Origin of the sequence: Acetobacter musti, assembly GCF_011516835.1 — a bacterium.
Lineage (GTDB): Bacteria > Pseudomonadota > Alphaproteobacteria > Acetobacterales > Acetobacteraceae > Acetobacter > Acetobacter musti.
In genome coordinates this window covers 1-57671 of the sequence record NZ_WOTB01000008.1, presented here as the reverse complement: position 1 = coordinate 57671, position 57671 = coordinate 1, and the positions used below count along the sequence as shown (strand labels likewise).

43 protein-coding genes and 1 tRNA gene (1 of these 44 running past the window's edge) are annotated in these 57671 nt (G+C 60.6%); 25 read left to right on the top strand and 19 right to left on the bottom strand.

Annotated elements, in window-relative coordinates; all coding sequences use genetic code 11:
- Positions 1–855: the 3' portion of an NAD(P)/FAD-dependent oxidoreductase gene (locus tag GOB93_RS07860; RefSeq protein WP_173582954.1), read on the top strand. Its footprint begins 411 nt before the window's first position; the window shows 855 of its 1266 coding nt (coding positions 412–1266); the start codon falls outside the window, past its left edge; its stop codon occupies positions 853–855.
- Between the two features lie 678 nt (positions 856–1533).
- Positions 1534–1740 carry a hypothetical protein gene (locus tag GOB93_RS07855; protein WP_173582953.1) on the top strand — a complete coding sequence of 69 codons (207 nt, stop codon included), beginning with the start codon at positions 1534–1536 and terminating at the stop codon, positions 1738–1740.
- 133 nt (positions 1741–1873) lie between these two features.
- On the opposite strand, the gene putA is transcribed toward GOB93_RS07855, so the two are convergent.
- A complete protein-coding gene (gene putA, locus GOB93_RS07850) occupies positions 1874–5539 on the bottom strand; it encodes a bifunctional proline dehydrogenase/L-glutamate gamma-semialdehyde dehydrogenase PutA (protein ID WP_173582952.1) in 3666 nt (1221 codons plus the stop codon).
- Positions 5540–5679: 140 nt separating this feature from the next.
- On the opposite strand from putA, the gene GOB93_RS07845 reads away from it, so the two are divergent.
- From GOB93_RS07845 to GOB93_RS07815, 7 genes are all read left to right on the top strand, one after another.
- Positions 5680–6132: an Lrp/AsnC ligand binding domain-containing protein gene (locus GOB93_RS07845; RefSeq protein WP_173582951.1), complete on the top strand. Its 453-nt coding sequence runs from the start codon at positions 5680–5682 to the stop codon at positions 6130–6132.
- A gap of 135 nt (positions 6133–6267) precedes the next feature.
- Positions 6268–6343, top strand: a tRNA-Thr gene (locus tag GOB93_RS07840).
- 273 nt (positions 6344–6616) lie between these two features.
- Positions 6617–8092: a paraquat-inducible protein A gene (locus GOB93_RS07835; RefSeq protein WP_173582950.1), complete on the top strand. Its 1476-nt coding sequence runs from the start codon at positions 6617–6619 to the stop codon at positions 8090–8092.
- Positions 8089–9771 carry an MlaD family protein gene (locus GOB93_RS07830; protein ID WP_173582949.1) on the top strand — a complete coding sequence of 561 codons (1683 nt, stop codon included), beginning with the start codon at positions 8089–8091 and terminating at the stop codon, positions 9769–9771. Before GOB93_RS07835 ends, GOB93_RS07830 begins: the two co-directional genes overlap by 4 nt.
- Before the next feature lie 3 nt (positions 9772–9774).
- Positions 9775–10545 (top strand): PqiC family protein, encoded by a 771-nt coding sequence (locus tag GOB93_RS07825; RefSeq protein ID WP_242010621.1) that lies wholly within the window; start codon positions 9775–9777, stop codon positions 10543–10545.
- 426 nt (positions 10546–10971) lie between these two features.
- Complete coding sequence (locus tag GOB93_RS07820) at positions 10972–12129, top strand: glycosyltransferase family 61 protein (RefSeq protein WP_173582948.1); 1158 nt, start codon at positions 10972–10974, stop codon at positions 12127–12129.
- Between the two features lie 288 nt (positions 12130–12417).
- Positions 12418–13434, top strand: a complete 1017-nt coding sequence (locus tag GOB93_RS07815; RefSeq protein ID WP_173582947.1) for a zinc-binding alcohol dehydrogenase family protein — start codon at positions 12418–12420, stop codon at positions 13432–13434.
- Positions 13435–13490: 56 nt separating this feature from the next.
- On the opposite strand, the gene GOB93_RS07810 is transcribed toward GOB93_RS07815, so the two are convergent.
- Positions 13491–14417 carry a sulfotransferase family 2 domain-containing protein gene (locus GOB93_RS07810; protein ID WP_242010620.1) on the bottom strand — a complete coding sequence of 309 codons (927 nt, stop codon included), beginning with the start codon at positions 14415–14417 and terminating at the stop codon, positions 13491–13493.
- Positions 14418–15134: 717 nt separating this feature from the next.
- Here GOB93_RS07810 and GOB93_RS07805 point away from each other — a divergent pair.
- A complete protein-coding gene (locus tag GOB93_RS07805; RefSeq protein ID WP_173582946.1) occupies positions 15135–16634 on the top strand; it encodes a glycosyltransferase family protein in 1500 nt (499 codons plus the stop codon).
- Positions 16635–16964: 330 nt separating this feature from the next.
- Here GOB93_RS07805 and GOB93_RS07800 read toward each other — a convergent pair whose 3' ends face one another.
- The 5 genes from GOB93_RS07800 to GOB93_RS07780 all read right to left on the bottom strand — a co-directional run bounded on the left by GOB93_RS07800 (position 16965) and on the right by GOB93_RS07780 (position 23668).
- Positions 16965–18248, bottom strand: coding sequence for a hypothetical protein (locus GOB93_RS07800; protein WP_173582945.1), 1284 nt, complete (start codon positions 18246–18248; stop codon positions 16965–16967).
- A gap of 67 nt (positions 18249–18315) precedes the next feature.
- Positions 18316–19620 (bottom strand): hypothetical protein, encoded by a 1305-nt coding sequence (locus GOB93_RS07795; protein WP_242010619.1) that lies wholly within the window; start codon positions 19618–19620, stop codon positions 18316–18318.
- A 17-nt stretch (positions 19621–19637) separates the two neighbouring features.
- Positions 19638–20393, bottom strand: coding sequence for a TVP38/TMEM64 family protein (locus GOB93_RS07790; RefSeq protein ID WP_173582944.1), 756 nt, complete (start codon positions 20391–20393; stop codon positions 19638–19640).
- A complete protein-coding gene (locus tag GOB93_RS07785) occupies positions 20390–21130 on the bottom strand; it encodes a glycosyltransferase family 2 protein (protein ID WP_173582943.1) in 741 nt (246 codons plus the stop codon). The genes GOB93_RS07790 and GOB93_RS07785 overlap by 4 nt, the downstream gene beginning before the upstream one ends.
- 297 nt (positions 21131–21427) lie before the next feature.
- Entirely contained in the window at positions 21428–23668 is a 2241-nt protein-coding gene (locus GOB93_RS07780; RefSeq protein ID WP_173583026.1) for a primosomal protein N', read from the bottom strand.
- 210 nt (positions 23669–23878) lie between these two features.
- Here GOB93_RS07780 and GOB93_RS07775 point away from each other — a divergent pair, with 210 nt between their 5' ends.
- The 3 genes from GOB93_RS07775 to GOB93_RS07765 are packed head-to-tail and all read left to right on the top strand — an operon-like array spanning position 23879 to position 26843.
- Positions 23879–24847, top strand: coding sequence for a tyrosine recombinase XerC (locus tag GOB93_RS07775; protein ID WP_173582942.1), 969 nt, complete (start codon positions 23879–23881; stop codon positions 24845–24847).
- Positions 24844–25812, top strand: a complete 969-nt coding sequence (gene pip / locus GOB93_RS07770) for a prolyl aminopeptidase (RefSeq protein WP_173582941.1) — start codon at positions 24844–24846, stop codon at positions 25810–25812. Before GOB93_RS07775 ends, pip begins: the two co-directional genes overlap by 4 nt.
- A 17-nt stretch (positions 25813–25829) precedes the next feature.
- Entirely contained in the window at positions 25830–26843 is a 1014-nt protein-coding gene (locus GOB93_RS07765; RefSeq protein WP_242010617.1) for a retropepsin-like aspartic protease, read from the top strand.
- Positions 26844–27183: 340 nt separating this feature from the next.
- Here the strand turns inward: GOB93_RS07765 and GOB93_RS07760 are convergent, their stop codons facing one another.
- The 5 genes from GOB93_RS07760 to GOB93_RS07740 all read right to left on the bottom strand — a co-directional run bounded on the left by GOB93_RS07760 (position 27184) and on the right by GOB93_RS07740 (position 32921).
- Complete coding sequence (locus GOB93_RS07760) at positions 27184–27798, bottom strand: hypothetical protein (protein WP_173582940.1); 615 nt, start codon at positions 27796–27798, stop codon at positions 27184–27186.
- On the bottom strand, positions 27798–28523 hold the full coding sequence (locus GOB93_RS07755) for a HipA family kinase (RefSeq protein WP_173582939.1): 726 nt from the start codon (positions 28521–28523) through the stop codon (positions 27798–27800). The genes GOB93_RS07760 and GOB93_RS07755 overlap by 1 nt, the downstream gene beginning before the upstream one ends.
- Positions 28524–28875: 352 nt before the next feature.
- Complete coding sequence (locus GOB93_RS07750; RefSeq protein WP_338422325.1) at positions 28876–30066, bottom strand: HupE/UreJ family protein; 1191 nt, start codon at positions 30064–30066, stop codon at positions 28876–28878.
- The gene (locus tag GOB93_RS07745) at positions 30063–32003 is read right to left on the bottom strand and encodes an adenine deaminase (protein WP_242010616.1); all 1941 of its coding nucleotides are present in this window, start codon (positions 32001–32003) and stop codon (positions 30063–30065) included. Before GOB93_RS07745 ends, GOB93_RS07750 begins: the two co-directional genes overlap by 4 nt.
- A 225-nt stretch (positions 32004–32228) precedes the next feature.
- Complete coding sequence (locus GOB93_RS07740; RefSeq protein WP_173582937.1) at positions 32229–32921, bottom strand: aspartate/glutamate racemase family protein; 693 nt, start codon at positions 32919–32921, stop codon at positions 32229–32231.
- Positions 32922–32990: 69 nt separating this feature from the next.
- Here GOB93_RS07740 and GOB93_RS07735 point away from each other — a divergent pair, with 69 nt between their 5' ends.
- From GOB93_RS07735 to GOB93_RS07725, 3 genes are all read left to right on the top strand, one after another.
- Positions 32991–33779, top strand: coding sequence for a helix-turn-helix domain-containing protein (locus tag GOB93_RS07735; protein WP_173582936.1), 789 nt, complete (start codon positions 32991–32993; stop codon positions 33777–33779).
- A 378-nt stretch (positions 33780–34157) separates the two neighbouring features.
- On the top strand, positions 34158–35621 hold the full coding sequence (locus GOB93_RS07730) for an amino acid permease (protein ID WP_173582935.1): 1464 nt from the start codon (positions 34158–34160) through the stop codon (positions 35619–35621).
- Positions 35622–35834: 213 nt separating this feature from the next.
- On the top strand, positions 35835–36731 hold the full coding sequence (locus tag GOB93_RS07725; RefSeq protein ID WP_173582934.1) for a fructose bisphosphate aldolase: 897 nt from the start codon (positions 35835–35837) through the stop codon (positions 36729–36731).
- A gap of 61 nt (positions 36732–36792) precedes the next feature.
- On the opposite strand, the gene GOB93_RS07720 is transcribed toward GOB93_RS07725, so the two are convergent.
- Positions 36793–38190, bottom strand: a complete 1398-nt coding sequence (locus GOB93_RS07720; RefSeq protein ID WP_173582933.1) for a carbohydrate porin — start codon at positions 38188–38190, stop codon at positions 36793–36795.
- A 372-nt stretch (positions 38191–38562) separates the two neighbouring features.
- On the opposite strand from GOB93_RS07720, the gene GOB93_RS07715 reads away from it, so the two are divergent.
- From GOB93_RS07715 to GOB93_RS07690, 6 genes are all read left to right on the top strand, one after another.
- Positions 38563–38952, top strand: coding sequence for a hypothetical protein (locus GOB93_RS07715; protein ID WP_173582932.1), 390 nt, complete (start codon positions 38563–38565; stop codon positions 38950–38952).
- A gap of 202 nt (positions 38953–39154) precedes the next feature.
- Entirely contained in the window at positions 39155–41236 is a 2082-nt protein-coding gene (locus GOB93_RS07710) for an FUSC family protein (RefSeq protein ID WP_173582931.1), read from the top strand.
- A gap of 256 nt (positions 41237–41492) precedes the next feature.
- Complete coding sequence (locus GOB93_RS07705) at positions 41493–43187, top strand: alpha-keto acid decarboxylase family protein (protein ID WP_173582930.1); 1695 nt, start codon at positions 41493–41495, stop codon at positions 43185–43187.
- Positions 43188–43632: 445 nt separating this feature from the next.
- Positions 43633–44376, top strand: coding sequence for a (Fe-S)-binding protein (locus tag GOB93_RS07700; RefSeq protein WP_173582929.1), 744 nt, complete (start codon positions 43633–43635; stop codon positions 44374–44376).
- The gene (locus tag GOB93_RS07695; RefSeq protein WP_173582928.1) at positions 44373–45905 is read left to right on the top strand and encodes a lactate utilization protein B; all 1533 of its coding nucleotides are present in this window, start codon (positions 44373–44375) and stop codon (positions 45903–45905) included. The genes GOB93_RS07700 and GOB93_RS07695 overlap by 4 nt, the downstream gene beginning before the upstream one ends.
- Positions 45902–46510, top strand: coding sequence for a LutC/YkgG family protein (locus GOB93_RS07690; protein WP_173582927.1), 609 nt, complete (start codon positions 45902–45904; stop codon positions 46508–46510). The genes GOB93_RS07695 and GOB93_RS07690 overlap by 4 nt, the downstream gene beginning before the upstream one ends.
- Before the next feature lie 138 nt (positions 46511–46648).
- Here the strand turns inward: GOB93_RS07690 and GOB93_RS07685 are convergent, their stop codons facing one another.
- The 3 genes from GOB93_RS07685 to GOB93_RS07675 form a co-directional block, all read right to left on the bottom strand.
- Positions 46649–47176, bottom strand: a complete 528-nt coding sequence (locus GOB93_RS07685) for a gamma carbonic anhydrase family protein (RefSeq protein ID WP_173582926.1) — start codon at positions 47174–47176, stop codon at positions 46649–46651.
- Positions 47166–47852 (bottom strand): GntR family transcriptional regulator, encoded by a 687-nt coding sequence (locus tag GOB93_RS07680; RefSeq protein WP_173582925.1) that lies wholly within the window; start codon positions 47850–47852, stop codon positions 47166–47168. The genes GOB93_RS07685 and GOB93_RS07680 overlap by 11 nt, the downstream gene beginning before the upstream one ends.
- A 146-nt stretch (positions 47853–47998) precedes the next feature.
- On the bottom strand, positions 47999–49411 hold the full coding sequence (locus GOB93_RS07675; protein WP_173582924.1) for an MFS transporter: 1413 nt from the start codon (positions 49409–49411) through the stop codon (positions 47999–48001).
- A gap of 202 nt (positions 49412–49613) precedes the next feature.
- Between GOB93_RS07675 and GOB93_RS07670 the strand changes: the two genes are divergently transcribed.
- Together GOB93_RS07670 and GOB93_RS07665 are read left to right on the top strand one after the other, a co-directional pair.
- Entirely contained in the window at positions 49614–50924 is a 1311-nt protein-coding gene (locus GOB93_RS07670) for a CaiB/BaiF CoA transferase family protein (RefSeq protein WP_173582923.1), read from the top strand.
- Positions 50921–51721, top strand: coding sequence for an enoyl-CoA hydratase (locus GOB93_RS07665; protein ID WP_173582922.1), 801 nt, complete (start codon positions 50921–50923; stop codon positions 51719–51721). Before GOB93_RS07670 ends, GOB93_RS07665 begins: the two co-directional genes overlap by 4 nt.
- A 265-nt stretch (positions 51722–51986) precedes the next feature.
- On the opposite strand, the gene GOB93_RS07660 is transcribed toward GOB93_RS07665, so the two are convergent.
- The 3 genes from GOB93_RS07660 to GOB93_RS07650 form a co-directional block, all read right to left on the bottom strand.
- A complete protein-coding gene (locus tag GOB93_RS07660; RefSeq protein ID WP_173582921.1) occupies positions 51987–52154 on the bottom strand; it encodes a hypothetical protein in 168 nt (55 codons plus the stop codon).
- Between the two features lie 108 nt (positions 52155–52262).
- Positions 52263–53123 carry a hypothetical protein gene (locus GOB93_RS07655; protein WP_206752609.1) on the bottom strand — a complete coding sequence of 287 codons (861 nt, stop codon included), beginning with the start codon at positions 53121–53123 and terminating at the stop codon, positions 52263–52265.
- Between the two features lie 465 nt (positions 53124–53588).
- Positions 53589–56183 carry an MMPL family transporter gene (locus GOB93_RS07650; protein WP_173582919.1) on the bottom strand — a complete coding sequence of 865 codons (2595 nt, stop codon included), beginning with the start codon at positions 56181–56183 and terminating at the stop codon, positions 53589–53591.
- A gap of 1383 nt (positions 56184–57566) precedes the next feature.
- On the opposite strand from GOB93_RS07650, the gene GOB93_RS07645 reads away from it, so the two are divergent.
- Positions 57567–57671 (top strand): NAD(P)-binding protein (locus GOB93_RS07645; protein ID WP_173582918.1); only part of this gene is annotated, 105 nt, incomplete at its 3' end.

Below are 57671 nucleotides of genomic sequence, written 5' to 3'. Positions count from 1 at the left end.
AGCAATTACTCGATGCAGCACGTCGAATACACCTGGACCTGCATCCAGACGCTCAACGGCGGCAAGGCCCTGTTCACCCAGCCGCCCATGCCGATCAAATGCGCGGGCGCGCCGCAGAAGATCGTATATCTGGCCTCCGATTTCTGGCGCAAGGAAGGCACGCTCAACCGCACGGATGTCGAGTTCCTGCTCGCCGGAGACGCCCTGTTCGGCGTGAGCTACTATCGCCCCTCGCTCCAGTTCGCCATCGATTATTACGGCGTGAACCTGCTCTATAAGCACAATCTCGTCGCCGTGGACGGCAGGACGAAGACAGCGACATTCGATGTCACCGCGCCTGATGGCACGACATCCCGCGAAACCCGCGCTTTCGACATGCTGCATGTCACCCCGCCCCAGAGCGCTCCGGATTTCATTAAATCAAGTCCGCTCGCCAACGCGGCCGGCTGGGTGGATGTCGATCCCTCGACACTGCGCCACGTGAAATACGACACCATCTTCGGCGCGGGTGACGTGATCGGCACCAGTAACGCCAAAACCGCCGCCGCCGCGCGCGCCCAGACCCCGGTCGTGGCGGCCAACGTCATCGCCTCCCTGGAAGGCACCCCGGTCACCGCGAGCTATGACGGCTACGGCGCCTGCCCGCTGACGGTCGCATACGGCAAAGTCGTGCTCGCCGAGTTCCTCTATGGCGGAAAACCCGCCCCGAGCTTCCCTTACGACCAGCGCAAACCCAGCAGCTTCGCCTGGATGCTGAAAACGAAAGTCTTCCCGCGCGTCTACTGGGATATGATGCTGAAGGGTCGGGACATCAGCGTGCCGCATCATCCGGAATGGATCAAAGACGCCGGCTGACGGCCGGATTTTCAGCACCTGACCGGGAAACTTTCCGGGGCAACCGCACGGTTCGCACCCGGAAAGCGGTGTCCGGCCACCTGAACCCGGTCCCGGCGGATATTTCAGCACCAGGCCTCCGCGCAATTCCACACCTCAAAACCCGGCCGACCATCCGGAGCAGTAACGAAGACTGACTGCCCGACTGCCGCAGATCCGGTCATGCAGCGACGATAAGCAGGTGCCTGCTGCCCTCCACTGACGGCGAAGACCTTGGTCAGTAAAAGGGCCAGCGGATCATCAGAGTCAGTGATCTGTCCCTCAGAACCGGCGGTTTCATGTCCTGTTTCACGGCAGGTCGGAAACAGAATTCTCCTCCGGCGATTGCCGTAAAAAAAAGTGTATTCCGGAAAGCTTCGGCACTTCCGAAACCATGATGACAAAATCCGGAACGAGGCACGCCGGACCCGGCCGGAGACCCCCACCCGAAAAAAAACAGCCCCGAAACGGATGATGCCATCATTAGCAACAATGCGACACGGGTCTGTCAGGGACAAGGAAAACAGCACATCACAGAAACGGCCCGCATTCAGAGAAAAGCGCCGCTCTCATCCGGACACAATCATCACAACTTGCAACAGGACAATCCCGCCGACGTTTTCAGCGTTGAGGCGAGACGACCACGACCGGGGGTGCCGCATGTCTGAAGATCCTGAATTTATGCGCGAAGTGGAAAATGTCATAACGGGCAGCGCCGTCTGCAGCCCGAATGAATCGCCCGAAACAGTTGCCGCGACGATGGTGCTGGCGGTCTGCCGGCATCTCGGTGTCAGCCCGGCCGACACGCCGCATGTGCTGCTGGAGGCCATCAGAGGGATGGGAGCGGGCGACGGAGAAGCAGGATAGGGAAGCAGGGCAGGGGACAGGCTTCACAGCCCGGACCCGTCCCGATCTGAACGCCGCTTTCCCGTGATATGCCCTCTCCGGAAAGCCAGTCCGGCAGCTTTCGGGAAACACGAGCCGCTCTCTCAAGGACTGCTCATTCTGTGCCGGCCGGAAATGCCGGCCCGGTCCCCGTTTCAGCCAGAGCCGCAGAAGTCAGAGGCATGGAGGGCGGAGACTGTCGGACCGTCATGAGCGCGGCATTGCCGCCCGCCGCGGTCGTGTTCGTGCTGCAGACGCGCTCCAGAACAAGCCATTCAGATGCGTAGCTGCCATCAGCCCGCGGGACGTGCAGCGAGACAATCTGCCCCTCCCGGCCTGCGAGTTTCTTCTCGAGGCGGAGGCGTTCCTCCTCATTCCCCGCGCAGAGCGCGGCATCGATAATCGAGCCGTCTCCGAAAGCATGAATCCATTGCTCCAGTTCCGGCGGCACAGGCGGCAGACCCGTCAGCAAATGCGGCGGAACCGCCACCCGGTTGCCGGTCGCAAGCGCCGCTTCGATCTGGCAGATCAGGGCAACCCGGTCCGGACCGGCACACAGGACGGTGCCACGCGGGATCAGACTGTAGACATTCTCTTCCCCGACAGGGCCGGGGAGCGTCATGGTTGCACCGGCCGGCGCAACAGGCTCGCGTGCATCCGCCACGATCCCGCCCGCGCTCCGCAACCAGTTCCGGAACCGGACAGTCGCCACCGGAAGCAGACCGGCAAGCGCCGCATCCACTGGCGGACAGGTGGAAAGCAGACGACGCAGATAAAGCGGACCGCCGGCTTTGGGGCCTGTGCCGGAGAGACCATGGCCGCCGAACGGCTGCACGCCCACAACCGCCCCGATCAGATTACGATTCACGTAGATATTGCCGGCATGGGAACGCGCCACAACCCGCGCAACCGTCTCATCGATCCGGGTATGAATTCCGAATGTCAGCGCGTAGCCGGTGGCGTTGATGTCGTCGATCAGATGGTCGATTTCATGTGACGAATAGCGCACCACATGCAGCACCGGTCCGAAGACTTCCTGCCGGAGCACAGCGATATCAGGAATTTCAATGAGTGTCGGCGGAACAAAACTGCCCTGATCCTGGCCCGAAGCCGGTGGTGTCTGCCAGATCCGGTACCCCCGCGCCCGCATCCTGTCGATATGAGCCGTAATGGATGCCTGTGCGTCCGCGGAAATGACCGGCCCGATATCGGTCGCAGGGTCGCCGGGATTGCCGACAGACAGTTCCGCCATCGCCCCCCTGAGCATCGTGAGGACCCGGTCAGCGCACTCTTCCTGAAGGCACAGGATTCTCAGAGCGCTGCAGCGCTGGCCGGCACTGTCGAAAGCGGAGGAAATGACATCGGCGACAACCTGCTCGGCAAGAGCGGAGCTGTCGACAACAAGCGCGTTCTGGCCGCCGGTTTCCGCGATCAGCGGAACCGGCGCGCCATCCGGATTCAGCCGCCCCGCAAGCTGACGCCGGATCAGACGCGCGACCTCAGTGGAGCCGGTAAACAACACGCCCCGGACACGCGTATCGCCGACCAGCCCGGCTCCGACATCGCCCGCACCCGGCAGAAGCTGAACCACATCCGCCGGAAAGCCGGAATCATGCAGAATGCGGACAGCCTCCCTCGCAATCAGAGGCGTCTCCTCAGCGGGTTTCGCCAGAACCGTATTGCCGGCAGCGAGCGCCGCCGAGACCTGACCAAGGAAAATCGCCAGCGGGAAATTCCAGGGGCTGATGCAGACAACCGGACCAAGCGGACGGTGTGTTTCCTGACTAAACGATCTGACAATTCCGGCGGCATAGTAACGCAGGAAATCGACGGCTTCGCGTATTTCAGCAACAGCATCAGCGAGCGATTTGCCCGCCTCGCGCACGAGGATACCCATCAGACGCGGCCTGTCCGCTTCCAGCGCTTCGGCGGCGCGTGTCAGCAGACCAGCCCGTTCCGAAACTGAAATTTTCCGCCATTTTTCGAAAGCAGCCTGTGCACGACCGATCGCCACGTCCACCTGCTGCGGTGTGGAAAATACTATTGTCCCGACCACATCCCGATGATCGGCAGGGTTGCTGATCGTCGTGCCGGAACCGCTGCCAGATGTCGAAGACCGGGAAAGATGTCCGGCCAGACAACGCAGCGCGTTTTCATCAGACAGATCCAGGCCTGCAGAACTGAGCCGCTCCGGCTGATAAAGATTTTCAGGCAGACGGATGGCGGCCCCGGAAGGCTGCGCGTTCAGCCTGCTCACAGGATCGGCGGTCAGATCGTCAACAGAAATGGTTTTATCCTGAATCTGATTGACGAAAGAGGAAGTCGCGCCATTTTCAAGCAGGCGCCTGACTAGATAGGCGAGAAGCGTCTCATGTGTTCCGACGGGAGCGTACATACGGACGGGACGCCCATATTTCTCCGGTCCGGCAACCTCCCGGTACAGCGCCTCGCCCATGCCGTGAAGACACTGAAATTCATAGTCCTCGTCAGAAAAATCCGGTCCGGCCAGTGTAAGGATCGTCGCCAGCGTCTGTGCATTATGCGTCGCAAACTGCGGGAACACCGCATCCGGCGCAGCAAGCAGCTTTCTGGCGCAGGCAATATAAGAAATATCCGTATGGGCTTTTGTCGTAAAAACCGGAAAACCGCTCAGGCCGTCAACCTGCGCGCGCCTGATCTCGCTGTCCCAGTAAGCGCCTTTAACCAGCCGCACCATAAGGCGGCGTCCATTGCTCCGGGCCAGATCGATGAGCAGATCAAGCACAAAGGGCGCCCGCTTCTGATACGCCTGCACGACAAAGCCGAGACCCTGCCAGCCTTTTAACGTTTCATCGGAACACAGCGCCTCGAAGAGATCGAGCGAGAGTTCCAGCCTGTCAGCCTCTTCGGCATCAATGCTGAAACCGATGTCGTAGCGGCAGGCCAGCTGCGCGAGCGCCCGGAGACGCGGCAGCAGTTCCGTCATGACGCGTTCACGCTGAAGACGTGAATAACGCGGGTGCAGTGCTGACAGTTTCACCGAAATGCCCGGCCCCCGGAAGACACCCTGTCCACCTGCTGCTTTTCCGATTGCGTGAATCGCGTGTTCATAATCGCGATAATACCGCGCGGCATCCTGAGCCGTCGCCGCAGCCTCTCCCAGCATGTCATAGGAATATCGAAATCCCTTTTTACCGGACCGGCGGCTGTTCCTCAGCGCGATTTCAATGGTCTGACCGGTAATGAACTGGCCGCCCATCAGACGTATCGCCAGATCGGCCCCATGCCGGATCACCGGTTTTCCGCAACGCGCGACAAGGTCCGCCAGACCGCCGACCAGATTCTCTGCGGACCCGGCCGACCTGCGCGGAGAGAGGATCATTCCGGAAATCACCAGTCCCCGGGCCGCAGCATTGATGAAGAATGAGGAGCTTCCTCCGGCATGTCCGCGCCAGTCACGGCGAGCGATCTTGTCGCGGATCAGCGCATCCCGTGTCGCCGTATCGGGAATGCGGAGCAATGCTTCGGCCAGACCCATGAGTGCAAGACCTTCCCGCGTGGAAAGATCATATTCCTGCACCAGCCCCTGAACGAGACCACTGGTCCCCGCGTCACGCAGCGCCGTAATCAGGCGGGCGGCGATCTCCTGCACGCTGCGGGACAGTTCCGCCGGCAGAGTGGCCTCCCCGGCCAGGGCTTCGACGCAGACGGATTCAGGCGTGAGCGTGTTGTCAGTAATCGCCTGCCGCAGGGGGGATCGTGCGGGAACGGCATCCGCAAGGGTGGCGAACGACTGGACCATGAACGCTCTTTCCAGATGAAGATCTGATCGCCGGTGTATCTTTCCTCCAGCCGAATGAGTAACGGAACATCGTCAGACAGACCGTTTTATGTTCGGATTACAGGAAGACGGGAAAATAATATTTTGCACGGGAGGGGCTGATGGATGAGACAGACCGCAGAATTCTGAGGTATTTACAACGGGATGGGCGCGTAACGAATCTGGATCTGTCACGCGCGATCCATCTCAGCCCCGCGGCGACGCTCGAAAGAGTCCGGAAGTTAGAACAGTTGGGCGTTATCAGAGGATATTTCGCCCGTCTCGATCCGGACGCTCTGCAACTGGGACTTCTCGTCTTTATCCAGATCACACTGGACCGGTCGGACCCGGGCCTGTTTGACGAATTCTCCAGAGTAATAAAGTCGATCCCGCAGGTCAGCGAATGTTATATGGTCGCTGGTGGATTTGATTATCTGGTCAAGGCCCGCGTGCGGGATATGAACGCATACCGGAATTTCCTGGGCAGAACGCTCACCCGCCTGCCAGGCGTCCGGCAGACTCACACCTACACTGTCATGGAAGAAGTAAAATCCGATCCCGAACTCCCCGTCTGACATCCTCGTTTAAGCCCCTGTCCGAAGCTCCGACAGACCGCCACAGGAGCGCCCCAGGTGACGACTGACGGGCGCCTTCGGGCCGAAAAAGAACGCTTGCGCGCCCTCTGCTATGTCATTATAAGCCGCCCCGTTGCCGGCGTAGCTCAGTTGGTAGAGCACGTCATTCGTAATGATGGGGTCGGGAGTTCGAATCTCTTCGCCGGCACCACGGTCTCCAGGTCGTCCCGATCACCCCGGCCTGATCTGGTTTTCCCCGCCCATCAGACCAGCAAATTCCGAAATCGCGAATACCCCTTCCGCCAGGCATGAGTGCCCGCACGGAAACGTGTCCGCAGCGCTCCCCTTTCCGTTGGAAAACCACAGGGCAGGGGGCCTTATATCGGCCCGCTGCGCCATATGCCGGCCCCGTAACGGATATCCGGCATGGCTGCAATATCGCTTCGGCCTGGCTGTTACAGCCCGTCCAGGATAAAACGTCCGGATGCCATCCTCGCTCCCCAATCGCCTCTATCGTGGCGCCGTCCAGCTGGCCCGACGAGGGCGGAGGCAGTCTCCCCACGTCAAAGTCATCGAAGGACTTGTGGAATGCCCGTGCTGCGGGGAGTTCCAGGTACTGGAAGACCTGGCGCCGGGAACGGTGGCACGCTGCACACGCTGCGATCAGGCGCTCGAACGCCGGAACAAAACCGCGCCGATCGCCACGCCCTTGGCTTTCTGCATCACCTCCGCCGCGCTCTATCTGGCCACCATCGCTTCCTCGCTGATGACCCTGAACCTGTACGGCAGGGAGCGCTCGGTCGATCTGCTGACCGGCCCGATGGAACTGCTGCACGAAGGGTGGGGCGAGGTCGGCATCCTCGTCGGACTCGTCACCATCCTGGCCCCCGGCGTCGTCATCGCCATGATGGGGCTGATCCTCACCTCCGCATTCTTCGAGGAACTGCCGGACTGGGCGCCGCATCTGCTCGCCTGGTACGAAAAGCTCCGGCCCTGGTCGATGATGGAGGTGTACATCCTCGGCATCTTCGTGGCCTACACCAAGCTCGTCGATCTCGCCCATGTCGAGGTCGGCACCGCCGCCTATCTGATCGCCGCCCTGATGATCAGCATGGCCACCACCGACCAGACGCTCGATAAGGACCTGATCTGGAAGCGCCGCCGCGTGGAAGGAACCCTGGAACGTCCCGACGGCAGCCACGTCGTCGTGGACCGCGTCAGCATCCACGACATCGAAATGCCTCCGGTGGAGCACATGCTCTCCTGTCATTCCTGCGGCCTCGTGGGCGCGTTCCCCGAGCCGGTGCCGCAGACCCGGTCCGTTGGCCAGTGCCCGCGCTGCGGCCATGAAATGCAGCGCCGCAAGGCCAACAGCCTGACACGCACCACAGCACTCGTGCTCTCGGCCCTGACCTTCTATTTCCCGGCCAATCTTTTCCCGGTCATGACCGTCATCAAGGTCGGAAACGGCGGCGGCCACACCATCATCGAAGGCGTGATCGAACTCTGGCAGGACGGCATGATCCCGCTCTCCCTGCTCGTGCTTTTCGCCAGCATCACCGTGCCGGTCGCCAAGATCGTCGGCCTCGGATTCATGATCATCCAGACACGGCGGAAATCGAAAACCGGGCTGCTCTTCCGGTCGAAGCTTTTCCGGGTCATTGACGTCATCGGACGGTGGTCCATGATCGACGTCTTCATGATCTCGATTCTCGTGGCCGTCGTCCGGTTCAGCAAACTGGCCAACGTCACCGCCAATGCCGGCGTCGTCTCATTCGCCGCCGTCGTGGTCATCACCATCTTCGCGGTCCATTGTTTCGACCCCAGACTGATGTGGGATGTCGCCGGCCGGAACGGCCGGATGGCCGCGGACGAACCCCCCGAAAGGGAAGCGTTAACAGGTGTCGCGCAGACTGCCGTCGCCAGTATTCAGCACGAAATGGAGCCGGCGAGAGCGTGACTTCGGAACAGAACAACCCCGGAACTCCGGATTCTCCGCCCGCGGCGAAAGTGGCAAAAGCCCGTTTCTCGATCATCTGGGTCATCCCGATCATCTCGGTGCTGATCGCCGTCTTCCTTCTCTGGAGGAGCCTGTACAATCGCGGGCCGGAGATCATGATCACCTTCGACACCGCCGACGGCCTGACCAGCGGACAGACGCAGGTGAAGAACAAGGCGGTGACGCTCGGCACCGTCGACGCCATCACGCTGTCGAGAGACATGCGGCACGTCGACGTCCGCGTGCAGATGAACGCCAGCGCCGCCGGCCTGCTCTCCGACAAATCCCGCTTCTGGGTCGTCCGTCCGCGCATCAACGGCGCCAGCGTAACCGGCCTCGAAACCCTGCTCTCCGGGGCCTATATCGCCTTCGATCCGGGTCCGCAGGGTGGCGGAAAAGCCACCCATTTCACCGGCCTCGAATCCCCGCCCGGCATGCAGTCCGATCAGCCCGGCCGCACCTACTCCCTCGTCACGCCCTCGATCGGGTCCATCGGTCCCGGCGCCCCCGTCTTTTTCCGCGACGTCGATGTCGGGGAAGTGCTGGGCTACACCCTGCCGCCCGGCGGGATCGGCCCCGTGCTGATCCAGTTCTTCGTGCGTGAACCCTACGATCACTACCTGCGGACCAACACCCGTTTCTGGAACGCGTCCGGCGTGAAGGTCGGCTTCGGAGCCGGCGGCCTGAAAGTCCAGATGCAGTCGATCCAGGCTCTCTTCTCAGGCGGCATCGCCTTCTCGCTGAGCAATCCGGGAACATCCGGAGAAACCGTCGAGGAAGCCCCGGCCAACACGATCTTCCAGCTCTATGACGACAAGGAAACCGCGGACGACGCCGGCTATCACGAGCGTCTCGAAACGGCGACCTATCTCTCCTCCTCCGTCTCCGGCCTCGCCGTCGGCAGCTCCGTCACGATGTTCGGCATCCAGGTCGGCTCCGTCAGAGACGTGAAACTGCAGATCGACCAGAAGACCGGCCACGCCCGCGTGCGTGTCGCAATGGACATCCAGCCCGAGCGCGTGCTGGCGCGAAACGAAATCCAGCACGATTCCATGGCGTCGGTCATGCAGGCGCTGGTCGCCAACGGCCTGCGTGCCTCCGCCGCAAGCGTGAGCATGCTCACCGGCGAGACGAATATCTCGCTCGATTTCGTCAAGAAAGCGCCACCCATGACCGCGACCATGGAAGGCGATACGCTGATCATTCCAGGTCAGGCCGGCGGAATGAGCGGCATCATGCAGTCGCTCTCCACCGTCTCGGACAAGCTCGCAGCCATGCCGTTCGAGCAGATCGGAGACAACGCCAACAACCTGCTGTCGCATGCCGACCAGAAGATCAACAGCCCGGAAGTCCGGGAATCCCTGGTCCAGCTGCGTGATTCGCTGCGCAGCCTGCACAGCCTGCTGGACAACACGAACCAGGGCATGAAACCGCTGATGAAGCGCCTGCCGGAAATGAGCGACCAGCTGGATAAAACCCTGAAAAATGCGAACAAACTGCTCGGAAGCTATGGCGGCGATACGGATTTCCACCGGAGCCTCCAGGCCATGGTGGTCCAGCTCGGTGACACGGCGCGTTCCCTGCGCTTCCTCTCCGAATTCCTGACCAACCATCCCTCAGCTCTTGTGACCGGACGTTAAGCCATGGATCTGACCCGTCTCCCCGCCCGTCATTCCGGCAGTCGTCCCGCCCGGCCACGCCGCGCCTCCTTCACCCGGACAGTCGCCGGCGCAACCGCCCGCGCGACTTCCGGCGCGGCTTCCGCAGCAACAGCGAAAGCCGGGATGAAAACCGCCACGAGAGTCGCTCTGGCCGCCTCCCTGATGACGACACTCGCCGTCAGTCTCACGGCCTGCAGCTCCTCGTCACCCTCACTCTATACGCTCGCCCCCGTCGCCGGACCGCTACAGCCGGTTCCCCTCGGGTTCACCACACCGAACCTGCTGCCTTCCGTGATCGAGGTCCGCAAACCCACCATCGCCGGCGCCCTGGACCGCGACCGCATCGTCCTCAGCGACAGCGGCTACAAGCTCAGAGTATCCGCCACCGACTCCTGGTCCGGCCCGCTGATCGACCAGATTCCGCATGTGCTGGCGCAGGATCTCGCGCAGCGCCTGCCCGGCATCAGCCTGTTCGTCCAGGATGACGCCACAGCCACCACGCCACAGGCCTATGTCGAACTCGTCATCACCCGGTTTGCGCGCGATGACGCGAACAATGCCGTGCTGGAAGCCCAGGTCGCCGTTCACCGTGAGGACTCTGATGCGCCGAAGATCAGCCGGACAATCCTGCTGAAAACCCCGGCTCCCGGAGATACCGGCGCCATGGTCTCTGCCCTGAGCACCCTGCTCGGACAGGCCTCCGACCAGATCGCGGCCCAGATCCGGGCGCTGCCCCCGGCCCAGAGCCAGTAAAAATCCGGGCCAGTAAAAAATTCCACCGTTCCGTCAGCCCCGCTCATGCCAGACCCGGGGCAGGCCACCGGCAAGGCCTGCGAAACCCGGGATGCGCGGATCATACGAGCAGATCGTATAAGAGACTGGTTCAAAAACCTGTCTGTGAAAACGCATGTAAATTATAAAGAAGTTTCTGGTGAAGCACTTTTCAGGAAGCTTCAGAAGACGCCGCCTTTCTGAAAAAAGGCGGCATCCAAAAACTTTATTTTCATGAGAATTTTTGTGCGTTGAAGGCTTTGAAACAGTCCCCGGGACGATTTCGTCTGTCCGGACCGACGAAATCTTTCCTCATGTCCGTATTCGTTTTGTAATTATTTTTTTGGTACACTCTTCCGCTGAACAGTGCTTCGGGAGGTCCGGAGCATGCCCCCGACCGGAAGCTTTATGTCTCAGGCTCAAAACGATATTCTCGCGCTTAACGGGGCCATTTCGGCGTTCGATGAACCGGACAGACAGCCGGTCTGCTACACTGCCTCAGTCCGGTATCCGATGCCGGTACCCGCTTTCGATGACCAGTCCACCGAATCGTTCGAACGCGGACTGGCGCTTTACGAAGCCGAAGCGGACGCCGCCGCGCGCAGCGTAAAGATGCCGGCCGTTACGCTGTCACTGTTCACCCTGGAAAATGCCCGCTTCGTGATCGACCCGGACGCGTACGGCATGATTCTGGACGCCGACAGCCGGATCGTTTTCGAACCATCCTGTTTTTCATCAACGGATCTTCTCAGCGGAACGGCAAAGCATCTGCCGGACATGCCGGTCCGCGATGAACTCGACGAAGTCTTTATCGGGTTCGACGCCGCCTGGACCCACTATTATCACTGGCTTCTGTACGGCATTTCAAAAACCAGCATCGCGGACAGCATTCTTCCGAAATCCGTCGATCTGGTGATCCCGGATTTCAGCGTTATCGATCCGGACACCCAGCGCCCCTCCTTCACATCGGAAACATTCGAGGCCTCCCTCGATCTCGCCGGCCTGAAAAACCGCGTCCGTCGCACGGGAAACGGGATATGGCGCGCGAAAAAGCTCCATTTTCTCTGGCATGCTCCCCAGATGCCGGAGCTGTATGTCAGTTTCGCACGGCCCTGCCGGGTCTTCGACGGCATGGATATCCAATACCGTCCGGACCTTCCGAAACGGTTTTACATCACACGGGAAGGCAGCAGCGATCCCCGTATCACGCCGGAAGAACAGGCCGAAATCGAACGTGTTCTGAAGGACGAGGAGCTGGAAAAAGTCTTTCCTGAAAAGCTCGATTTTGAAACGCAGGCCGCTCTTTTCCGTCAGGCCGAATTTATCATGGCCCCTCACGGCGCCGGCCTCGCCAATCTGATCTTTGCAAAGCCCGGCACCATGGTGCTCGAACTGAACCGCCAGATCGACCAGCCGCATCTGCGGAACTGTTTTTATCTGGTCGCGTTGCAGCGTCAGCTTTATTACAGTTTTCTCGACCTGAGCACGGAAAAGCTGACGGCGCCTCTGCTCGAAGGCGCAATCGCGCGTCTCTATGAAGCCAGACTGAGACAATGGCCGAAATAAAGGTGTTTGTATTTTTTGCGAATACAGGCGCGGGGGCTTTTCAGGGCTTTGCCCCGAACCCCGCAAAGGGTTTGATCCCGATTTATTAATTAAAATGGGGTGAAGGGCAGAGCCCTGCTCTGTCTCCTGTTTGCAAAAGACATAAACGCCAGAATAAACCAGTTGCCATTACAGCCCGGCAATCTCATCCGCCCCCTTGCGGAAGCCCGTCAGTCGCGCTCTGTCTGAGCGGCACAGATAACAACGGCCCGTACAGTCAGCGGCCGTCTATTCAGAAAAGGGATCACCATGCGCGCTGTCGGCTATCAGAAGTCCCTGCCAGTCACGGACGAACGCTCCCTCGTCGATATCGAACTCCCGCGTCCCGAACCCGCCGGACGCGATCTGCTCGTCGAAGTGAAAGCCGTCTCGGTCAACCCTGTGGACACAAAAGTCCGCATGCGCGCCGAGCCACTCCCCGGCGAATGGAAAGTCCTCGGCTGGGACGCCGCCGGAATCGTCACCGCGACAGGCCCTGATGTGCGGCGTTTCAAAGTCGGGGACGAGGTGTACTATGCCGGAGCCATCACCCGGCAGGGCACGAACGCGGAATTTCATCTGGTCGATGAACGGATCACCGGGCACAAACCCCGCACGCTCAGCTGGGCTCAGGCCGCCGCGGTCCCGCTGACCGCCATCACGGCATGGGAAATGCTGTTCGACCGGCTGGACATCACCCGCCCCGTTCCCGGAATGACCCCCGCCATTCTGATCATCGGCGCGGCCGGCGGCGTCGGCTCGATGGCCACCCAGGTCGCCCGCCGACCCGGCAACGTGACCGTCATCGGGACCGCCTCCCGTCCGGAAACCAGAGCCTGGGTGAGGGATCTCGGCGCGCATCACATCATCGATCACAGCCAGCCGCTTGCGCCGCAGATCGAGGCCCTCCCGACCGGAGCGCCGCCTTTCGTGTTCTCCACCACACAGACCGACAAACATTTTGACGACATCGTCAGTCTGATCGCCCCTCAGGGTCGTTTCGGCCTGATCGACGATCCGCCGTCGCTCAACGTGATGCCATTCAAGGCGAAAAGCGTCTCCACCCACTGGGAACTGATGTACACCCGTTCCACCTTCCAGACCGCGGATATGGGCCGGCAGGGTGAGATTCTCGAAGAAGGGTCCAGTCTGATCGACGCCGGCGTTCTGAAAACCACACTGACGGAAGTTCTGGGGCCAATCACCGCCGCCGTTCTTCGCCGGGCACACGCGCTGCTGGAAAGCGGAACGGTAAGAGGCAAGATCGTGCTGGAAGGTTTCCGCTGACAACCAGCCGGGCGCGCCCGGGCGATATGCGGCGTGTCCCGGCTCGCCCGCCGCGCTCAGGCCGTCATCTGCCCCGTCCGGAGCGCCTCGCACTGACTCCGCAGCGTCCGGTTTTCACGAAGCAGCGCATTCAGCATGGCGTCCCGCTCGACGCCACGCCTGAAACGGTCATAAGCAGCCTCGGTGTACCCGTAGCCGCTCCACTCGGGCCAGCATAAGGGATCGGTCAGCAGGCCGCTGAACCAGCCCGGAAGCTTTCCGGAGAAATCCGGCATGGCATAGCCAAAAAGCGCATAGTCCCGGATGTAGAACCGGGCCAGACAGGCGGTTATTCTCTCCGCGATATCCGGCGCCGTCCCGCTCTCGCGGCTTTCCGGCGCCTTCATGATCCTGTCGACCGCATCGAAGAAATGCTTCCCGAACCGGCAGAGCGTTCCGACCGCACGCAGATCGGCCGCCAGGCTTTCGGTTCTGACGATGAAATCCGCATACCGTTTGTTCCCGATATGCGAGAACCGGTGTTGCGGAATAAAGTGAATATAGCGGGGATCGTGACAGATTCTGGTTTCATCAAGCCGGTCCAGAACCGCCAGCGGATCTTTCTCCCGGTGCTGCAGAAGATGTTCTCTGAGCGAACTCACCAGACGGGCGCGAGGATCGCGCACGACGGCAATGAAAGTCCAGGTGCTGAATTTCTCCCACTCCGGCATCTGCCGCAGAACGCTCAGCGGCACATGCGCCCGGTCCACCCATTCCCCCGTCGACCGGAGATAACTCCAGTCCCACTGCTCCGTCTCGGATGTCATACCCGCAAATGCTTTCCTGAGGGCTTTCCCCGCGCATTTGGGCGTGTGCAGGATGATGGTCCTGTCTTCCTCAAGAATGATCATATGTGCCATCCCTCCGGAAAAAGCCCGGACGTCATGATCCGCCGCCGAAACGCCGGAAATACAAAGCATCGCTGCGCCCTGGTTCCGACTCATGACCATCAGGAACAGGAGAAACCCGGACAGCCGATCCGGAAAAGATTTGCCCGAAAAAATAATATATCACTAATGATGCAAAAAATTATGGCTGTGAAGGCTGAAATACTCTCCAGAAAGAATAATATTTCTCAGTATCACCAGATGTAATTAATTAACACCGTAGTATTTCATTTTTTATATACTTGTAATATTATGTTTCATCCTGTGCGGCGCTCTTTATTGTGGCACTGCCGTCAGCCAGAAAACACGCCAGAAAAACCGGTCCCCCGATTGTTCTGATTTTTCTACACCGATCTGCATCCGGATTATATCGTCTTCCCCCGAAACGCCCCCGCAGGAGGGTCGCGTTCATCCCACGCGGAAAGTGTGGTAATCCTCCGGACACCGGACCCGGCATGGTCTTTTCCGGACCTGACAACGACATCCGGACCGGCCAGAGGCAGACGAAACAGGATGACCGTGCATTCTTCCAGCGAACTGATCCTGTTTCATCATACAATTCCCACCGGAAGCCGCCCGATGCCTTCACCCGGATCGTATCCGGAGAGGTCAGAATATACCCCGGTCAATAAAAGACATTTCCTGATTCCGGAAAAAATGTGACAGCCAGCAGGCTCATAACGGGATTTTCCCTGGCGACGGCCTCTGACCCGCGGCGTCGCGAATCGGAAATCCGCACGGACTCACAGGAACTCCGGGAGACCATCATCTCTCATGCCAGATAGACAGAAGACCGTCACGACAGGCCGGACAGCGCCGCTTGTCTGGTCACTCGTTATCGCTCTGAGCGCACGGCTTCTCGTCAGCCTCGCTCTGCCAGGACCACTTCGTCCCGACGAGATCTATCAGTATCTCGAACCGGCCTACCGTCTGGTGACCGGATACGGCGTCGTGACGTGGGACTGGCATGAGGGCATCCGCTCCTGGCTGGTGCCAGGCGGCATCGCCGGACTGTTCCGGATCTCACACACACTGGGACCGGGTTTTTCCATTGCCTTCGTGCGGACGATCTTCGCCATACTCTCCCTGCCGCTCGTCATTCTCTTCGTTCAGGCCGGATGGCGACAGGCCGGACGTCAGGGCGCATGGCTTTTCGGCCTCGCCGGCGCCCTCTGGCCGGATCTGGTCAGCGCCGGTTTCCGGACCCTGGGCGAGTGCCTCGGAGGCAACATGCTCGCCGCCGGCACCATCGCCGGCATGATCGCACTGGACCGGCAGCGGAAGGGTGAGCCACGCCGGGCTACGTTTCTCCTCCTGCTTCTCTGCGGCTTTTCGCTGGGCAGCGCGGCGGCCGTGCGTTTTCAGTTCGCGCCCGCAGTCCTCTTCGGCTGCGCCTTTCTGTTCCTGAAAGGTGGCTGGCGGGCACTGCTCCCCGTCAGCATAAGCCTCGTGCCACCGATCGCGGCTCTCGGTATCGTCGATGCTCTGACACTCGGTTATCCGTTTCAGTCGGTCTTCCATAATTATCACATGAACGCCTCCATGGGCGTGGCGAACACATTCGGCCGGCAAAGCATTCTGTACTTTCCCGCGAAATACAGCGGACTCTGGGGCGCAGCCACAATAGCCATCCTCCTGCTCTGCATCCGGGGCGCAAAATACGCCACATTTCCGCTGTCGATGACGCTGGTGATCGTCGGCTATCATTCCTGCATCGCGCATAAGGAAATGTCGTTCATCTATCCGGCAATTCCGCTTTTCATCCTGACAGCGGCAGCAGGGCTGACCCATTTCGTCACCGGAGAAGAAACCACCCGGCGATGGTTTCCAAAAGCCGTGATACTGGAGGCGGCATGCTGCGGACTGGTTTTCGCCAGCACTTATCTCCCGCTGCTGACACAGAAAAGTATTCCGCTTCTGATGGAAAAAAGAGCTGTCGCACAGCCTGATTTCTGCGGCCTGGCCCTCTCCGATCCTCCGGAAGACTGGGCGCATTTCGGCGGATACAGCATACTGCCCCCCGGCAGGCCGTTCTATGTTTTCACCACACCCGCGCAGATGGAGCAGAACCGGGGCGCGTACAGTCATGTCCTCGCCGGGTCAGATTTCGATCTTGTCCATTCGGATGCCCGCAAAATAAGCTGCAGCAGGGATGACAGCATCTGCCTGTACCGGGTGGCCACATCCTGCGACAAAACACCGGATTTCAACCAGTTTTCGGGAGCCGCCGCACAGATCGAACAGTATCGCCTGACACCGGGCCACGGATCATAAGATGTTATGGCTTTTAAGTCCTGGCCACCGCTCGCTTCAGTCAAAGTCAGAAAGCTTCTGGCGATAAGTATTTGAAAATTAGTAAAAGTTTTTGGTGAAGCTTTTTTCAAAAAGCTTTAGAAGACGCCACCTTTTTGGAAAAAGGCGGCACCCAAAAACTTCTTTTATAATTAAGCAGAGATTTCACGGCCAGACTTTTGAAACAGTCTCTTATGCAGACTACCCAAAGAATCCACTTCCGGAGAAAACCGGTTCTGCCCGCCCACCCTGCCGACAATATCCAGCTTCAGTAAGGCTCCGGAACCACCGTTCCGGAACTCCACGTCAGAATCAGCCGATATCAGATCGCCGCAGCAGCCGCGTCGCAGCCGGCGAGTCCATGAGAAGGGTAACAACACACGAGACAAGGATCGTCACCAGCCACCACCACATGGCCTCGCGCAGAGCCCAGGCCGCACCGTCAGCCAGGTCAAACCGGATACCACTCTCAAAATCCTGATTGCCCGTCAGAATACGGACGGCATGGCCCCACGTCACCGACCACAGCAGACCGAGCGCCAGCGGCAACGCGGCACGAAAACGGAGCAGCCCGGACATGCGATACAGAACAGTGAGCGCCGGCAGCACAAGAATGAGATGCACCGCCCGATAGCCGATATTCTGCGCCGTAAAGAAACAGCTCAGGATCAGCAGCCCGCCGACAAGAAGAAACGAACGCTCCCGTTCAGTCAGCATCGCCAGCGCCCGCCGGCTGTCAGGACGCAGCGCCAGCATCACGCCAGTCCCGATCGCCACCAGCGACATCCCAGCGCGGATCAGCTTCGTCGCTCCCGGCGGCAGCCCGAAAAGCTGAGTCAGCGCCCCCCCGACCGTCACCGACCCGAACATGTCGCCAAAATAAAACCCGGTCGGAATCAGCGCCAGCGCCCGTGTCAGATCGTGCCAGGTCAGCACGGCGAACAGAACAGTCACAGCCGCACTCGCCGCCGCGACGGCGAACAGCCGCGCCGGCTTCTCCCGTGTCGCAATCAGCATCAGCGTCATCGGGTAATATTTCAGAAGCCCGGCCAGAAGGGCGAGGGAATAACCGATCAGCCGCAGCCCGGCGGACCGGCAGACCAGCGTGGCGGCACAGGATGCCAGCACGAACAGCACCAGATCGTTATTGCCACGCTCCATGGCAAACAGGGTCGCACCCGAGATCACACCAGAGGCAATCAGCAGCGTATCCCGCCATGAACGTCCTGCCGGCAGAAGCAGCAGCGAAAACAGAAAAGCGATGTCCACCCCAAGCCCGATCGGCAGCACCCATGCCGTCGTCATCGGAAAGACCGTCAGCCCCATCCAGAGCGGCGAGTAATCATAAACCCGCCCCAGAGCATCGCAGGGATTGACGACATAAACGTCGATGCCCCTGTTCAGACAGCGCACGGCGGAAAGCACCGTGTCCGTATCGACAAACGGAAACGGAAAGGGATGGACGCCCCAGATTTTAATGATCCGCTGATAGCCGGACAGATGGCCGCCGCACCAGAGAACCGCCATCAGGAGAAAGAAAGCCGAACAGGCCAGAGCGGGAAAGACCCGTCTTATCGTCTGTTTTCCCGTTGCCACATCCGTTTTCCTGCCTGGTAAAATCCGCACTTCCTTAGATATACCATCGGATAATGGCAAGCCGCCATCACGGCGGAGACAGCTTCATCGTCCAGCCCTGCCGCCAGACGCGGATCTCGTGGGCGTGATTCCGGTTCCACTCCGATACTTCAGCGCGCCAGTCCGGACCGGTCACAATCTCAGCCCGCGATTTCAGAAAATGTCGTGAGCCGCACACCAGAAGCAGAGCCAGAATAAAAGTACCGAAACGCCGCCGGGGCTGCCTGGCCGTCGCCACCAGAACAAGAATGGCAAGCGCGAAGAGCGACTGCGCAACAAAACAGTAGCGTTCCCCGGCCCCGAGACTGATCACCGTAGCCGCCCCGCCCAGAGCGCCATACATGGCGACCAGCGCATGCACACCACCTCCGAGGAAGAACCATCCGGCCGGCCGCGCACGCGGATTCCGGTAAATGCTGAGCGAAACCGGAACAAGGATCGCGGTGAACAGAAGCAGAATCAGAACATCGTAAACCACCACGACATGACGGTGTGAGGAAATGTCCTGCAGATAAAGAGACAGATCATGCACCTGCGGACCGAAACTGAAAAACGGCCAGAGCACATAGCGGGTGAACAGCGCGAAAACGTAATCCTGAAAAAAGAACCCGAACGTTCTTTCAGAAAAAGGCTGGAAGAAGAATACAACCTGAATAACGCTGCAAATGGAAATCGTCAGACATTCTGCCAGACGGGCTCTGCTGCGATCGAAAAGCAGACGCAGACCGAAAAGCGGCGCCATGATCACCCCGCCCGGACCGCTCAGCGGCGCCAGTCCCAGCAGAATACAGCGGAAAATTTCCTGACCGGATCGCCCGGTCCGCAACCCGAGAATAATGCCGCAGCACAGCGCCAGATGGTACTGGCTGTGCAGCGTATGCAGCGAGACCTCCGCTGATTCCGGCGCAACGAGCAACAGCGCCACGCCTATCGCTCTGACCCATAAAGGCCGGAGCCAGTCATCTTTCGCACTGACCAGAAGCACCGGAGCGCAGATCTGAAAGGCAAGCCCGATCAGCATCGTCAGCCACGGAGCGAAGGTCAGCGGCAGACACCGCTCCGCCAGCAGCGTGCCCGCATTCGTAACAAGATTCAGATAGCCGCCATAGGAATAGAACAGCGCGTCGGACCAGGAGGATTCCCAGGCCTTGCGAAAGAAGATGGTGCCTTCCTCGGCGACCAGACGTCCGTTCGGCCAGGCTGCATGAAATCTCAGGCAAAGAAGAAGCGAGAACAGAAAAACCAGAAGGAAGCCCTGGAACCGGCGATTGCCCGACAGTGGAACAGAAGGAAGCGAAGCAGAATGACCGGTCCCGGCGTTTCCGGAAGGCATATCGCGTTCTCCTTCCGTCAGGGACGGTCCGTTTCACTGCGGAGCACCCTGGAGATGACCCGGTTCAGATGCCACACAAGCGCGAACGTCCCGGCCGCCCCCGCAATCATAAGCCCCGCATGCAGCCATGAAACACTGTCGCCATCAAGAGCCGTAATGCCCTTCGACGCCAGTGCCCCCATGGCGACATAACCAAGCAGAGCGGGCAGGGAAGCGAGCGTGCCGGTCATATAGGCGCCCGCGGACAGCGAACTCATGCCAAGAGCAAAGCTGGTGAGAGAGAAAGGCATGATCGGAGACAGACGGAACAGACAGGCAATCTTCCAGCCTTCCGCCGACAGAACACGGTCCAGCCGGTCCAGCCGCGCACTCCTCTGCAGCAGCCGGGCAATGAACCCCCGCAGAAAGGTTCTGGACAGAACAAACGCGATCAGAGCACCGATCAGTGTCGCCGGGGCCGCCAGCAGAAACCCGTCAGTCACGCCATAAGCGGCGCCGATACCCATCGCCGTGGCCGAGGCGGGAAGAATCCCGCACAGCGCCACGACAATCTGGATCAGTTCGCACAGCATCCAGCCCCGCCAGCCACCTTCCTGACGGGCATCCGGGATATAATTCTGCACGAGCAGCGCCAGAGCGGAATGTCTGAAAACAAAGGACACCGCCCCCAGCACAACCGCGACCACCCCAAGAACAATAATGGCGCGCAGGGCAGAATTCCGGCTCCCGGAAGCCACAGCGTAATTTTTACTTTGTCCCGAAAAAATGGTCATTTTTTAAAAATACGACTGCGAAGGAGTCCCATGCGGTTCAGCCGGAACTGAGCCGAGGTCTGCAGCACGCCCAGCCCGTATTTAACGCTGCGCCGGAAGTTGATGGACGATGCTTCGTCAAAATAACGCGTCGGACAGGAGATTTCACCAATCCTGAATCCTGCATTGATGGCCTGCGCCAGCATCTGGTTATCGAAAACAAAATCATCGGAACAGGTGTCGAGAGGCAGAGCCTCCAGAACCTCCCTGCGCCATCCGCGATAGCCGGTGTGATACTCCGACAGCTTGGCGCTCATGAGGATATTCTGCGTGAGCGTCAGAACACGGTTGGCGACATATTTATACAGCGGCATCCCGCCTTCCAGGGCTCCCTTGCCCAGGATGCGTGACGCAATCACCACGTCGTAATGCCCCGAGGTCAGCATGGCCGCCATCGCCCGGATCAGCCTCGGCGAGTACTGATAGTCCGGATGAAGCATGATTACGATATCCGCCCCACGGGCCAGAGCGCTTTCGTAACACGTCTTCTGATTGCCGCCGTAGCCACGGTTCCGGTCATGCTCGATCGTATGAACGCCAAGCGAGCGGGCAAGCGCCACCGTCTCGTCACTGCTGGCATCGTCGGTGAGAATGATGTCATCGACAATATCCTGCGGGATCTCGTCAAAGGTCTGCTTCAGCGTCTTCGCCGCATTGTAAGCGGGCAGAACCACTGCAATGCGCTTGCCGTCCATCATGGAATCTTACGCTTTCCGGCTGCGGTCATAATATATCACGCTGTCACTGTAAGGCATCGCCCGCACAATTTCTCCGATAAAAAAGAAGCTGATTTTACAGGTGTTTTATAAACTATGGCGATGGCGGAATTAAGACGGCTTCAGCCATAATGTATCAGAAAGTGTATAGTCTGTAGTAAGGTTTCATTACTGACAATATTGTGTATGCAGGCTATACGCAGTACGAAGAAACGATCCTCCCCGTCCGCGCCCGATACGCAAACGCAACCGGCCGCAATACGCCGCCCGACACCCCCCTCACAAAAACGAAACCGGGTCCACATCCACATCCACCCGCACAGCACTCGTCAGTGGCACCTCCGCCAGCCAGCGCCGCAGAATCGGCTGCACCGCAATCGTCCGCTGCGTCCGCAATAACAACCGCTGCCGATGCCGTCCCCGCAACACCGCCAGCGGGGCAGGGACAGGGCCCATCACCTCAATCCCGTCGCCATAAGGCGCCGCCCGCCCCAGCGCCCGCGCCGCGTTCTGCGCCGCATCCGCATTCTCCGAACTGATGATCAGCGCCGCCAGCCGCCCGAACGGCGGCCAGAACCCCGGCCGCCGCTGCTCCGCTTCCTCCGCCATGAACGCCGCGAAATCCCCGGAAATCAGCGCCTGCATCACCGGATGATCCGGCGCGAAACTCTGCAGCAGCACCTCGCCCGGCGCCTCCGCACGCCCCGCGCGACCACCCACCTGATGCAGCAGCTGCATCGTCCGTTCCCCGGCCCGCAGATCCGCGCCGCCAAGCCCCAGATCGGCATCCACAACCCCTACCAGAGTCAGATGCGGAAAATGCCAGCCCTTGGCCACAATCTGCGTCCCGATGATCAGATCCACCTCGCGACGGGAAATCTTCCCCACCGCTTCCGCAGTCGCCGCCGGCCCGCTGATCGTGTCGCTGGCCATCACCAGAACCCGCGCCTCCGGAAATTCCGACGCCGCTTCTTCCGTAATCCGCTCGATCCCCGGCCCGATCGCCGTCAGACTGTGCTCCGCCTCGCAGGACGGACATTTCTCCGGAACCGGCGTCACATACTCACAATAATGACAGCACAGAACACGCCGTTTCCGATGCTCCACCAGCCAGGACGTGCAGTTCGGACACTCCATCCGATGCCCGCATTTCCGGCACAGCGTCAGCGGCGCATACCCCCGGCGATTGAGGAACAGCATCGCCTGCTCCCCCCGCGCCAGCGTGCCGCGCACCGCCTCCACCAGCACCGGCGACAGAAACAGCCCCTTCGGCGGCGGCGCCTCCCGCATGTCGATCAGCCGCGTTTCCGGCATCGCCGCTCCGCCATGCCGCGACGGCAGCACCAGATGCCGGTACCGCCCCGTCTCCACATTGTTCAGCGTCTCCAGGCTCGGCGTCGCCGACACCAGCACCGCAGGCGCCCCCGCCAGCCGCGCCCGCACGATCGCCATGTCGCGGGCGTTATACATCACGCCCTCTTCCTGCTTGAAAATCGCCTCGTGCTCTTCATCGACGATCACAAGACCCAGATCACGAAACGGCAGAAACAGCGCCGACCGCGCGCCCACCACAACCCGCGCCGACCCGTCCGCGCAGGCATTCCACGTCAGCCGCCGCGCCCGCTGCCCGATCTCAGAATGCCACACCGCCGGACGCGCCCCGAACCGCTTGGTGAACCGCTCCATCCACTGCGCCGACAGCGCAATCTCCGGCAGCAGAACCAGCGCCTGCCGCCCGGCCGCAATGCACTCCGCCACCGCTTCCAGATAAATCTCGGTCTTGCCTGACCCGGTCACACCCTCCAGCAACGTTACGGAAAACGCCCGTTCCGCTACACGCGCCCGCAGCTCCCGCGCCGCGAAATCCTGCTCTCCCTCCAGCACCGGCAGCCGATGCCCCGCATCCGGTGCCGCGAACGGCGAGGGCGCCGCCATCAGCACCGACCGCAGCACACCCGCATCCGCCAGCCCCCGGATCACCGCCGCACTGGCCCCCGACTTCTCCGACAGCTCCCCCGTCGCCATCGGTGCCGATCCCGCGTCCAGCGCCGCCAGCACCGCCCTGCGCGCCGGCGTCATCCGCAACGAGGCCGGTGGCTCCTCACCGCGCACCCAGCCCGCCGCCGGCGCTCCCTGCGTTCCCCGCATATGCGAGCGCAACGCCATTGCCAGCACCATCCCCGGCGGCGCCAGCGTATAAGCGGCCACCCAGTCGATGAACTGACGCAGCGCCCCCGGCACCGGCGGCAGATCCAGCTTCTCCTTCACCGCCCGCAACCGGGTCGACGCAATCTCAGGCGGGGCAGGGGGCATCAGTTCGGGCGGCAGCACCGTCTGCTCCCAGACCACCCCCGTCTCCCGCCGCGCCCCGAGCGGCACCACAACCACATCACCGGGCTTCAGCGAGTCGGACAGACCTGCCGGAACCACATAGTCCAGCGGATAAGGGAAGGGGAGCGGCAGCAACACGGCCACCCGCTTCCGTGTCGGTAAAGGTTCCAGTAGGCTGCTCTGCACCATGCCCCTTAGTAACGTCATCGCCCCGCTCTGTCTCGCCCCCACAGTCGCAGGCCATTCCGGCGAACCAGCCCAGGCTCTCCCCGGACCCGGCCAGGCCCACAGACCTTCGCAAACCATTTCATCAGACAGATCAGGGTGCAGGGAGCCACGCTCCCTGCCGGGTTCAGGGCAGCGCCCTGAAAAAGCGCCCTCTCAAAAAGGTCATTCCGCATGACCGCCCACGAAGCCCTCGAAAAATTCCTCACCTGGCTCACGGCGGAACGCGGCGCGTCCCCCCGCACCATCGAAGCCTACCGCAGCGACCTCGCCCTCTTTCTCGGCTTCCTCACAAACCACCACGCCGATGAACCGACGCTCACGACTCTCGGCGCCGTCAGCCTCTCCGACCTTCGCGCCTGGCTCGCCCACGAACAGACCCGTGCCCTGACCCCGCAGCACGGCAAAATTCCCACCACCCGCGACAAAGCCGCCCGCACCCGCGCCCGCCGCGTGTCCGCCCTCCGCTCCTTCTATCGCTTCCTCGCCCGCCACCTCGGCACCGAAAACCCGGCTCCCTCACTCCTCACCAGACCCCGCGCCAAAGTCCCGCTCCCGCGTCCGCTGCCAAAACCGGAAGCCGCCGAAGCCGGCGAGGAAATCGCCGCTCTCGAACGCGACAGCATGGCTCAGGAACGCGACAAAGCCCTGTTCCTGCTCCTCTACGGCGGTGGCCTCCGCATTTCGGAAGCCCTGAACCTCAACATAAGCGATCTCGACGCCGCCCTCGCCGCCGGCTTTCTGCGCGTGACCGGCAAGGGCGGCAAAGAGCGCCTCGTCCCCCTCGTGTCGCGCGTCTCCGACGCCCTCAGACACTGGCGCCGCCTCCACCCGTCGCCCGCACCCGACGAACCGCTTTTCCCCGGCGTGCGCGGCGGCCGCCTCAACCCCGGCGTCGCCCAGCGCGCCATGCGCGAATGGCGCCGCAGCGAAGGTCTGCCAGAGCACGCCACCCCGCACGCATTGCGCCATTCCTTTGCCACCCACATGATGGAAGGCGGCGCCGATCTCCGCGCCATCCAGGAGCTGCTCGGCCACGCCAGCCTGTCCACCACCCAGCGTTACACCCTCGCAGACGAAGCCCGGCTGATGGAGGTCTGGCAAAAAGCCCACCCCCGCGCCATTACAGGAAGCAAAGCATGACCGGACAGCCCGCCCTCCGTGACCTCTACCCCGAGATCGAACCCTACGCTCACGGCCATCTCGACACCGGCGAAGGACACCTCATCTACTGGGAACGCTGCGGCACTCCCGGCGGCCTTCCCGCCGTCGTCCTGCATGGCGGCCCCGGCGGCGGCTGCACCCCCGGCCAGCGCCGCATGTTCGATCCCGCCCGTTACGACATCCTGCTCTTCGATCAGCGCGGCTGCGGCCGCTCGCTTCCCCACGCCTCGCTGGACAACAACACCACCTGGCACCTCGTCGCCGACATCGAGCGCCTGCGCGAAATGACCGGCGTCGAAAAATGGGTCGTCTTCGGCGGCTCCTGGGGCTCAACCCTCGCCCTGGCCTACGCCGAAACCCACCCGGAGCGCGTCAGCGCCCTCGTCCTGCGCGGCATCTTCACCCTGCGCCGCAAGGAACTGCTCTGGTACTATCAGGGCGGCGGCGCCTGGCTCTTCCCCGACAAATGGGAACGCTTCCTCGCCCCGATCCCCGAGACCGAGCGCAGCGATCTCATGACCGCCTACCGCAAACGTCTCACCAGCGACAACGAGGCCGAACGCAGCGAAGCCGCCCTCGCCTGGTCGCTCTGGGAAGGTGAAACCCTCACCCTGCTGCCATCCCCCGCCATCGAGAGTCAGCACGCCGACCCAACTTTCGCACTCGCCTTCGCCCGCATCGAAAATCATTACTTCGTCCACGCCGGCTGGCTCGCCGAAGGCCAGCTCATCCGCGACGTCGACCGCCTCCGTGACATCCCCGCCATCATCGTCCAGGGCCGCTACGATATCGCCACCCCCGCCCGCACCGCCTGGGATCTCCACCGCGCCTGGCCGGAAGCCGAATTCCGCCTGATCGAAGACGCCGGCCATGCCATGTCCGAACCCGGCATTCGTTCCGCCCTCATCGAAGCCACCGACCGCTTCGCCGACCGGCCCGGCTGAGGAGACGCGCTTTTTTTATGGGCCGCACCATGTTCTTCCCCCGCGACGCGACCGGTCCAGGCCGCCCCGGCCTCCTGATCGCGCTCGCCACTCTCTGCGCCGCAGCACTGACCACACCGCTCCCCCCGGCGGTTGCGGCCACCTGCTCCCCGCAGAAACAGACCGAACTCCCTCTCCGTAACGATCTCGGCTTCCTCTCCGCCCCCGTCGCGGTCAGCGGCAAAACCGTCAGCCTCATCATCGACACCGGCTCGGAAGGCAGCCTCATCTCCCCCTGGTTCGCTCAGTCCGTGAACCTGCCGCCCGATCCTCACGCCCGCACCCATGTCAGCGGCACCGGCGGCTCCGCCGGCGTCGTCCCCAACGTCATCGCCCCCAGTCTCCGCCTCGGCGATACCGAATTCGGCCCCGTCTCCCTCCCGCTCGGCGTCCTGCCGGGCCGGCCCAATATCCATCCCCCCGTCGAAGGTCTGCTCGGCGGCGACATCCTCGGCCGCGACATCCTGGAAATCGACGCCCCGGGCGGCCGCATGGCCTTCTGGTCCACCCCACCCGGCTGCCCCGAAGTCCCGCCACCACAGGAAACAGAAGGGGAGGGCGGAAAGCCCCTCCACGTGCAACCTCTTCACTGGCAGGAACTGAAAGCCGAATTCCGCGACCAGCGCGCCCTGCTCCATGTCAGCCTCGACGGCCACGACATCACCGCCCTGCTCGACAGCGGCGCCCGCTCCCGCATCGTCTCCCGCACCGCCGCCGAAGCCGCCGGCGTCACCGAAGACGCGCTCGCCATCGACCCCGGCGGCACCACCTCCGGCGTCGACGGCCGCATCTCAGTCTATCGCTGGCACCGCTTCCACAGCCTCACCGTCGGCACCGAAACCGAACACAACCCCGTCCTCACCGTTTCTCCCATCTCGGAAAACGTGGACATGCTCCTCGGCTCCGACTGGTTCTCCACTCACCGCGTCTGGATCTCCTACCGCCAGGGGAAAGTCTTCGCCGCTACCGTCGCGCCACGAAAAGGGCCGTGAGATTCTGTCAGGAATAAGGCGATGGAGTTAATAAAAATTATATTCTGAGTAGATTTTGCGGTTTTTCTTCTAAATATTAGCAGTCAGTCTGTCATGACCCGTATAATTGAACTAATAAAACACCAATTATGTTTATCTATTTAAAAATTTTTAATATGAATAGTTTTATTAAAAATAATTTTCCAACACTTAATTTTGTTCATGATGATTGTTGGTATGTTTGAATTAGAATATACAACGTCTACATATTGTATTTAGATAATGTCAAAATATCTACTTGGTAGATAAAATTAAGCATGTATCTTTTCCATTCAATGAGAAAGACACATGCTTTTATAATTTAATGACAATGTACTCTATTTAGCATATTCTCTGTCATCCAAGCCTTTGGTGTATTATCATTTTTTAGATCTAACTCAAATTCTGGGGGAGTGTATGTATGAAAAAAATCAATAGGTATTGATGTAGAGTTTGTAGGGATAGTTTTCATTTCTTGTTGATAAATATAATGTTTTTGTGTATTTTTTATATGTTTTCCTTTTAAATTATGTTTTCCTTTTTTCATAGGCTCTGTGAGATTTTTTTCCAATATTGAAGATAATTCAGCGATAGCGTCATTGGGTATTAAAACAGATACACTTGGCGTCATAAAAACAGACCATGCCAATTCGGAAGCTAGATTCTGAAAGAAATCCCCTTCTTTTTTCTTCACAACTTGATCAATAACTGTCTGCAAATACTCAGACGGATTTTTTAATAATATTTGTGCCATATATCCAAGCTTGACGCGCTGATCATCAGCAAGGCGTTCCTTAGACAACAAAATAATATAATCGGCACTCTCGGTTTCCGAAGAAAATTTCACAAGAAGACCTAGTGGAATTTGTTCGCTATCAGCATTCCCCAATTCCGTTCTATAAGTAATTCTAGCAAAGGCTGCTTTGTTTTTAATCATTACACAACCTCCGCGTAGCATGATCCAATAATAGATCGCAAATTTTGTTTGCGATACATTAATCCATCGAGAATAAGCTGTCTGTCTTCTAACGTCAAAAAGTCCCCCGGGATGCGACTCACAATCTGATCGATTTTCGCATCATCCAATGTTTCTATGGCTTGGATAGTGGACTCCAAAACTTTCAAATCTGGAGTGGTGGCTGGATCATAGCAAGGAGCAACATAATTCTCTTTATAATTAGCCAGCTTCCAGCTGAAGGCCAGTGACCATGAGTAATCAATGAAAGCAAAGTTACATGTCTTCTCGTTCAAAATGCTTACCAAAAGATTTCCACCATGGTCGTAGTGATCATGGCAGTGCAACCAAGTGTCAAATGGCAATATGGCAGACATCGCACCTTGAGAACATGAACGGGCTATTCCATTTAAAACAGGATTAGCGCAAATTTGCTTCCAAGTAAGCACCTCACTGAATGGTGGGAGGGATACAGCATGCTGTCCCATTTCGGTCTTTGGGTATGATTCACGACTAAATAACGTCACTGGTGGCACAGGCAAATCAAGCTCATAAGCTAGATCCGATGCAATCTTCTCCGTAGCTGCAATTGGGGAATTCACGTGCAATCGTTCAAGTTTTCTTGGTTTTGCATAACCACTCAATGGTGGGTCCTTTACCCAGAAACCTCCCTCAACTCCTTCTTCAAGTTTATGAACAGGATCCATTTGCCATACGCAAGCTGCGCTCGCACTACTAGCCCATATAGGGGCAGTAGAATTTGCTAACTCGGAAAAATGTCTAAATTTTGGGCGGCTGCTCACATAAGTAGAAATTACAGGCGCTTTAATCGACGGAACGGTTAGCGGAATAGGGGAGTCCGCTGGAGGCTCAGGCGTCAAATGCATATACTGAGAACCCTTTTTTCTACCAATGTGTCAACACACGTTTCTGTTAGCCTTACTATGCAAAAAGCATTTTCGCTATGTATTATGTCTGTATTTGATGCATACCTTAAAAGCACATATTATCGGGCTTTACCTTTATAGCTTCCCAACCCGCTTTCTATTAAGCCCCCCATCACCCCGCATAAAAAACAACCCGCTGCACCGCCCAGAAAAGCCCCGTCGCCGCAATCACCCCCGAAGCCGGCACCGCAATCCACCGCCGGAACCACGGCCGGTTTCGCCACCAGCCAAACACCAGCGCCGCCACTGCAATAATAAAAAGCTGCCCCAGATCGACACCAAGATTGAACCCCAGCAGCGCCACCACGAAATCCCGGCGCGGAAACGGAATCTCGCTCAGACTCCCGGCAAACCCAAACCCGTGAATCAGACCGAACAGAAACACCACCACCAGCCGCGTCACACCAAGACGCGGACTGACAATATTCTCCACCGCAATGAAACTGATCGACAGCGCAATCATCGGTTCCACAATCCACGGCGGCAGACGCAGAATCCCCCAGGCGGAGAGAAACAGCGTCGTCGCATGAGCGATCGTAAAAACCGTCGTCTGTGACAGCAGATTGCGCCAGGAAATTCCAAGAAAGAAAAGCCCGAGCACAAAGAGGATATGGTCCGTCCCTTCCGGCACGATGTGACGGAAACCCAGATGCAGATAAAGCGGAAACTGCTGTTTCCAGCTCAGTGTATCAGGATCGAAAGCAGCAGGCGGAGCCGTCATCACCGGGGCCGAGGCCGGCAGCAGCCCCGCATAGTCGAACGGATCGCCCTCATGCTGACCCGCCTCCATCCAGCGCGTCCGTGTCAGATGCCGCGCCGGTACACGCACAGTATAGGCCAGCGGATAATCGATCGGCGCCCCGATCGGAACAGACAGACGCAGCGTACCCGCCTTCTCCGGCAGAGAGGCCGTAAACACGAAACGCGATGTGCGCGTCATCATCGCATCGAGAAATTCCGCCTTCGTCCCCGCCGCCGGCACGAACGAAACAAAGCGCGGCTCCAGCCGCAGTGTCCCGACGAAGAAGGGCAGGGCATCCGCCACACCCCGCGTCGCCTGATGCAGCAACGCCTCCTGCGCAGGCCCTTTCCCCGTGGCAAGGGCATAATACCCTTCCGGCCCGCCCATCATCACCGTCAGATCGAGGTCCACCGTAATCGTAACCGCCCGCGGCTGATCGAACGAGACCAGCACCCGCGTCACGGTCAGCGGATCGGCGCGCAGCACCGGCACGCCACACACCAGAGCCGCCAGAAAAAGAAAAACCGGGACCAGCAGGCCCCGGCGAAAAAAACTTCTCACCAAACCGTGGGCATCGTCTGCCCGGTCTGGAGCAGAACCAGCCCGCCCGGATTACCCGGATAAGGCACCACAAGCCGCCAGGTGAACGGACTGCACGTAATCATCGCAAAGATGACACGACGCGGAAAACCGGGCTCCCCGATCCACTCCATCGAATCCGCCGCCGAATAGAGATGCTCCATGTCAGCAGCAGCCGGCTTAACCGGCCGGCTCGTCATCAGGCCGCCGATCTCAAGCTGCATCTCCGCCGTGATCTTTCCATGATCCACCAGCACGATGCCGCCACGAAGCTGCTCGATCCTGTTCACCGCCGTCGCCATAGCCGCATCGCTCGTGCCGATCACCGTGATGTTGTGAAGATCATGGGAAACGGAGGTGGCAATCGCGGAGTCCGGCGAGCGCGGTCCGAGCCCGGTCCAGAACATCTTGCCCAGACGCGCTTTGCCCCAGTACCGGTCCACCGTCGCAACCTTGACGATGTCATGCCCGATATCCCGCTGAACAACCCCGTTCACAACAGGCAGCACCGCCGTCTTCTGCTCCGGGTCCGTATAGAACGGCGCCTGAATCGCCGCCGTCACCTGCGTCGTCCGCCCCGCCGGCGCCCGGATCACAAAATCATCCGCCGTCAGCGCCCGCCCGACATGAATCGTATCAGACGCCCAGGCCGGCCACCGGATCTTTGGCACGTCGAGCAGATACTGCCCGTCTTTCGCCGCCAGCCGGCCACTGGCGAAAACCTCGCGGATAGCAACATCCCGGACCGAGGACAGCAGAACTACATCGGCATACCGCCCCGGCGCGATCGACCCGACAATCTGGTCCATATGACCATGCCTGGCCGGATAAAGACTGGCCATCGCAAACGCCGCCTCAGGCGGAACCCCAAGCTGAATCGCAAGACGCACATGGTGATCCATCGTGCCCTGCTTCAGCGTATCCGCGACGTTCCGGTCATCCGTCACAAAGGAGATGCTGCTCCAGTTCGCCAGCCCCTTTTTCAGGAAAAGCGGCACCGCCCGCTCAATGTTGTCATCCCGGAGCTGGAGAAAAATCCCCCGCTGCAGCTTGTCCCACGCCTCCTCCGGCATCTTCGTCTCATGGTCGCTCGAAAGACCGGCGGCCGCAAAAGCATCGATCCGGTCAAGATCCGAAAGCCCCGCCCCATGCCCGTCCACCACGCCCCGCGTGTCCACCGTGGCCTGAATATTTTCCCAGATCCGCTGATACCCGGGATGGGACGGCGTCGAGACCGCCGGCCAGTCCATCACTTCGTCCAGACCCTGAACGCGCGGATTGTTCCGGATGTTCTCGGCAATCTCCCGATAGGCGTAATTCCCGCCCCCAAGCTCAAAGGCGGAAGGCGGCGTCGCCGATCCGAGAGCCGGGAAGATCTTCAGCGGACTGCCCATCTTCTCCGGCGTCAGCCAGAATTCGACATTATGCTCACCGCTCACATTGGCGAATTCATGCGACCCCTCGGTCGTCCACGTATTGCCAAGCGGAATGACCAGCGCCGCCTCCCACTCCGGGGACAGCATCGAGCTTTCGATATGCTTGTGGGACTCCCCGAACCCCGGCACAGCCCATCGCCCGGTCGCGTCATAAACCTGCGCCGCTTTCCCTTTCCACGCCCCGACAGGTCCCACCCACGCAATCCGGCCATCCCGGACCACAATGTCCTGCGCTTTTTCCCAGGTCAGGGTATAAACATTCAGAACCGTGGCATTGCGGATAATCAGATCGGCGGGCTCCCGCTCCAGCGCAACCTGCACAAGAGTCTGGCGTGTCCGGATCTCGGGACTGAACGTAATCGGATGAGGCAGCGTGCTCGCGGTCGGCACCGCCGCAACCGCGACCGGACTCTCCGCCTGCGCAAACATCATCACCGCAGCGACCAGACTGCAAATCCCCTGCCGGACGCGATGAAATGACATAACCGGACTGACTCCCTCATTCGCCCCGCCCGCGGAGCCTGCGCGCCGGATGTAACCATGCGGATTCCCTCATTGCAAACCCGCAACAGTCCGGACCTGTCATGAGCCGGGGCGGCTTGCACCTTCTCCCGCCTGGCGAGGCATCAGAGAAAACTGCCGGAAAACCGACCAGGAGACCGGAACGGAAAATAAACCGGTGACACCCGGAGAAAGTCCGCCGCCTTCTCAGTCCAGTATCCAGGAAACGCCCGCTCCGGCATGAATCGCCGTGGTGTCAAAAAGAGGCAGAGCGGTATCGTCCTGAGTGATGAGCATGGTGATCTCCGTACATCCCAGAATGACGCTGTCCGCACCCTCCGCCTGCATTTTCCTGATGACATCCCGATAATACCGCCGGCTTTCATCGCGTATGATACCTCGGCAAAGTTCTTCATAAATAATGCGATGAATACCGCGCCGCGCATCCTCGTCCGGAATCATGGCCACGATCCCGAACCGGCTGTGAAGCCGCTCCGCGTAGAATTCGCGCTCCATCGTGAAACGGGTTGCAAGAAGCAGAGGATTTTTACAGCCCGCGCGCTGCAACGCATCTCCGGTGGCGTCCGCGATGTGAATCACCGGAATGCCAGCCGCCTGTCCGATCGCCTCATGGAGGCAATGCATGGTGTTGCTGCAGATCATCAGCGCTCCGGCGCCCGGCTGCTTCAGATGCTGACCGGCCAGACTTAACTGCCGTGCCAGCGCCGGCCAGTCGCCGTCACGCTGGAGCTCCGCGATCGGCGCGAAATCCGGAGACCAGATCAGCAGGGAAGCCGCATGCAGACCGCCCATACGCGCCCGCACGCCTTCATTCAGCAACCGGTAATAAATTGCGGTGCTTTCCCAGCTCATCCCACCCAGAAGCCCCAGAACACGCATTTATCCCTCCATTTCCTGTCGGTCGCCGTTAATATCCGGACCATGGCGCGGGTCTTGAACGAAATGCACATGACGGAAACGGTCAGAAGACTGGAGACAGAGACCTGGACGGCCGAGCTGTGGCCAAAAGCCGCATACGATGTGCAGGCCACCTGCGATCAGGCCGTGATCGGCTTCGCGTTCGGGACGCAGAGCGGAATGGACGCGATCGGGACCGGGACAACACGTCCGTTCCTGCGGCGGCCCAACACGCTCTCCTGGGTGCCTGCAGGATGCCCGGTCTTTTCCTGCTCGGACGAAGGCGGAGAATACCTCGTCCTTCGCGGCATGCCGTCCGCCATGATCGGACATCAGGATGCCGGGCAGCGACCATTAAACGGGATCGCCGACCCGGACGCCGTGGCCGCCGCCTGCTCGCTGCGGCACATGCTGGTCTGCGGAAAGCAGGCGATCACGTCGGAACCGGACATTCTCGCCGCCGTCCTCCTCCATCATTTTTCCGACGAAAAAACCATCTCCCCATGGATCACCGCGTCACGTCTGATCGCGATCGACCGGTTCATCGACCGTCACATCAGCGAACGGCTGGAGATCACCCGGCTGGCGGAAGAACTCGGATTATCCGTCGGATTTCTGGTGCGGGCTTTCCGTCAGAGTCTCGGCGTGACCCCGCATCGTTACCTCATGGACCGCCGCCTCGCCCACGCCCGGATGCTCCTGCGCGCCAGACATCCCGTTGCGGAAGTCGCCGCCGAATGTGGATTCTCCGACCAGGCCCATCTGACCCGCCTGATGAAACGCTCCCTCGGCGTCACACCGGCATTTTACGCTCGCACGGCGGCCAGCACGAAAGCATGAGACGTCACGATGTGCCCGCAGGGCAGAACAGACATCCATGTTGTGTCTCATCTCCTTCCGGCCAGAGCGCCCGTCGTCACAGGCTGCATTCCCGATGAAACAATCCAGACGCGGCAGCTCACAGCCCCGCCGGGGAACGGGGCCGTGGATCGGAACAGACTCCCGTCAGCCAGACCATTCCGAAAATTTTGCGGTTCCGGCCGGAACCCCTAAACACCGCCCGAGAGCAGTGGACCCGATGATTACCGATAGACATCGTTCCGCTCCCGCATGATTGTGGGATACACAGCAGACGCCCGATAACCCGGACACTCAGGCAGCACGGTTTCCGCAACAGGGCAGGGCGCATACAGACCGGAACCGGAGACGCAACAACGCATGCAGGACGGAATGAACGCACAGGACACACCCGGCGCAGCACACCCGGACGGCTACCATAAAGGTCTCGGCCGGCGGCAGATCCAGATGATCGCCATCGGCGGCGCCATCGGCACCGGCCTGTTCCTCGGCGCCGGAGCCCGCCTCCAGAGCGGCGGCCCCTCCCTGGCCCTCGTCTACCTCGTCTGCGGCTTCTTCGCCTTCCTCATCCTCCGCGCCCTCGGCGAACTCATCATGCACCGCCCCACCAGCGGCAGCTTCGTCGATTACGCCGAAGAGTTCCTCGGCGAGAAAACCGCCTTCGTCGCCGGATGGATGGCCTTCCTCAACTGGTCCATGACCGGAATCGCCGACATCACCGCCGTCGCCATGTACATGCATTTCTGGGCGCCCTTCGGCGGTGTCCCGCAATGGGTTTTTGCCCTCATCGCCCTCTGTATCGTCACCAGCATGAACCTCATCGGCGTGAAATATTTCGGCGAGATGGAGTTCTGGTTCTCCCTCATCAAAATCATCGCCCTCGTCATCTTCCTCATCACCGGAACCGTCATCCTCGGCACCCGCATGCCGCTCGACGGCCACACCACCGGCCTGCACCTCATCAGCGACAATGGCGGCATGTTTCCGCACGGCCTCCTCGCCGCGCTGGCCCTCACCCAGGGCGTCGTCTTCGCTTACTCAGGAATCGAACTCATCGGCACGGCGGCCGGCGAGTGCGCGGACGCGAAAACCGTCGTCCCCCGCGCCATCAACAGCGTCATCTGGCGCATCGCCCTGTTCTATGTCGGCTCCGTCGTCCTGATGGTCTGCCTGCTGCCCTGGACCGCCTATCACGCCGGCGTCAGCCCCTTCGTCACCTTCTTCCAGGCCCTCGGCGTGCCCTACGCCGACACCGCGATGAACGTCGTCGTCCTCACCGCCGCCCTCTCCAGCCTGAACTCCGGCCTCTATTCCACCAGCCGCGTCCTCCGAGCCCTCGCCCTCGGCGGCTCCGCCCCGCGCGTCCTCACCCACATGAACAAAAACGCCGTCCCGTCAGCCGCGATCATGCTGATGGTCACCATCTACCTCATCGGCGTCGTGCTGAATTACATCGTCCCGAAGGAAGTCTTCGAAATCGTCCTGAGCTTCGCCGCCGTCGGCGTCATCGGGCAGTGGGCGATCATCCTCCTGTGCCAGATCGCCTTCCGCCGCGCCGTCGGACGGGGCCGCTACCCGAGCCCGGCTTTCCCGATGCCCGCCGCGCCGGTCTCCGCATGGGCCTCGCTCGGATTCCTGATCGTCGTCATCGTCCTGATGGCCTGGGATTACCCCGCCGGCACATACACCGTCGCCGCCATTCCGCTGATCGGCCTCATTCTGGTCGTCGGCTGGTACCTGGCGCCGAAAAAGCCCCCCATGCACATGCCCGAAACCGTCCCGTCCGTTGAACTGACGCGCCGTGTCCTGGAGGGTGGAGATTAACACCGCTGTCCCGGCGGAATTGTCATGGGTTCGTCAATTTTCCTGCCCGTCCGGTGCTGGCAACAATCCCTCCGCCGTGTAATTGTTATCCTCAGAAAGGGCCGGCCCGCGCCGGCGCCCCGGTGGCATGCCTCATCAGCCTGTCCGGAGCAGCCGGAGTCGGTCACAGACGCATGTCAGGCCCGCATCACGCGTTGAAAAAGGGTAACAAAAATGTCCAGCGACCTGATGAGAAAACAGATGTCCTCGAAGGGCGGCTTCATAGCGGCCCTCGACCAGAGCGGCGGCTCGACCCCCCGCGCCCTGGCGCAGTACGGCATCCCCGAGACAGCGTATTCCGGCGATGAGGAGATGTTCCGCCTCGTCCACGAAATGCGCGTCCGCATCATCACCGCCCCGTCCTTCAACGGCGAGAAAGTTATCGGCGCCATCCTCTTCGAGCGCACCATGGACGGTGAAGCCAGGGGCAAATCCGTCCCGGCCTATCTCTGGGAAGACCGTGGCGTCGTCCCGTTCCTGAAAGTCGATAAAGGCCTCGAGGAAGAGAAAAACGGCGTCAGCCTGATGAAGCCGATCCCCGGCCTCGATGCGCTCCTCGCCCGCGCCGTCAAACTCGGCATCTACGGCACAAAGGAGCGCTCAGTCGTCAACCTGCCAAACCGCGAAGGCATCGCCGCCATCGTGAAACAGCAGTTCGACCTCGCGCAGCAGATCGCCGCCCACGGCCTCGTGCCGATCATGGAACCGGAAGTCCTCGTCAAAAGCCCCGACAAAGCCGGCGCCGAAGCCATCCTCCACGAGGAACTGCTCAAAGGCCTCAACAGCCTGCCAGGCGACTACAAGGTCATGCTCAAGGTCACCATCCCCGAGAAGGCCGACCTCTACAAAGACCTCGCCGACCACCCGCGCATGGAACGCGTCGTCGCCCTTTCCGGCGGCTACTCGCTCGACGAAGCCTGCGAACGCCTCTCCCACAACCATGAGATGATCGCCAGCTTCTCCCGCGCCCTCCTCGGCGGCCTCAAAGCCGACATGAGTGACGCCGATTTCGACGCGAAACTCTCCTCCACCATCGACAAAATCTACAAAGCCTCCGTCGACAAGGTCTGAGATCCGGCCGGCCCGCCGAACCGATACACGGACGGTCCTGCCCCGCAGGCAGGCCGCCCGCTCAGAACGTCACGTTGCTGTGCAGGCCGAAAATGGCCTCATCAGAGATATGCCGGCCCTGACTGCTCACCGTGCCGCCGGAAGGCGACAGAACGCCCTGAATATCCGGCTGCAGAGCAAGCCATGCGGTGCACTGGTAACGGTATGTCAGTTCCAGATGATATTCCGTTCCCTGCCGGGGTAAACCGGCCCGCCGGTCCGCCCGCGCAAGAAACGGACTGGCCGCGCCCAGACCAGCCCCCAGCCCCAGCACATCGTCCCGCCGCCGCCACGGCGCCTTCAGAACAAGGCCCGCGTCGAACGCATAAACAATCTGGTTTCTGTCGCTGTCTCCCGTCCAGTTACCCCGCACGAAACCCGCGATTTCACTCCCGCCATTCAGACGGGTGAAGGTCTGGTCAGCAACAGCATAAACAGACCAGTTCGTCCTGTGCATCCGCCGCATGTCGGACTGATCGGGAAACCGGCCTGTATCAAAATAACCGCCGATCTTATACGTTCCGTCCCAGGACGCCGAATGGCGTCTGTACTGAACTTCTCCAAATATAAGCGCCCCGGAACTGAAACTGAAACGGGTACCTCCCGGATCGCTGTTCTGATTCCACGGGTCCCGGACATTGACGAACGGTCTCCCGATGGGATTGTCGTCCCCGGCGGCCAGCAGAAAATTCCACGCCGGCGACAAGGTGTAGCGCAGACAGATCGCCGGCGTCGTGACAGGGGAAACCGGCCCCTGATCGTAGAGGTCGTTATCCGGCAGGATCGGCCAGGCGAAGGAGGCATTGAGAAAGTTCAGAGCAACGTCGCTGAGCATAAAGAAACGACCGAGATCGATTTTCCCCACCCGCACCGACAGCGTTCCCGACAGGAAACTCTGATCGTACCACATCTCATAAAGGCGCGTGTTGTCATCGGCTTCGATGTTCGAGGTCTGATTAAAGACATACAGCGGCACATTGCTGAAAGGCCGCCCGCGGATCTCAATCGCGCTGACATCGAAATGCCCCAGCTTCAGGCCCGTAAGAGCGCGCAGATCCGTCTCCATCTCCACCGTCGTGGACCCGATATAGTTGTTCGACGCCCGCTCACCTCCCACCGGAACAGACCACAGCTCATTCGTGTCGGAGATCCGGACATCAACACCATATCTCAGCAACCGGTCGCGAAGCCCGTACCAGTTGCCGGTCAGGCGCGAATCTGTGTCACCCGCCGCATCATTATTTTCCGCCGGAACAGGCCTGTAAGGCGTGCTGATCAGCGCCGCACGGGCAACAGCTATGAAATATCCGTCATGACAATAAAAAAGAAAAACAACCGCAATAAAAACAGAAATTTTCCGTGTAAAAAATCCCTGTTTTTTCAGACATCCAGAAAAAATTTCATTGTCGTCAGATCTCATAGTAATAAATTTTTCGTATATAAATTCAGTGTTTTTCTCATTTCCAGACGGAAATTACATAGACGAAGAACGGAGCCGGCACCAGACTGCCCCGGAGCCGGTCAGCGCTTCCGTTTTCTTCATTTTCCGGTCCGGCCAGCCCAGGCCCCTCAGCCCGGTGTAAGCCGGAGGTGTATGACCCGACAGGGAATTCTCCTACATTCCGCCCCGAAATCACATGCGCGGCTTTCACAGCCACATCGCGAGAGGAATATGGGCGAACGAAACCGGTCTTCCGGAAGAATGCTGACACCATGGTTCGTCCATAGCGCCGTTTTCTGTTTCCTGACGGGATGCAGCTTTTTACCGTCCTCTCACGGCGATTCCGATTCCGTGACAACCGCCGCCGGTCCCGTGCAGCTGGATGTGATGAGCGCATCACACAATATTTCCGAAGATACAGTCAGAGACATCGCAATCCGCGCGCTTCAGTGCTCTCATGCGTCCGTCCGGGACAATCGCGGGCCGCTCGTCGCCCATCTGTTTCTTTCCCATTCAGGAAATACCTTCCGCACCAGACACACCATCGTCCTGGAACTGCATCGCGGCGACGTAAAGCTGGCCCGAAGCTGGAAAGTCATCCGCCTCTCATCGGTGGACAACAGCCGTATCCTGCGTAACGCAATTCAGCAGATGGCCAGCGAAGCCTGGCGGCAGGCGAAGCTGCCCACGGATACCGGCTGTAAACCAATCCCTCCGGACAACGAGCCGGAGCAGCCCTGACCCCGATTAGCCTGATCCCGGGCAGCCCGACCCGAAGCTGCGCCGGCGCCAGCCGGAGACCCGCGCGCACCGCCCCGATTTTTTCCAGGCGAAGAGTGGAATTTCGGATGACACAGCCTCCGCCGCACTGATAAAGCACCCGTCAGCAGGCGGCAGACTCACATGACGCTTCATCAGACAGACAAGAGATAAAAACGCGTCCGTGACCCGGGTTATACCAGGCCTGAAAAACTGGAGCTGGCTTTTCGCCCCCTCCGCACGGGACCTGCTCTTCTCCCTCAGAACAACCATCACATCCCTGATCGCGCTCAGCATCGCGCTGTGGATGGAACTCGGCCAGCCCCAGTGGGCCGCCATGACCGTCTGGATCGTCGCCCAGAACACCATCGGTGAAAGCCTGTCGAAGGCGCACTGGCGCATCGTCGGAACCCTGGCCGGCGCCGTCGCCGCCATCGCGCTGATCGCCGCCTCGCCACAACAGCCCTGGCTGTTCTTCCCGCTGCTCGCCTGCTGGGTCGGCCTCTGCGCCGGACTGGGCACGCTCTGCCATAATTACCACAGCTATACCTTCGTGCTGATGGGCTTTACCTGCGCGATCATCTCCATCTCCGCCATCGACGCGCCGGATCAGGTCTTCAGCATCGCCATCGCCCGCAGCACCTACATCCTCCTCGGCGTCGTCTGCGAAATGACCGTCGCCCTCATCTGCGAACCCAATGTGGCGAGCCGGGCCAGAGCCGCCGTCCGCCGCCACCTCCAGGACATCATCGAAGGAACCGCCTCCGTCGTCAGGGACGTCCTCATCGCACACGCCCCGCCGGAGCGGGATCTGTACAACACCTTCTCCCGCGTCATGACGCTCAATGACCGGATGGAATTCAGCGCCATCGAAACCGGCCACTCCGGCCCCATGGTCGCCAGCGCCCGCGCAACGCTGGGACAGGCCGCGAAATTCATGTCCCGCGGCCTCGGAATGCAGACCCGCCTCCGCCTCTCCGGCCAGAAAAACGGCCGGTTCGCACAGCCCGTCGTAACAGCCGTCGCCGACTTCCTGGCAACCATGCCCCGCCTCCTCGATACCGACGCCGGAGTGACACAGCTCTGCGCCCGCGCCGACAGGCTGCTCCACGCCTGCGAAACCGCAATCGGCGAAACGGCCCGCTCCGAACAGCAGGATGCCGAACGCAGCCGTATCGTCGACGACCGCATCGTCCTCCAGGGCGTCGCCCTCCTGCTGTCCGAACTGACGCTCCTGCTGCGCTGCTTCCAGGGTGCCGGCCTCGACAGACACATCCTCAGCACGCTCCGCCTCGTCCGACCGGCACACGGACGGGCCGCCATCGCCAACGGCCTCCGCTCCTTCATCGCCGTCCTCATCGCCGCCCTGGTCTGGGAAATCACGGCCTGGCCCTCCGGCACGCTCTTCGTCATGTTCGTGTCCGTGATCTGCGCCCGATTCGCGTCGTTCTCCAACACCGTGATCGCCAGCAAAAACTTCTTCCTCGGCGCCGTCTGGGCCGTTATCGCCGCCGTCATCCCGGTCTTCCTCGTCATGCCGGTCACATCGGATTACCCGGTGTTCTGCTTCGCCGCCGGCATCCCCATGCTGATCGGCGGGCTGGTCAACCGCCACCCCGCCACCGCCGCCATGGGCGCCTCCTTCGTCAATTTCTTTCCCTATATGCTGGAACCGGAAAACCATTTCCGGGTCGATGAACTGCAATGGTTCAACAGCTCCATGGCCCTGCTGACCGGCCTCGGCTTCGGCGTGCTGATCTTCCGCTATCTGTTCCCCTTCAGCTTCAGCCGCTTCCACCGGAACTTCCGCGCAATCATCGACAGCGGCCTGCGGAACATCGTCCGGCGCAACAGCCGGATGACCGACCAGATCTGGCTCGGCGAAATCATCAGCGAAATGGAACGCCTCATCGCCCACGACGCCGGCCGGAACCCCGCCCGGACAGACGCCTGGCTCAGCGACGCCTTTTCCGTCATGACCGTCGGCCGAAATCTGCTTTACGTAAAATTCCTGCTCACCGGAAAAGCCCTCTCTCCTGCCGTCGAACGGGAACTCACACGCCTCTTCGAAATCCTGGAAAACCCCGCCGCAACCAGCCACGAAAAACGCGCGGCAATCGCCGATGCAAAAAACACGCTCTGCCAGACCGAGGCCCGGACAGAAGAACCCGGCCAGCGGATTCAGATCAGCGACGTCATCGGCTGCCTCTCCATCGCCGTCAGAGAACTCGAAAAAACAGCCTCGCCCGGCCTCAGACCCTGCTGATCCCAGTCCGGCCGGAACATTCAAAGGTTTTCATAAGCGGAGCGCGCCAGCGAACTGTGCCGGCGGACCGCCCCGGGCAGACATCTCCCCGATCCGGAAACGCATCTCATACCGCCCCAGACCCATATCCAAAACATATGGATCGCACCATTTCCATATAGTGGTTATCCATCCCGCCCTGCCGCACAATGCGCCCCATCGCTGAAACCGGAACCGGCAGCCAGCCGCTTCCACCTTCATGCAGGGGACAAAACCCATGACAAACTCAACCATAAAAACCTACACTATCGGTCATTACCTGTCCGAGCGCCTCGGTCAGATCGGCCTGAAGCACCACTTCGCCGTCGCCGGCGACTTCAACCTCGTCCTGCTCGACCAGCTCCTCGAAGAGGGCTCCACCAAGCAGATCTACAGCTGTAACGAGCTGAACTGCGGCTACACGGCCGAAGGCTATGCCCGTGCCAACGGCGCCGCCGCCATGGTCGTCACCTTCAATGTCGGTGCGCTTTCCGCCATCAACGCCGTCGGCAGCGCCTACGCCGAAAGCCAGCCGGTCATCTTCATCTCCGGTGGCCCGAACACCAACGATCAGGGCGCGGGCCACATCCTGCACCACACGATCGGCACAACCGAATACGGCTACCAGGCCGAAATGGTCCGCCACGTCACCTGCGCGACCGAAGTCATCCGCTCCGCCGAACACGCGCCGAAGCAGATCGACCACGCCATCCGCACCGCCCTGCGTCTGCGCAAACCCGCCTACATCGAAATCCCCTGCAACCTCGCCGCAGCACCGTGCTCGCGTCCCGGCCCGGTCTCCAGCCTGCTGGCCGAAGCCACACCGGACAAGGTCAGCCTGGACGCCGCCATCAAGGCCGCCTGCACGTTCATCGAAACCCGTAAGAACGTCGCCATCCTCGTCGGCAGCCGCGTCCGCACCATGGGCGCGCTGGAGCCGATTGTCGCTCTCGCCGACCGCATCGGCTGCGCCGTCACCGTCATGTCCGCCGCCAAGAGCTTCTTCCCCGAAGATCACCCGGCCTTCCGTGGCGTCTACTGGGGCGAGGTCAGCACCGGCAGCGCCCGTGACGTGATCGAGAAAGCCGACGGCGTCATCTGCCTCGCGCCGATCTTCAACGATTACGCAACCGTCGGCTGGCAGTCCGAGCCGGACGCGAAGAACATGCTCGTCGCCGACCTGACGGAGGTCACCGTCGACGGCCAGAGCTTCGCCGGTTTTCATCTTGGCGCTTTTATCAAAGCCCTTTCCGAGAAGGCCCCGAACCGTCCGGCTTCGAGAGAGAATTCGAAATTCACGCCGCCGGTGATCCCGTCCTCCGCTCCGGAAGCGCCGCTCACCAACGATGAGATGGCCCGCCAGATCAACGCGATGATCGACAGCAGGACCACGCTGACCGCCGAAACCGGCGACAGCTGGTTCAACTCCAGCCGCATGACCCTGCCAGGCGGCGCCCGCGTCGAAACGGAAATGCAGTGGGGCAGCATCGGCTGGTCCGTGCCCGCCGCTCTCGGCACAGCCTACGCCGAGCCTGACCGCCAGCACCTGCTGATGGTCGGCGACGGATCGTTCCAGCTGACCGCGCAGGAAGTCGCGCAGATGGTCCGCTACGAAGTCCCGGTCATCATCTTCCTGATCAACAACCGCGGTTACGTCATCGAAATCAAAATCCATGACGGCCCGTACAACTACATCAAGAACTGGGACTACGCCGGTCTGATGCAGGCCTTCAACGCCGAAGACGGCAAAGGCCTCGGCCTGCACGCCCGCACCGGCGCCGAACTGGCCGACGCGATCGCAAAGGCGAAGGCCAACAAAAAAGGCCCGACCCTCATCGAGTGCAGCATCGCCACCGAAGACTGCACCGACACCCTGGTCCGCTGGGGCAAAAAAGTCGCCGGCGCCAACGGCCGTCCGCCGCATCTCGGCTGATAAACCGACTCAGAAACCGCCGCCCGGTCCTGCCGCGCGGCGGTTTTTCCATTCGGAGGCCGGTGCGGGCGCCCCTGTCTCAGATGCGTTATCTCAGATCCGTGAATCTTTAAGATATCATCACGGACTAACGGCATCTGCACGCCTCACGGACGGAAGACGGTCCGGGGCACTGACCGGCGCCCGGAAGAGGACGTGGACCCCTTCACCCCTTTTCGGTTAATAATCGGGACCAGAGGAACCAAAATCTCTTTGCGGCGCAGGCGGCGAAGCCTGCGGGGCAAGGGGCGCGGAACCCCGAAAACCAGCTTCCGGTCCCACAAAGAATTAAAAACAGACGCAGCCCGCGTCTGAACTCGACAAAAGAACAGGACGCGGGCAAATCCCGTCTTACAATCAGGCCAGGTATCCGCAAGGAGGCTCCGGCCACCACGAGGAAGAGTTCATGCGAGTAGGGTTATTCGTCCCGTGTTACGTCGATGCGTTTCACCCGGAAGTCGGACAGGCAACGCTGGAACTGCTGGAGCGCTTCGGCGTGGAGGTCGATTATCCGTTCGACCAGACCTGCTGCGGCCAGCCCATGACCAACACCGGCTGTCACGAAGAATCCCGCGCCACGGAAGAACTTTTCGTCCGCAATTTCAGTCAGTACGATTACATCGTCGGCCCGTCCGGAAGCTGCGTGAACCACGTCCGGCACAATTTCGACGCCCCCGAACAGACCGATGACGTCAAACAGGTCCGCGCCCGCTCCTACGAACTGGTCGAGTTCCTGCACGACATCCTGAAAGTCGACGCCTTCCCCTGGGCCGAATTTCCGCACAAGGTCACGCTGCACAACAACTGCAACGCCCTGCGCGGCCTGAACATCGCCAGCATGACCGAACTGCGCGAGAAACAGTATTCCAAACCCCGTGACCTGCTCGAAAAGGTCAAAGGCCTGGAACTCGTCCCCATCACCCGCCCGGATGAATGCTGCGGCTTCGGCGGCACCTTCTCCGTGTTCGAGGAAGCCGTCTCCGCCCGTATGGGCCAGGACAAGGCCCGCGACCAGGCCCGCTCCGGCGCTGAATACGTGACATCCTCCGACAGTTCCTGCCTGATGCACCAGGGCGGCTGCGCGGAACGCCTCGGCCTGCCGACGAAATACATCCACATCTCGCAGATCCTGAACGGGGCACGGGCATGAGTCAGCAGCAGAAACCGGACACCCCCGCCGGTCGCACGAACGAGGGCGCTCCGGCAAACCTCACCCACGGCGCCGGCGCCAGCGTCACCATGCCCGCCCGCGGCCCCGAGCCGCAGCCACGCGGCGCGGTCATCCGCGGCAACCACCCGATCGATCAGGCCGAGGCCGCCAAACGCTTCATGGCCGCCCCCGAACATCTGGCGATGCACGACCAGCGTCTCTGGGATCTCCGCCAGAAGCGCGACCGCCAGAAAGATCAGATTGAGGAATGGGAAGAGCTGCGCCAGCTCGCCTCGGACATCAAAACCCACACGCTGACCCATCTCGATACCTATCTCGAAATGTTCGAGAAAAACGCGAAAGCCAACGGCGTCCACGTCCACTGGGCGAAAGACGCCGCCGAGCACAACGCCATCGTTCTTGAGATCCTCCGCTCGAAAAACGCAAAGCGCCTCATCAAGAGCAAATCCATGCTCACCGAGGAATGCGGCTTCCGGGAATACGCCGGCGAGCACGGGATCGAAGTCGTCGAAACCGATCTCGGCGAGCGCATCCAGCAGCTCGATGACGAAGCCCCCAGCCACGTCGTCGTCCCCGCCGTCCACAAACTCCGCACGGACGTAGCGGCGGTTTTCGCCAGAACCATGGGCACCGATCCCAATGACTGCGAAGTCACCCACCTGGCCGAAGAGCAGCGCGACCACACCCGCCCGCTGATCCTCAGCGCCGACGCCGGCATGACCGGCTGTAACTACGCCGTGGCCGAAACCGGCTCCGTCGTCGTCTGCACCAATGAAGGCAACGCCGATCTCTCGGCCAACACCACCGGCCTGCACATCGTCTCCGCCGGCATCGAGAAGATCATCCCGAAACTGGAAGACGCCGCCGTCTTCGTCCGGATGCTCTCCCGCAGCGCCCTTGGCTCGCCGATCACCCAGTACACCTCGCATTTCCGCGGCCCCCGCAAAGGCGGCGAAATGCATATCGTCTTCGTCGATAACGGCCGCACCGACCGCCTCGGTCTGGAAAAATTCTGGACCTCGCTGAAATGCATCCGCTGCGGCGCCTGCATGAACACCTGCCCGGTCTTCCGCCGCTCCGGCGGCCTCAGCTACGGCGCCACCTATGCCGGCCCGATCGGCCTGATCATCGACCCGACCTTCAACCGGCACAAATATTCGACACTGCCTTTCTCCTCCACGATGAATGGCAGCTGCACCAATGTCTGCCCGGTGAAGATCAATATCCACGAACAGATCGCCGACTGGCGTCGCGTTCTGTCCGAAAATCATGAAATCCCGGCCTTCAAAAAGAGCATGATGAAAGCCGCAGGCATGCTGCTGGCGTCCCCGAAACTCTATCGCGCCAGCCTCCCGGTCGCCGACAGCGCCCTGCGCCACCTGCCGCGCTTCATTGTCTATAACCGGATGAACACATGGACGCGCGGCCGCGAAATGCCGCATGTGCCAAAGGAAACCTTCCACCAGTGGTATAAGAAAAACCGCGGCAAGAAGGGGAAGAAGTCATGAGCACCGAAAGCCGGGCGGCCATCTTCGCCGCCATCCGCGCCAACCGCCCGAACATCCAGCCCCCGCTGCCGGATGTTCCGTTCTTCGACACGAACGCCCCGGCCGATCTCGTGCCGCCCTTCGTCGAGATGCTCGGCAAAATGGGCGGCTCCGTGCTGGAAGCGAAGGACGGCGACCCCATCGCCGCCCTCCGCGCCGCCATCACGGATAAAGGCATCATCGCCACCTGCGTCCCGGAACTGCACGGCGATCCGTCTCTGCGGATCCGCGCGATCCGCCCCGACATGGCCCCGACCTCTCTCGCCGATGTCGAAATCGGCGTCGTCCGAGCCTCCTTCGGCGTCGCCGAAACCGGCACCGTCTGCCTCACGGATGACGAGCTCATCGTCAACACCAGCGGCTTCCTCCCGCAGCACCTCATCGTCCTGCTGGACCCGAAGCAGATCGTCGCCAACCTGCACCACGCCTATAACCGCCCGGAAATGCGCAGTCATAACTACGCCGTTTTCCAGACCGGCCCGTCCGCAACAGCGGACATCGAAGGCGTCCTCATCCACGGCGCCCAGGGCGTCCGCTCCCTCCGCGTCCTTTTCTGTCCCGCCTGATATCACCCTCGCGGGTTTCCGGGTTCCGCCCGGACCTGCGAAGGCATGGCGCGAAGATATGACCTGATTCCGGCAGTCAGTAACCGGATCGGGATCGTGCCACTGACCGGGCCGGGCAATGAAAGCCCGGCAGCCGGATCAGTCCGGCAGCCGCCGCAGCCGCTCACGATAGAGAACCGCGCGTTCCTGATAGGACAGGCAGCCGCGCCGCATCATCTCCATCTGGGCTTCCGTCACCGTGCCGATCACCTTGCCCGGCTGCCCGCGGATCACCGAGAAATCCGGAAACTCCTTCCGCTCCGAAATCAGCGTCCCGGCCGCGATCAGACAGTTCCGCCCGATCCGCGCCCCGTTCATGATCACCGAGCCCATCCCGATCAGCGATCCCGCCCCGATCTCGCAGCCATGCAGCACCACCATGTGCCCGACCGTCACATCCTTACCGATCCGCAGCGGCCAGCCCGGATCAGTATGCAGCACCGCATTGTCCTGCACATTGCTCCCCCGCGCCACGCTGATCAGCTCGCTGTCGCCGCGCAGAACCGCACCAAACCAGACGCTCGCATCCTCTTCCAGCCTGACGGAACCGATCAGCACCGCATCCGGCGCCACATACCCCGCCCGGGCCGAAATCTCCGGCCGGCGCCCGTCAAACTCATACAGCATCCCTGACTCCGTTATCCGCTTCGAGAGACGCCAGCGCGATCCGCGCGCTCGTCCCCGCGATATGCTCACGCATCAGCTGCGCCGCCCGCCCGCTATCCCGCGCCCGCAGCGCCTCCATGATCACCTCATGCTCCGCAACCGCGACCGCCCATTCTTCCTCACGCTTCTTCACAATGAACCGGCAGGCATGAATCCGCGTCAGCACCTGCTGATACATCTCCGTCAGCGCCGGATTGCGCGCCACCTCAAAAATCGCCTCATGCATCTTCCGGTTCTGCCGCAGATACCGCTGCTCATCCCGACGCTGGTAACTCCGCATCATCTGATCGTGCAGCTCCTGAAGATGCTCAAGATCACGCTCTGTCATCCGCGCGCAGGCCAGCTCCCCCGCCAGTCCCTCCAGCGCCCCCATGATCGGAAACAGATCGCGGATATCCGCTTCCGTAATCTGCGCCACAACCGCGCCCCGGCGCGGCAGCAGCTCGATCAGCCCCTCCGAGGCCAGAACCTTCAGCGCCTCGCGCAGCGGCGTTCTGGAAATGCCGAACTGTTCGCACAGCTTCTTTTCCGAAATCTTCTGCCCGGGCACCAGGACGCCATCCAGAATCATGCCCCGCAGCGCGGTCGTCACCGTGTCATGTAAATTCAGACGGGGAATGGCGGTCGGCGTCGTCATGAAAGGCTCTTTATCCATTGCTCAGCGAAACATCCGGGCTCAGTAAACATCCGGCTCTGCCCACACCCGGATACGTTAAATCAACCGGTTTCCAAAGGCCGCAGCGTTTCCCGGCGGGCAGGGCAGGGGCCTGAAGAGGCGGCAGGTCAGTGCCCATGCGCCTCCCGCAGCCCCCCGACGGATACCGGCACAGGCTCATCCGGCCGCTGCCTGTCGTCCGGCGGCGCCGACGGGAGAAAATGAAACGCCAGCACCGCCCCGACCAGAAGCAGAATCGCCGGACCGTAAAACGGCAGGCTGTAACTGTGTGAAAGCTGAATGATCAGCCCGAATGCAAACGGTGAGAGAATGCCCGCGACAGCCGACCCCGTGTTCATGATCCCGCTGCCCGTGCCGGCATACTGAGGCGCCATGTCCATCGGAATCGCCCAGATCGGCCCGACCGTCAGTTCAAGGAAAAAGAACGCCAGCCCCAGAGCCAGCCCGATCACCGTAAGATTATGGATGAACAGCGCCGGCAGCAGACACAGCATCGATCCGATCATGCTCGTGATGATCACCTGCCGCCGCGCCTGCGGCAGATTGCCATGCCGCCGGAAAAGATGATCGGTGAACAGCCCCCCGCACGTGTCGCCCGCAACCCCGGCAGTAAACACACCGAACGAGAAAAAAGCCGTATGACTCAGGTTCAGTCCGTAAGCCTGCACGAAAAAACTCGGCAGCCAGGTGATGTAGAGCCACAGCGTCCAGTTGTAGCAGAAATAGATCGCCGTCGCCGGCATCATCTTCCGCACCAGCATCCCCCACGGCACATCCCGCAGCCGTGACGCCACGCTGCTTTTCTCAATAACCGGCAGCTCCTCAAGATCCGCCGGCGTTATCCCCGGATGCTCCGCCGGACGATCCCGGAACATCAGCGCCCAGGCCAGCGTCCACCCCAGACTCACACAGCCCAGAGCCACAAAAGCCCCGCGCCAGCCCAGCCACAGTGCCACCATCACCGTCAGCGGCGGCGTCACCGCATTCGCCAGCCGTGACGAGGAACGCATCATCCCCTGCGCATAACCGCGATGACCCGACGGCACCCAGGACGTCACCGCCCGCGTCGCCGCCGGAAACGTCGCCCCCTCGCCGATCCCCAGCAGCACACGGATCACAATCAGCGAAAACAGACCGCCCGCCATCCCGGTCAGAACAGTCGCCACCCCCCAGATGATCCCGCAGACAATCAGCGTCTTTCGCGCCCCCATCCTGTCAGCGACACTCCCGCCCAGGATCTGCAGAAGCGCATACGGATAACCAAACGCCGAAAGCGCCAGCCCGAGCTGCACATTGGAAAGATGAAGATCCGCCGCCATCAGCGGCGCCAGAGTCGAGATATTCACCCGGTCGACGTAGGTGATGAAATACATCGCACAGATCAGACCGAAGATCCGCCCCGGAACAGTCGTAACCGTCCGATGCAGATACGCGCCGATCGACGAGCCATGCGCGGGCGCATCCGTGTACCCGGTCTCTCCCGGACGCGGAGCCGTCCCGGTATTCGGTCCTTCTGACATTGCCAGCCTCGTTCTTGTTTTTTCTTTTCAGGCTTTTCTGTCCCGCCGCGTCTTCTCCGCCGCGTCCGCCTCTCCGTGCTGAACGATGCGGACACGCCGGGGATGCGTATCGATGCTTGTTATAGCCGATTAAACTGTATTATGAATGCAAAATACAAAAACCCGTTCAATCACGAAAACGGGAGAAACAGGGAGAGCCCCGATGGACGCAGAACTCCGCCCGGAAATCATCAGCCCCGCCAATGATCATCAGATCAGCGATCACCCGCACGCTGACACGCCCGAAACACCGCCCCGCGAAGCCACAGCCCCGAAACGGCCGCTGCCCCTCGCCGGTATCCGTGTTCTCGACGTCACTCAGGTCATGGCCGGCCCGGTCTGCACCATGCTGCTCGGCGATCTCGGCGCCGACATCATCAAGATCGAACCCCCCGAAACCGGCGATCAGACCCGCGGTGCCATGGGTTTCAGAATGAAGGGCGACGACAGCATGGGGTTCCTGAACATGAACAGGAACAAGCGCAGCATCGCTCTGAACCTCAAAAACCCCGCAGGCCGCGAAGTCTTTCTCGAACTCGTGAAAACCGCCGATATCCTCGTCGAAAATTACCGCCCCGGCGTCGTCCGCAAACTCGGCATCGATTACGACACACTCTCGAAAATCAACCCGCGCCTCGTCTACGCCAGCATCTCCGGCTTCGGTCAGACCGGCCCCTGGTCCGACCGCCCCGGCTTTGATCTCATGGCCCAGGCCATGTCCGGCGTCATGAGCGTCACCGGTCATCCGGGCGGCCCGCCGGTCAAGGCCGGCGTCCCGGTCGCCGATATCGGCTGCGCCCTCTTCGCCACCTACGCCATCCTCGCCGCCTATATCGGCTGCGAAAAAAGCGGGCAGGGCCAGTTCATCGACGCCTCCCTGTTCGACTCCGCCCTCGCATTTTCCATCTGGGACATCTCCGAACACTGGGGAACCGGCGTCATTCCGGGACCACTCGGCACCGCCAACCGCATGAGCGCGCCCTATCAGGCCGTCCGTTCCTCAGACGGCTACTTCGTCATGGGCGCCACCAATCAGAAACTCTGGCAGCGCCTCTGCAACGAAATCGACCGCCAGGATCTTCTGACCGACCCTCGCTTCACCACCATCTCCACCCGTCTCGCCAACCGCGAAGTCCTCATTGAGGAACTGGAAAAAACCTTCACCACCAGACCGTCAGAAGAGTGGGTCACAACCCTGCTGGCCAAAGGCATTCCCGCCGGCCGCATGAACACCTACCCGGAGGCCTTCGAAAGCGATCACGCGAAATTCCGTGAAATGAAAATGGACATTCCGCACCCCGTCGAAGGCACGATCCCCAATATCGGCTTTCCGGTAAAACTGCGCGGCACCCCGCAGACCGTCCGTCGCCCGCCGCCGCTTCTCGGCGAACACACACGCGAAATTCTCGCAGAACGCGGGCTGAACGAAGAAACCATCGAAAAACTGGCGGAAGAAGGCGCCTTCGCATCATGAGCGCGCCAGCATCCCGACCAGACAATGCCGGCCAGGTCACACTGTCCATAAACGATGATATTGCAACCATCGTTTTCGACCGGCCCGAAGCGCGCAATGCCATGACCTGGGCCATGTATCAGGATCTCGCCGCCGCCATCGGACGCATCCGCGATATCCCCTCCCTCCGCGTCGCCGTCCTGCGCGGGGCAGGGGGGAAAGCCTTCGTCGCCGGCACCGACATCACCCAGTTTCGTGATTTCCGTTCCGGCGAGGACGGCGTCGCCTACGAGGAAAAAATCGACAGCGCCATCGCCGCCCTGGACAGCATCCCGGTCCCGACCGTCGCCGTCGTGGAAGGGTATGCCGTCGGCGGCGGCCTCGCCATCGCCAATGCCTGCGATCTCCGCATCGCCGCCACCGGCGCCCGCTTCGGCGTCCCCATCGCCCGGACCCTGGGCAATTGCCTCTCCGCCGCGAATCTCGCCCGCCTGACCAGCACGCTCGGTCCGTCCTGGGTCCGTCGCATGCTCCTGCTCGCCGAAATGCCGCCCGCAGAAGACCTCGCCCCCACCGGCTACCTCGCCGCCGTCGTCCCGCCGGAACAGCTCGAAGAGCAGATCGCGAAAACCTGCCGCCGCCTGCGCGAACATGCCCCCGTCACCCTCGCCGTTACCCGCGAAACCCTCCGCCGTCTCGAACGGCGCACCCTGCCGGATATCTCCGACCTGATCCGGACTGCCTATGGCAGCGCCGATTTCCATCGCGGCGTCAGCGCCTTCGGCACCGATCAGGCCGCACAATGGCAGGGAAACTGAAAGGATTTACAAAAATAAATGATTACAACTCTGTCGTTTTTCAGACCGGCTTCTCTGCCACAGCCAACATTGAGGATGTCCTCATTCATAACGGCAGGAACGTAAGCTCTCTGCGCACCCTCTTCCATCTGACCACAGTTCCGTAAATTCACTGTCCTGACGGGAAGTATTTTCAGGGATCGGCCCTGAAACCCGGAAGGGACCGCCGCGCAAAAGCGTATTTATTCCAGATCATCTGCCCATCTTAGCCAGATTTAAAAGCACCTCACGATAAGTCCGTGATAAAAAGTAATAAAAGTTTCTGGGCGCCGCCTTTTCCAAAAAAGGCTGCGGCTTCTGAAGCTTTTAAAAAGCCGTTTATGTATTTTGCAAACAGCAGACAAAACAGGGCTCTCCCCTGCACCCGGAAGGGATCGCAGATCCCTTCACCCATTTAATTTAACAGACCGGACTCACAGGGACTGCGTTCCTTTGCCGGGCGCGGGGCAAAGCCCCGAAAACCAGCGCCACAGATACCCGCAACATACCCCCGTAACGCACCTCAGAACTGATACGCCAGCCCGAGCCGGAGCTGCACGTCATTCTCCCACGACCGCACTCTGTAAGAACTGTGGAACTGGCTGTCCGTATCCAGGCCCACACCGGAACCCGCACGATAGACAGTGTAATAATACAGCGGACTGCCATGAACAGGCATCGTCTTCATGTAAGTATAGCGAACCCCGCCGGTCAGATGCAGACTGCGCGTCAGACGATAATCCAGCCCCACATCCCCCCGCCATTGCGGCCGTGAGGAGTCCGCCCCGGTCGCCTGCAGAACCTGCGCCCAGCCCGCGCGACCCCGTATGACCAGCCGGTCCGTGATCGCATAATCAAGATGCAGCGCCAACCCGACATAGCCCTTGCCGGAAGCCGTCAGCGAACTGACCCCGCCGGCGAAATAACCGCCCTGAATCACAGGCGTAATCAGAAACCGGTCTTGCGCCAGCAGAAAACCCTTACCCAGTTCGCCGGTCACATTGATCCCCGAACGGTTCAGCGTCCGCCTGTCGCGGAGAACGTAAGGTTCGTTCGAAGGCGTGGAACTATAGTGATAACCAGAGTCCCCATCGCTCAGATCGAACGACGCCGCCGTATACAGATGTTTTATGCTCCCGGCATCGAACATGGACTGCGCGTCAGCCTGAAAACCCGGCATCCAGCCCGACCAGCGCGTCCGGCCATAATCATCGGACGTATAGGATGGCGATCGCCCGGCATAACCATAGGAAAAACGAGAGTCAGAGTTCGACGCCTGACCCCGATAACTGCCGGTCACGGAAAGCCCGACCTCCCGGTTCACCGCAATCACCGGCAGCGAATCAGCCGCCGCCGGACCATCTGCGAAAACAGCACCGGTCACGGACAAAAAACCAGCGGCAACAAGCGGAGCTTTTACGAAAAGCTCATTTTTTCTCGGCATCATACACAGACAGCTCACAGACAAACCTGTAAAACAGTCCTGCCATGTAACGATTCTGAATAAAACGTTTCTTACTGTGTCAGATGCTCGGCGGGGCTGTTCTGAAAGTCCGTTCATGGACTCTTCTGTAAATTACAGAGGAATTTCTGAGGACTATTTTCCCGGAAAGCATCAGGAAACGCCGCCTTTTTGGAAAAAGGCGGCACCCAAAAACTTTTGTGATTTTATCAGAGATTTAGCGCGAAATGTTCTTTGAGCCGACTGAGACGAACGGATGATCGGGACTCAAAAACGGAACACCATCAATCCGTTACGAAAATCTTCGCAGATTTAATGCCTTTGAAACAGCCTCAGAGCGGAAAACGGGCGCGAACCCCGCACACCCCAGCAACCATCCCCACCCGGTTACGCCTCATCCCCCGGCCGCTTCGGCAGCAGCGCCGGCACAAACACCAGCGTCGCCAGCAGCGTGCAGCCCAGCGACAGCAGCAGCAGACGCCCCATGCTCGCCGTCCCGGGATGATGCGACAGCGCCAGCGACCCGAACGCCGTCCCCGTCGTCAGCGCCGAGAACAGCACCGCCCGCGCCGTCGGGGAGGCGAGGGGAGACTTCACCCCCGCCCGCCAGTTCATCACAAAGTAGATGTTGAACGATACACCCACGCCCAGCAGCAGCGGCAGCGCAATGATGTTGGCGAAGTTCAGCGTCTCCGGAACCACAACCACCAGGATCACCGTCATCAGCGCCGACAGGATCAGCGGCGCCAGAACCAGACCCATATCCAGCACCCGCCGCAGCGCGAACACCAGAATGATCGCAATCATCACAATCGCCGACAGCGCCGCCACCGTGAAGGAATGCACGATCGTCCGTGCCGCCTCCACAATGTCCACCGCCGATCCCGCCATATCCGGCGACAGCGTCTGAACCGCTTTTACAAACCGGTGCAGCGCGCCATTGCTGGACATCACGCCTTTCGGATGAATCTCAACCAGCGCCCGCCCGTCCGGCAGCAGATAATCCCGCGCGATAATCTCCGGCACGTCCTTCATCGTCACCGGCTGCGCCGACAGCACGTCCTTCAGCGAGTCCAGCTGCATCGGCAGGAACCGCACCAGATCGTCATTGGCCCGCACCGCCAGATCGTCCGGTGCCGTCGCCAGCTTCGCCAGCGCCGCCTGAATCCGCCGCAGCGGATCATTCGCCGCCAGCCCGTCCAGCACCCCGCCCAGAGAGGCCGCCGCCGCAGAAGCCGACGCCCGGATCGCCGCCGCATCCGGCGCCGGCTTCGGATGATCCACAATCAGCGTCGGCAGCAGAATCCCCGCCGCATCCTGAATCAGCGCCAGCTTGGTGTCCTGATCCTCAGGAACATAAGACCCGAGCCACATCGCATCATGAACCTCAGGCAGCTTCGCAGCCCGGTCCGCCATCGCCTTCGCCGCATTCAGATCCGGCGCCAGATACTCGGCGCTGTAGGGCGAGGACAGCGGGTTCGCCATCAGCAGATGCAGCGTCCGCATCCCCTCGGATTTCGGGTCCTTCGTGTGCAGCGGATCGCCGTCGAACCGCAGGCTCGGAATCAGCGCCAGACCCGTCAGCGCCAGAACCCCGAACACACCCAGAATCCACCAGCGCCACTTCCGGATCAGCCGGTCCACCGGCTCCATCGCCAGATAACCCGTCACCGGATGATCAACCGAAGGCCGGAAAATCCGCAGCAGGGCAGGGAGCAGCGCAATCGTGCAGGTAAACGCCACCAGCATCCCGATCCCGGCAATCAGACCAAGCTGCGCCACACCCTTGAAGTCCGTCGGCGTGAAGGCGAGGAATCCCGCCGCCGTCGCCAGCGCCGCGACCAGGATCTGATGCCCCGTCTCCTCGCCGGTATGGAACAGCGCCTCCTCAAGCCCCGGCAGCCCCGTCTTCGTCAGATGCTGCCCCCGGAACCGCACCGAAAACTGAATCGCGAAATCCACCGCAATGCCGACAAACAGAATGGCGAACGCCACCGAAATCAGATTCAGCGTGCCAACAGCCACCGACGCAAACCCCGTCGTCAGCAGCAGCCCGACAATCAGCGTCACCACAATCGGAACAATGATCCGCCACGTGTGAACCGCCAGCGTCAGCCACAGCGTCACCAGCGCCAGAGAACCAAGCAGCCCCGCGACCATGCCCTGCGCAACCGTCGCGAACTCCTCGTCATCAATCCGGACCTCGCCGGTGATATAGACATGCGCGTTCCCGGACCGGACAAACTCCAGATCCTTAATCGCCGCCTTCATTGCCGCCGTCGCATTGCCGCCCGGCTGGAACGAGCCATAGTCCAGCTTCGGCTGCGTGATCACGAACTGATACCGCCCCGCCAGATCGTTCAGACCGCCCGCCAGCAGCTTCTGCCAGGACAGCGGCTCCGGATGCCCCGCCGCCGACGCTTCCAGATTGGTCGCAAATCCGTTCAGCGCCGTCTGAAACCCGCCCAGACTGGCCTGCCCGCGCTTGATGCCCTCCGCAATCAGCCCCAGCGAGTCAAACAGCCCCCGCGCCGAAGGATCAGCCGCCAGAGACCCCAGAAACGGCTGAGCCGACACCGTATCGTCCAGAACCTTGCCCAGCGGCTTCGTATCCAGAAACATCAGCCCGTTGCGGTTCAGATACGGGTCGTCATCCGGCAGCCGGACATAGGTGAAATTCTCGTGATCGGTGGAAAGCCTCGCCGCCAGAGCCCGCGCCGTCGTCCGCCCCTCCTCAGGCAGATCCGCGTCGATCACCGCAACCAGCAGATTTTCCTTCTGCGGAAACAGCTTCCCCATCTGATCGGAACGCTGCTTCCAGGCGAGCTTCTCCGACAGCATCTTGCCGGTGTCCGTCGTGACGCCAAGATGCGTCACGCTCATCCAGACCGAAATCGCCGCCAGCGCGAAGAAGAGCGTAACCACGACATAGGCGCGATGCGCGCAGATGACGATAAACCGGCCAATAAGTGTGGAGATCATTGCAGTGCGTTCGGCCCCTGGACGTTGGCGCCGCATCACGACGACCTGACGCGGACATGCCATTGCGGGACAATGACAGCCGTCCCGGATGGACAAACGCTTCCTTTGGCGCAACACGCCAGCCCGCGCAAGGCCACGACACCTCCGCTACATGTTCCCTGCCGGGCTGTGCATCGTGATCAGCGCCCTCCGGAAGGAACGATATCTGGCTATGCCGGAAACCCACTCCGGGCGGCAATGGTCTTCCCGCGCCGGGAAGGAGAGGGGGACAGGCAGCGGAGCCTTCCGGCAGAGTTCCATGAACGCACACACGCTTCTGACACGCATTTCTGAGATTGTCCGTACGCCATTTGTTCAGACGGAACGCCTGAAAGGATACTCCGTGCGCAGGTGGCTGCCTTACCGGCGCGGAGATGGAACGGAGCAGTCCCGGAATTTCGCCTTCCGTCAGTTTTCTGCTGCCGGTGCTGCCGGGCGGATGAAGAGGATGTTTCGACCTCGTCGTCGTCCGGACCGGACACGGCTGAGATCTGGTGCAGATCAGGATGCAGATAAACGGACAGAACAGAAAAAGACCATTTCGCCGGCGCCGGCGGCACGATTATTTATGACCATCCACAATGTAAGAGATTGTAATAAAATACGGTCAGCGGACAGCCATTCGGTCTTGAAGAGGGCAGGCAGACCCGGGTATATGACATATAGTCATCAGGGAGTTCATTTTTAAAATAATCCATGCGACTTTAGCATCTTTCCGGGGCTTTTCCGGATTATGTTATGCGTAATCTTTGATGTGGTGGCCTCCGATGATCTGTGCCGGATGGTCCTCTTATGCGGTGGGCTGGAATAATTTCTGCCGTATCAGGAGTGGAATCTATGTATCACAGTCAGACTGCGGGCAGCTTTAAGCAAAGCTTTCTGATACTGTAATAATTGCGGGATATAGTCCCGGTGGCCGGAGTCTGGAACGAGTGCCTCCATTACCCGGACACGAAGCATCATCTCCGGTTTCATGAAGCTATGCGACTATTCAATGTGTAATACATGACGCCAGGTATTTTTTTGCCAGCTGGTCGTCTTTGTCATCTGACAGCGAGATAGTCGCTCAGATTACTAAAATGTGAGGACGAACCGGAAAGCCGGCGTCGTCCACTTCCGTAACCGCAGTCGTATCTTTGCCGGGGGACTGTTCGTTGTCGTCACCGACAACAGAAAATTCCGATATATCGAAGGGGTGAAGCAGGAAACTGATTTGCGAAAGCTTATAACGGAAAGCATGGTTATATAATATAAAAACCCACTTCAGGTATATTTACAACAAGAAATTATTTATGTATTTTAATAAAAAAATAGATTTCGTGCTGGTATAGAAGGGGAACTGCATTGTCTTTCTGTGTTGTGGGGGCTGGTTTTAGTGGCGCTGTCATAGCCCGGCATCTTGCCGAACGCGGGCACAAGGTCACTCTTCTGGACGAGCGTCCGCATATT

Excerpts from the sequence above, each read along its gene's own strand:
- GOB93_RS07855 (WP_173582953.1), top strand. The coding sequence starts at position 1,534 with ATGTCTGAAGATCCTGAATTTATGCGCGAAGTGGAAAATGTCATAACG.
- putA (WP_173582952.1), bottom strand. The coding sequence starts at position 5,539 with ATGGTCCAGTCGTTCGCCACCCTTGCGGATGCCGTTCCCGCACGATCC.
- GOB93_RS07845 (WP_173582951.1), top strand. The coding sequence starts at position 5,680 with ATGGATGAGACAGACCGCAGAATTCTGAGGTATTTACAACGGGATGGG.
- GOB93_RS07835 (WP_173582950.1), top strand. The coding sequence starts at position 6,617 with ATGCCATCCTCGCTCCCCAATCGCCTCTATCGTGGCGCCGTCCAGCTG.
- GOB93_RS07825 (WP_242010621.1), top strand. The coding sequence starts at position 9,775 with ATGGATCTGACCCGTCTCCCCGCCCGTCATTCCGGCAGTCGTCCCGCC.
- GOB93_RS07820 (WP_173582948.1), top strand. The coding sequence starts at position 10,972 with ATGTCTCAGGCTCAAAACGATATTCTCGCGCTTAACGGGGCCATTTCG.
- GOB93_RS07815 (WP_173582947.1), top strand. The coding sequence starts at position 12,418 with ATGCGCGCTGTCGGCTATCAGAAGTCCCTGCCAGTCACGGACGAACGC.
- GOB93_RS07810 (WP_242010620.1), bottom strand. The coding sequence starts at position 14,417 with ATGAGTCGGAACCAGGGCGCAGCGATGCTTTGTATTTCCGGCGTTTCG.
- GOB93_RS07805 (WP_173582946.1), top strand. The coding sequence starts at position 15,135 with ATGCCAGATAGACAGAAGACCGTCACGACAGGCCGGACAGCGCCGCTT.
- GOB93_RS07795 (WP_242010619.1), bottom strand. The coding sequence starts at position 19,620 with ATGCCTTCCGGAAACGCCGGGACCGGTCATTCTGCTTCGCTTCCTTCT.
- GOB93_RS07790 (WP_173582944.1), bottom strand. The coding sequence starts at position 20,393 with ATGACCATTTTTTCGGGACAAAGTAAAAATTACGCTGTGGCTTCCGGG.
- GOB93_RS07785 (WP_173582943.1), bottom strand. The coding sequence starts at position 21,130 with ATGATGGACGGCAAGCGCATTGCAGTGGTTCTGCCCGCTTACAATGCG.
- GOB93_RS07780 (WP_173583026.1), bottom strand. The coding sequence starts at position 23,668 with ATGGTGCAGAGCAGCCTACTGGAACCTTTACCGACACGGAAGCGGGTG.
- GOB93_RS07775 (WP_173582942.1), top strand. The coding sequence starts at position 23,879 with ATGACCGCCCACGAAGCCCTCGAAAAATTCCTCACCTGGCTCACGGCG.
- pip (WP_173582941.1), top strand. The coding sequence starts at position 24,844 with ATGACCGGACAGCCCGCCCTCCGTGACCTCTACCCCGAGATCGAACCC.
- GOB93_RS07765 (WP_242010617.1), top strand. The coding sequence starts at position 25,830 with ATGGGCCGCACCATGTTCTTCCCCCGCGACGCGACCGGTCCAGGCCGC.
- GOB93_RS07760 (WP_173582940.1), bottom strand. The coding sequence starts at position 27,798 with ATGATTAAAAACAAAGCAGCCTTTGCTAGAATTACTTATAGAACGGAA.
- GOB93_RS07755 (WP_173582939.1), bottom strand. The coding sequence starts at position 28,523 with ATGGATCCTGTTCATAAACTTGAAGAAGGAGTTGAGGGAGGTTTCTGG.
- GOB93_RS07745 (WP_242010616.1), bottom strand. The coding sequence starts at position 32,003 with ATGTCATTTCATCGCGTCCGGCAGGGGATTTGCAGTCTGGTCGCTGCG.
- GOB93_RS07740 (WP_173582937.1), bottom strand. The coding sequence starts at position 32,921 with ATGCGTGTTCTGGGGCTTCTGGGTGGGATGAGCTGGGAAAGCACCGCA.
- GOB93_RS07735 (WP_173582936.1), top strand. The coding sequence starts at position 32,991 with ATGACGGAAACGGTCAGAAGACTGGAGACAGAGACCTGGACGGCCGAG.
- GOB93_RS07730 (WP_173582935.1), top strand. The coding sequence starts at position 34,158 with ATGCAGGACGGAATGAACGCACAGGACACACCCGGCGCAGCACACCCG.
- GOB93_RS07725 (WP_173582934.1), top strand. The coding sequence starts at position 35,835 with ATGTCCAGCGACCTGATGAGAAAACAGATGTCCTCGAAGGGCGGCTTC.
- GOB93_RS07720 (WP_173582933.1), bottom strand. The coding sequence starts at position 38,190 with ATGAGATCTGACGACAATGAAATTTTTTCTGGATGTCTGAAAAAACAG.
- GOB93_RS07705 (WP_173582930.1), top strand. The coding sequence starts at position 41,493 with ATGACAAACTCAACCATAAAAACCTACACTATCGGTCATTACCTGTCC.
- GOB93_RS07700 (WP_173582929.1), top strand. The coding sequence starts at position 43,633 with ATGCGAGTAGGGTTATTCGTCCCGTGTTACGTCGATGCGTTTCACCCG.
- GOB93_RS07695 (WP_173582928.1), top strand. The coding sequence starts at position 44,373 with ATGAGTCAGCAGCAGAAACCGGACACCCCCGCCGGTCGCACGAACGAG.
- GOB93_RS07690 (WP_173582927.1), top strand. The coding sequence starts at position 45,902 with ATGAGCACCGAAAGCCGGGCGGCCATCTTCGCCGCCATCCGCGCCAAC.
- GOB93_RS07685 (WP_173582926.1), bottom strand. The coding sequence starts at position 47,176 with ATGCTGTATGAGTTTGACGGGCGCCGGCCGGAGATTTCGGCCCGGGCG.
- GOB93_RS07680 (WP_173582925.1), bottom strand. The coding sequence starts at position 47,852 with ATGACGACGCCGACCGCCATTCCCCGTCTGAATTTACATGACACGGTG.
- GOB93_RS07675 (WP_173582924.1), bottom strand. The coding sequence starts at position 49,411 with ATGTCAGAAGGACCGAATACCGGGACGGCTCCGCGTCCGGGAGAGACC.
- GOB93_RS07670 (WP_173582923.1), top strand. The coding sequence starts at position 49,614 with ATGGACGCAGAACTCCGCCCGGAAATCATCAGCCCCGCCAATGATCAT.
- GOB93_RS07665 (WP_173582922.1), top strand. The coding sequence starts at position 50,921 with ATGAGCGCGCCAGCATCCCGACCAGACAATGCCGGCCAGGTCACACTG.
- GOB93_RS07660 (WP_173582921.1), bottom strand. The coding sequence starts at position 52,154 with ATGGGTGAAGGGATCTGCGATCCCTTCCGGGTGCAGGGGAGAGCCCTG.
- GOB93_RS07650 (WP_173582919.1), bottom strand. The coding sequence starts at position 56,183 with ATGATCTCCACACTTATTGGCCGGTTTATCGTCATCTGCGCGCATCGC.